Raw genomic sequence first — 57671 nt, 5'->3', positions numbered from 1 at the left:
GCTTTTTCTATGGCCTGATGTATTGCCAGTGCCATGGCATGACTTGCTACCTTGATCTTCGCTTTCTGATCCTCCATCATTACCGCGCCAGTTTCCTTCAGTCCGAGATCGCGAACCTGAGCTGACATAGTAAACGCAAAAAAGGACATAACACCAAAAAGGATAACGATGCCGGTAAGGATAAGAAACATTCGCCATTTAATGCTCATCTTGTGCAACATAAATGCCCCATTATTAAGAGATAACAACTTGCTAAATAAAGACGACACACGATAATTTCATAACAAAGCAGGATGGTTATTTTTGTTCAGGGCTGAGGGTTCCAGCAAGTCCCTAACGCACTACCATTATCTTGGTGTATCACAACGTAGACATGCTTATCAAATTTTTCTGCATTTTCCCTGCAGCCACGTAAGCGATTTACCTACGTGGAGCTTTTTATATGTTCAGCCATATTGTTAAGAAGAAGAGAGAGAATGTCGACAGGCTGACGGGGATCGGCCTTGCAGAGAGTCGATATGATGAGTGCAACAACTGGCAGGATTTTCCAAAAAATGATTAATTTCGAAGAATTTCACGTCCAGCCTCATAGGCAAGACACTTGTACAATTCCTCTTTCCGCTCATCACTAAGATCCAAGAATTGAACGGCGAACATATCTGCTTCTGCCCGAACTACTTTTGCAGCAAGTGTAAATGATACGGGAGAGTCTTGATCTTGATGTAAAGGAATGGTCAGTGAAATTTCCATGCCTTCTGTGAGCGGCAATGCTGTTGTTACCCGCACTGCGCACCCGCCTACGGAAATATCTATGATTTCCCCTCGCCCCTCCTGCTGATTTATTCTGTATTCGATTTGCTGTTGATACATGGGAAAGCGAAGAGCATTGCGCCTGGCATAATTTGTTATCTTCTCTTCAGCGTCCTGAAGCGTGGCAACGTATGCAACAGAATAGCCTTGAAATCTGGTTGCAAACATGAGACTTTGTTTAAAAAAGAGACCCTTTTTTCCAATAACTCGGACGATCTGGCCAGCCTGGTTGGCGATAAGATAGTCCATAATTTTCCGCACAGTAGAAATGCCATTCAAATTTCCAATCGTGCATTGCGAGAGATCTGTAATTACATCAAATCCGGGTTTCAGATCCACTACACAAAATCGAATCTCGGTATATACTTTGTCGATAATGTTTTTGGTAATGTGTCCGGAAAGGGTGATATAGAGCCTGTTTTGTTTTATATCGGCTTTTATTTTTGGTCGCTGTTGGTTTGCCATTGCCCCATCCCGGAATAAAATTTTCTATGCCTTGCTCCCCAAAGTGGCACTGCGTCATATTCTATCAGCTCAATGAAGGGAATGTCAAAATTCTCTTTTGCACAGAGAAAATAATCAGAAAAAATATTTTTTGTCGGCAAGGCAACTTCATACGCCATGAGAATTTTTTTTATCGGACCACCAGATAGCTCATTCGTGCTATCGACCGGTTGCTTGACAAGGCCATAAAGAACCAATAGTTTTTCAAGCTATGACGAAAGAAGAAATATACGAACAATACTGGAAGAAACTTGTTGCGATTAGAAGGATGTACACTGGCGTACGTCCTGACAGTGATACCTTGTATCTTATGTACAAACAGCACGCTGAAAAGCAACGGGATAAACTGCTGCAAAAATATGGCTACGAGCCTTTTTAGTGCCTTGTTCCCTGAAAAAGCGTCCTGACTTTTTGATTACCGGGCAAATCCATTCATTTTAATTTGTGATTACCACTACAATTCAGCCTAGAAGATCCAAGGGGATATGAGGTGCCCTTTGCGCGGGTGTTCCGCAGCCTGGATGGCTGCGGTCAAGCCCCCAGGGATGGGTTTATGGCGTCCCGTGAAAAGGGCACCTCATATCCCCATACAGCTGAACTTTCGTGGTAATCACATTTTTGTTTGTCACAGAGTTTCAGGATATCCAGAACGAACCGCAATCGCAAGACCACCACACCGGATCCTGCTGCATGAAAAACACAGATGTCCATCTGTGACATGATGGTTATTATGTGGCGGAGTGTAGAAAATTGGAACTCAATGGCTATTTTTAAATACATGTGTTGACTCGAGAAAAAGAGCAATATATGTATTTTCCAGGCAACAAACTCAGTGAATATATACTAACCAGGAGAACGATATGTCGGAAGAAGAGATGTATGATGTAATCATTTTGGGCGGAGGTCCTGCGGGTCTCACAGCAGGAATCTATGCCATGCGGGCGGCGTTAAAAACAGTTTTAATAGAAAAAGGTGTTCCAGGCGGACAGGTATCTATTACCAAAGACGTGGAAAACTACCCTGGTTTTATAGAGATAGGTGGATTTGAGCTTTGTGATAAATTTCTTCAGCACGCCAAACATTATAATCTTGAAATTATAGACAAAGAGGCTGTCGAAACTGAACCCGGAATCAAACACCATTCAGTTCGTCTGGCGGATGGCACCGTCCTGCACAGCCATGTTGTTATTCTTGCAGCAGGGGGGACGGCACAAAAGCTCCAGATTCCGGGAGAAGAAGAAAACTTCGGCAAAGGCGTGTCATATTGTGCGACCTGCGATGGATTCTTCTTTCGCAACCAGATTGTGGCGGTTATCGGTGGCGGTGATACGGCTTTGGAAGATGCCCTGTACCTCGCCAAAATAACCAGCAAGGTCTATCTTATTCATCGTCGAGACGCTTTTCGGGGCAGTCGGATTCTGCAGCAACGCGTTTTGGCAGAGCCGCGAATTCAGATACTTTACAACACAGTCGCCACAGAGATCCTCGCCAACGACAAAGGCGTCCGAGGTCTCTCCTTAAAAGATACACAAACAGGTGAAGAGAGCGAAATTGACACCGACGGGGTATTTATTTTCGTAGGCTTCAAACCGAACAATCATATTGTTCCGGCCGGCATCAAGCTCAATACTACCGGGTATGTTATTACCGATGAAAAATGCGAAACGACTATTCCAGGCATATTCGCCGTCGGGGACCTGCGACAAAAGTACGCCAACCAGATCGTTCTTGCTGCGGCGGACGGGTGCACTGCCGCTCTAGCTGCCGCCCATTATATTGAAACCGATAAAAAGTAACCACCCTCTCCAGGGCATGGCAGCAACAACGAAGAAACGACAAGGTTTCTTCGTTGATTTCAACGGTACATAAGCAAAAAAGAAATAGCAGTTAAAAGGGCTGCTGTCGGAGGCATGGCTCGATCGAATCTGCAAAGAGGTTCGATGTTCGACGTACGTTTGAGCAGAGAATCGCGGCAATTCTTTGAATTAACTTTACTCCGCAACGTGGAGATTGTTCGATAAGTTTGTCAAAGCTTTGCCTGGAAAGCACAAAGAAAGTAGACGGTTCAGTAGCAATCGCTGATGCGGATCGTCTTTCACGATCGATGAGTGCCATTTCACCAAGTGTTGCGCCATGCGTCAGAGAAGCTATCGCAACAGGAGTGTCGTTTTCGGCGAGCTTGGTTATCTCGACACGGCCATCTATAACAATTGCAAAGAATTCACCGTTGTCGCCCTCATGAAAAAGCGCTTCATCTTCATCAAGCGATCGAATCTTTGCATGTTTCACTAAAATGTCGATTTCATCATCTGATAAGTTTGCAAAAAGCTCAAGTTGTCGGATGTTATGCCGAATTGCCGAAGATATGGTGTTGTGTCGCGTTGTCACGTGTGCTCCTCTGTTGAGCTCATCATAGATATCGTTTCCTGAAGGTCATGACCCAAAAGCTGATTATTGAAAAACCTGCCTGTCCTTACCCAGTTCCAATAAGGATAAGGCAGTTTTGTTCCTCTTGTCAAATTTGTTTTGATAACGGCGATGATTCAAAAGAAAACCACCATTCCAATCACATAAGAGTTACAACCACAATTCTGAACACCGTCCATACAGCCCTCCCGGCCCTTGGGTCATCCAAGCTCCGCCACAATGTAATAAGCCGATACGGCCAGCCAATCCTTTGATCTCTCTGAATAATGAATTGAAATAGCCAATTGTTGGTGGTAACGTCCAACGACTGCTACAGTTAGGGTCTGCAACGATTATCCAAGGCAGACAAGCAAGCCGACATCGGGCTCAGCAATTGAAAGAGAAATAAAATGATTGCAATCACCTAAGAAGAGGAGGAACCACAATGCCCAAAGCACTCATCGTTTCTGCAAGCCGTACCGGTGAAACGAAGAAGATTGCCGAAGTTATCGCCGAAGGATTACGATTTTCAGCAATCGAAGTATCCTTAAAGGATGTAACGGAGATCAAGCGGGAGACAGATCTTGCCGGCTTTGATATATACGTGTTCGGCTCATCAACCTATCATGGCGCCATGATGGACCGGATGAAAACATTTCTCTTTTTGGCCGAAAGAGCTGAGCTGAAAGATAAGATAGGCGGGTCATTTGGCTCATTCGGCTGGAGTGGAGAAGCAGCGGAGCGAATTTATGATACCATGAAAAACGTATACGGCATGAATATGGTTAGCACACCGCTGATGCTCAAAACCAGTTCGGTCGATGGCGGCATCAAGGTAGCCCAGGCCTATGGCAAGGAACTGGCGGCCAAGCTTGCCTGAGGCAATTGTTATCGGCAGACTCGTACGATTGTTTTTCAAGTATCTGTTTTGAAATTTAAAAATAGACCTCCGTGGATTAAATTATCTGCAGAGCATCGATACTCCACGATGCTCTGCAGACATCCTTCGGATCGGCTTTCCTGCACCGCGACTTTTACTTGAAGACAGATGTGTCTCCTTTTTTAACCACAGCTGATGATGCACCTTGAATGCAGTAACATTACGTATAGTTATCCGGGGACTGACCACAAAGTCCTTGATGCTTTGACTTGTACCCTCAGTCGTCCGGGGTTCCATTCCATCTTTGGCCCCTCAGGTGTGGGGAAGAGTTCATTCGCCCGACTGCTGGCCGATCTCAATCGGCATACTTTCCTGGGGAAGATAGAGTTCACCGAAATACAAACCGTTCTCTATTCCTATAATTTGGAAAGATTGCCCGGCTGGTCAAGTGCCGGTGCGCATCTGGACAAGGTGGTCGCAAAAGAAAAAGAAGCATTAAAGCAGGAACTCATCAATATTTTCGAACTATCCCCCCTGCTTGGCTCCCGCTTCCATCAGCTTTCAATGGGACAGCAGAACAGAATAAACCTGATAAGATACCTGCTGCAGACATTTGATCTTCTCATCCTGGATGAAAGCCTGGCGAATGTCGATGAAAAGCTGAGACAGGCCATCATCCTTACGATCAAACGAATTTTTCCGCAGAAGATGTTTCTCTATATCTCCCATAATCTGATGGAGGTGTCGACCTTTTGCGACGAGATCCTGGTCTTTGGCGGTGGGTCCACGGGGAAAAGCTATGGTACAATTCAGGGCCAGAACTGTTGCAGCTCGGAAGCTGTCGATAGAAAGAAAGTTGATGAGACGATGCTGGAGATCATGAATGCTTTTTAGACGAATCTACCAGTTCCTGCTCGTTTACTTTGCCGGAATTTCGGGACTGCTGCTGGTAAAGCTCTTAGTGGGATTGTCCGATTACGTTATCCCCGGAATCCCGCTTATTTTTGCAACCGCCGGAGAAACGGCAAAAGGGTATTTTTTCGATGTCCTCAACACGCTCCAGGTCACAGTGTTGGGTCAGGTTATCTCAATAATTCTTGCCTTCACGGTCGGAATAGCCGGCAGAAAGTCCAGCTGGATCGGATCATTCATAAAGATGATTGCCTACAATATCCAAGCTTATCCGATCGTTGCCCTTGCACCAATTATTTTCATCCTCCTCGGTGACGGCTTCATCCCCCGATTGCTCATAGCTTCCATGATCTGTTATTTCCCGCTCCTCCTCTCTGTCCTTGGCGTCATGTCATCGCCAGTCAAAGACATAGAACATTTTTATATTATCACCGGCAAGATGAGATGGCAGCTTGAAGTAAAAATCCGTGCTTTTGAAAACCTGAGCAAGCTCGCCACGGTCATCTCGGGAAGTGCAACGCTGGCCATGGCGGGAGCAATTGTCGCTGAATTTATCGCTGCCGACGCCGGAATCGGCTATTCTATCCGAATCGCGCTCTACCAGAGCGACCTGGCTAAAATTCTAGTCGCTCTGTTTATGATTGGCATAGTCATCTCGATCTACCAGGGGCTGCTGGAAAGTGCCAGCGAGCGAATCCAGAAAGCCTGGGCCATCTCATCGGGGAATTAACAACATTTACCAAAAGTGGACAAATGCGTAAAAATAAAGTGATCTGCGGGCTCGTCCTGCTCGCAATACTCCAGTTGGCATGGGGCTCCCGCGCAGATGCCAGGGAATTGACATACCGGCTGAAATGGCTGTTCAACGCGTCTGTTGCCGGGGATATATATGCCGAAGACAAAGGCTACTTCACAAAGGCTGGTCTTCAGGTCAAGATAAAGGAAGGAGGGCCGGGCAAAGACGCCATCAAAGAGATAGAACTGGGCCAGACTGATTTTGGGGTAGCTTCTGCAGACCAGGTGATCCGAGCTCTTGAAAAGGGGGCAGAGGTGGTGGTGCTTTTCCAGATTTTTCAAATCAATCCCCTGCAATGGATTTACCGGGATACGCTTCCTCAAATCACCGCCCTGTCGCAGCTCAAAGGCAAAAGTATCGGCATCACCTTCGGCGGCAATGACGAGACCATCATGAACACCCTCCTGGCCAAAGGCGGAATCCCCAAAAAAGATGTGAAAATTTACAGCGTCCGTTTCGATTTCACCCCCTTTTTGACGAAGAAAGTGCAGATCTGGCCCGTATATCGGAACTCTCAGGGGGTCATCCTCAAAAACCGTCTCCAGGCGGAGGGGGAGAATGTTCGATTTCTCAACCCTGCTGATTTTGGGGTGAACTTTGTTGCCAACTCCGTTATCACTTCAAAAAAGATGATTGAAACGGATCCGGATATCGTTGACAAATTCCAAACAGCTCTTCTTGCTGCCTGGCGAGATGCAATGGCGCCGGCAAATCAGGAGAGTACACTTGCGTCGATTGCCGCCCGGGACAAAGACAACAATGCGGCAATAACAAAACTCCAGTTACTCGCAACCCGGGAGTTGACCGGAACACAAAATTTTGGCTCTATTGACAAAGACGCCTGGATTCAGACGGAACAGATAATGCTGCAGGAGCAGCAGATTAAAAGACCGGTGAACATCCAGGATTGGCTCCACAAATAAGCCGGCTTCCGGAACATTTCCACCGATCCGTTCAGCCCCTCTGCAGGTCGAGAAATGAGGAACTCGGAAGAGACGCAGGCAGACTTACCTGATTTTATTCAAGGCTTGATCCAGGTCATCGCGAAGATCGGCAAAATCCTCGCATCCTACGGCAAGGCGCACGAGTTCATCCAGAATACCGGCCTCTTCCCTTTCCTTTCGGGAGACTGAGGCATGCGTCATCGAGGCGGGATGTTCAATCAGGGAATCCACACCTCCGAGGGATACCGCCAGGGTGATCAGCTGTACATTGTTCATGACAATTCTCCCGCCCTCCAGACCACCTTTCACCCCAAAGCACAGCATGGCCCCGAAGCCATCCATTTGCTTTTTCGCGATTTCGTATTGAGGATGTGCCGGCAGACCGGGATAATTCACCCAGGTCACCTTGGGATGGTGACTGAGGAAATCGGCCAGTTCGAGAGCATTTTGCTGCGCTTTTTCAATCCGTAAAGGAAGAGTACGAACCCCCCTCAAGATGAGCCAGGCCTGATGCGGATCCATCGTACCGCCCCACAGGTTAAGAGAGTGTCTGATCTTTTTATACAGCGTTTCATCCTTTGCGATAATCATGCCGCCGACGACATCGCTGTGCCCGTTGATAAATTTGGTCAGACTATGCACGACCACATCGGCACCATGGTCCAGAGGGCGTTGCAGGTATGGGCTGGCGAATGTGTTGTCCACCACCAGCAGTGCGCCATGCTGATGCGCAATTTCAGCGGCACCCTCTATATCAGTAATGTTCATGGTTGGATTTGCCGGAGTTTCGATGAAAACCATCCGCGTTTCAGGCCGGATAGCCTGTTTGATGTTCGGTAATTCGGAAGTATTCACCAAGGTGGACGTGATCCCGAAACGGGAGAGCTCTTTGTCGATCATAACCAGCGTCGGACCGTAGAGACAATCAGAGGTGAGGATATGATCCTGCTGGCGCAAAAAAGAGAGCAATACTGTGCCGATTGCCGCCATGCCCGTGGCAGTGGCCATACCGCCAAATCCGTTTTCCAGGGCAGCGACATTTTCCTCAAGGGCGTGCACCGTTGGATTGCCCAGGCGAGTATAGATGTAACCGGGTTGTTCCCCGGAAAATCGGGCCGCACCTTCTTCAGAGCTGGGAAAGGCAAAAGTGGAACTCTGAAAAATCGGGACTGAGACTTCTCCATAAACAGTATGCTCCAGTCCCCCCGCATGGATGGCTCTGGTGGATTTATGCATCGACTGCAAATATTCTTTTGAGGCCATATGACTCTCTCCTTTGGCAAGTGGCGGATGTATCTGATTTCAGACTTCTATCCTCGACAGGGATACATGCAAGGATAATAGAGGAAAGATAAGACCTGACACATTAAAAGACAGGAGAAAATCATGAACATATCGGGCTGGCTGGATCGTTTGTCTCCACGGAAATCGACACAAACGATCGAGCCAGCCTGGTTGCAAACCTCTGCATAAGAGGCAAATTATCGACTGGAATTAGTTGAGCATCTGGAAGTCATTGTATGCATGACCACCATGTTCAGTGATATCCAGCCCTTCCATCTCTTCTTCCTCGCTGACCCGCAGGCCAATTGTCTTCTTGATTAGAGTAAAGAGCACAAAGCAGGTTCCAAAAGACCACATAAAGGCGGCCACAATGCCGAGAAGCTGTACACCGATTATTTGACTGGTGGCACCGCCGATGTTAAACAAACCGGCAGCCAGGGTTCCCCATGCACCGCAGACCCCGTGAACGGAGATGGCGCCGACCGGGTCGTCCACATGGACACGATCAAAAAACAGCACCGACAAAACCACCACCACGCCGGCGATAGCACCAATGATTATAGAACTGGTTGGTGACACATTGTTACAGCCCGCAGTAATCGCCACCAAGCCGGCCAAGGCACCATTGAGGGTCATGCCGACTTCCGGCTTTTTGAATATCAACCAGGCGGTAATCATTGCGAAAACGCTGCCTGCGGCAGCGGCGAGGTTGGTATTCACGAAAATCATGGCAATATCTTTTGTTCCCGCAGTAGTTGAACCCGGATTAAAGCCAAACCAGCCCAACCAGAGAATAAAGACACCGAGGGCAGCCAGCGGAATGTTATGTCCCGGGATAGCCTTCACCCTCCCGTCCTTGGCAAATTTGCCTATCCGAGGCCCAATCACTATTGCTCCGGCAAGTGCTGCCCAACCGCCAATGGAGTGAACCACCGTCGAACCGGCGAAATCGATAAAGCCAAGCTTGCCAAGCCAACCGTCGCCATGAAACAGGTTGCCCCATGCCCAATGTCCGAAAACCGGATAAATAAAGGCTGAGATGGCCGCACTATACACGAGATAGCCAACAAACTTGGTTCGCTCGGCCATTGCGCCGGAAACGATGGTGGCGGCAGTTGCAGCAAAAACAACCTGGAACATCCAGAACGCCAAAACCCATGGATCCCCGCCGGGTTGAAAGTCGCTGAGAAAAAAACCACTGGTTCCAAACCAACCGGTGGTCGTCGCCCCGAACATGATGCCGAAGCCGATGGCCCAGAAGGCCAGAGAGCCGACGGCGAAATCCATAAGGTTTTTCATCATGATGTTAACCGCGCTTTTTGCACGGGTAAATCCGGACTCCACCATGGCAAAACCGGCCTGCATAAAAAAGACAAGGGCAGCGGCAACCAAGGTCCATACATAGTCGAGATGCGACTGCACTCCGGCAATTGCCGCCGCATTCGAGGTAACCGTTGGTACTACGTCATCGGCCCAGGCCAATGCGGGAAGGCAGAACAGTAGACCAACTACCAATACTTTTTTCATTACATCCTCCTTTAGATAATTTATTATTTTTTCTTGTTAGTTAGATCGCATCCTTATCCCGCTCGCCGGTCCTGATTCGACAAACTGTTTCAACAGGTACAACAAAGATTTTACCATCGCCAATACTGCCGGTATTGACAGCACCCACAATTACCGCAATAAGCTTATCAACCTGTTCATCGTTTACGACTATTTCTGCTTTTAACTTCGGGACAAAATCCACGTTATATTCTGCTCCCCGATAAATCTCTTTATGACCTTTCTGCCGACCAAACCCCTTCACTTCGCTGATAGTCATTCCATGTATGTTTAAAGAACCAAGGCCCTCTTTCAGTGCATCGAGTTTAAACGGCTTGATGATCACTTCTACTTTTTTCATCCCGCGTGCTCCTCCCTCTCCGAATTCAATTATTTTAGTTGTCAGCCACCTTCTCCTGCAGAGACCACCGTGAGACTGTCGGAAAGCATTTCAAATACGCTGTATAGTCAAAACACTCTTGGACATAACCGATCTCAGCAAAACATTAATTGAATCATTTTCAACAAACATGCCATTATGGAAAACGATCATCTTTAATGCTAAAAAATCGATATAATGAGAGAATTAGAAGTATTATCATTTCCGTATACCTCGTTGACCACGCAGGATAACTTTCATTTTTGTAATATTATTTTTATCTCAAGAATGAGATTATAACAATATTGCAATTTTTAGCATTTTCTGCCGGTTTCAAAGAATGGAAAAGAAAAATTGCCGTGAACGAAAAGATCAAGCAATCGCCACAAAAAATCTATTGAAACGCATTTCTGCAGTGGTATGTTTGGAGTCGCTTCAAGTCGATAGAGATCGGCTCATATGTATTTAATATAAATAATAATATTCAGGACATTAAGTAGAACTGGAAGGTCACGGCACGATCTAAAAGGATACGGATTACCTTCGCCGTAGCCGGGACGAGCTGCAACCCGCCGTTAATAGGCGATTGTTCCTTATCATAGAGTTGCTTGATTGAAAATCTACAATGGAGGTTACCTGTGGAAGGCTACCTTGTGACATTTTTCACCCAGGAAAACAGGGAACACAACAAAACATCGCTGGCGAACTGGATCATTGAGGAAGCTAAAAGCCTTGGAGTCCGTGGAGCGACCCTTTTCTCAGGCCAGGAAGGTTTCGGACATGACGGTCGATTCCATTCCGGGAACTATTTCGATCTGGAAGACAGGCCGCAGCAGGTCGTATTGGCCCTCACCTATGATGAGTGCGACAGACTGTTCCGGAACATCAAGGAAAACAAACTCCAGATGTTTTACACGAAGGTGCGTGCAGAATTCGGGTATACCAGCGAAGAATGATTGGTTGAATATCCCTCGTTTGTAAAATAAGTTGGAGTTTGCCAGTTTTCGCAGATCGCAGTATGCCAAGTGACGTCAGAGCGATACCGTTGACAGAAAGCAAAGTATTATGTGATTGCCACTAAAGTTCAGCTGAGAAGGTCCAGAGGGATATGAGATGCCCTTTGCACGGGTGCTCCGCAGCCTGGATGGCTGCGGTCAAGCACCCAGGGATCGATTTATGGCGTCCCGTGCAAAGGGCTCCTCATATCCCCATATAGCTGAACTTTAGTGGTAATCACGAAGTATTATTCCTCTATTGATAACGTGTGATTGCAAATTCACCGTATTCCGCACAAGACAGCTCGAATTTATCAAAATATTTTTAATAAAAAGACCTTACCTAACACCTTCACGAGCTTGTAATATTTCGGTTTAGGTTATTGTTTCGAAAGGAGATAGTATGATCGGTCCATACGTCAATGGAGCAGCATTGCTCATCGGCAGTATATTGGGTGGTTTTATCGGTCCCAGGTTCAGCAGGGATTTTCGGCTCCACATGCCAATGGTATTCGGTTGCACCGCGATAGGCATAAGCGTCGCCATGATTGTTAAGGAAAAATATCTTGCGCCGATAGTTCTCGCGGTAATCGTCGGAACTATTGTAGGTGAAGTCATCCATTTAGAGAGTGGTATTCAAAAAGGGGTGGGTTACGCTGGAAAACTGTTCGAAAAACATACCAAGCCACCAGCAGATCTCAACCATCAGGAATTTATAGATAAATTTATCGCTCTCACGGTTTTGTTCTGTTTCAGCGGTACGGGAATCTACGGCTCGTTGCATGAAGGGATGACAGGCGATCCTACTTTTTTGATCATCAAAGGCATTCTTGATATCTTCACCAGTCTTATCTTTGCTTCAACCATGGGTTACACCATCGGCATTCTGGTGATCCCACAATTCATTGTTCAAGCATTGCTGTACTGCCTGGCCGTCCTTATCGTACCGCTTACCAATCCAGACATGCTGGGAGATTTCTCGGCGTGCGGCGGTATTATTCTGTTGGCAATCGGATTGCGTTTATGTGGAATCAAAAATCTCCCCGTCGGCAACATGATTCCAGCACTTATTTTAGTTATGCCGTTGTCCTGGATTTGGTCAACGTATGCCCCTTAACCACTTTTGCTCGCTCGATGCAGTCGTGTTGTAACAAAGAAGCGAGCCGACGGGCCGCCGTTGGCTATCTACAGCAAGTATGTAACTGATAATTCATAGTTTTATCAGCATTAACATTGGTAAGATTTTAATACTTTGCGGGGATGTTTTGGAACCATGATGCCTGAATACGCTGTCTATTTCTTGCTGGTGAAAACATCACCTGCAGATTTTCTTTACCCGCGCCAATCTCAGCTTCAGCAACAGTCGGTTTAGATAGGTCATCAGCCCCCTGGAAACTGAAATTTTTCGCTCGGATGCACCATAACGAAGGAACAGCAGATCCAGGACATGAAAGGTTGGGGTCACCCGGCCGAGAGAACCGGTGCAGCCGGCGCAATAGCTCACCAGCCGGCGATTTTCGCTTTCCTGTCGCCGTTTTTCCATCCACCCGCGGCTCAATCTGGGTTCCATGCACCCTACGGCTCCGCCTTCACCGCAGCACAACGTCGTTTTTCCGCGGTGACGCATTTCCACCACTGTATATCCCAGATCGACCAGCAGGCTCCGGATGGCCGACTGCACTTCAGGATAATCGCGCAGTTGGCAGGGATCGTGCACGGAGATCTCACCGCTGCAGCCTGAGGTACCGATGTTCTTCGCTCCCCCCTGACGCTGCAAGATCTCGTAGACCGTCATAACCGACAGCCCTTTGCCATAATCACGGAATATCTTCGTACAGCTGGGACAAGCGGTCAGGACAGTTTTGACCCCTCGAGCGGAGAGTCGGTGCGATAGTCCACCAAAAACAGACTGAAAGTGTTCCATGCATCCAAAATCATGGGAAGGTTTTGCGCAACATGCCAGGATAATCCCAAGCGACGGGATAAACCGGCGGAGCAGTTGATAGAGCTGCCAGGTGACCTCCGGCCGTGTACCCGAGAGGCTGCACCCCGGAAAAAAAATCGTATCACAGGCATCAGGGAGCCCATACCAGGAAAATAGCCGTGATCCTCCCAGCCGCTCATACCAGAAGAGGGATCGATAGGGTCTGGCATCGAACGAACCAGACTCGACATGATAACGCCGAATCGCCAGAAACATTGCGCAGGGATCGACCTTCTCCGGACATACCGCCGTACAGAGTCCGCAAAGGCTGCAATGATATGCGACCTGCCGTTGCTGCTGAGCATTGAAATCAAACAACGTCGATATGGTTCGAGGGGTGCCGTATTGAGTCAAGAACGTGCAACTTTTCAAACAGGCGCCACAGTCGTTGCACCTTTCACGGATATCGAGAAGAATCGAAGGTAATGGCGAAGAGGAAGTCAAAATCGAATTGGCAAGTTACCAAACCACAAATGAGGAACTCTGCCTTCGAGAAACGGCTACGACCTTGGCCCGAAGACAGAGAGTACGATCATTTCTCAGCTTCAACCGGATAGCCGGCCCCTTTCCAGGCAAAGACACCACCCGGATAACGCAAGACATGGGTGTAGCCGAGCTTTTGTGCCCAGGCGGCGCCGTTGTGACTACGGGTGCACTTGACAAAACCGCAATACAAGACGATCACCCGGTCTTTGTCCGGACCGAGCAGGGCCTTGAAATCCTCAACCGTCTTGCCGCCGGTTTCTTTCGTATCCCACTGCGGCATAGCTGCGATCGGAAACAGAAACTGCTTCGCCCCGGGCACATGATTCTTTTTGTACGAATCCTCATACGGCATGGTATCGATGATCAAGGCGTCTTTTTTGGCATCAATCATAGCCTTCAGCTCATCGGTAGTGACGATGCCATAGCCTCCCTGCTGCACCTCCCGAAGGAGTTTAACTGCCCCCTGCTCCTTTTCAACCTCCGCTTTGAATTTGTCGGGGCCAAAGAAGGCGAAAGCTGATGCGCTCATGCCGACAACAAAGAAACCTACCATTATGCCGCACAAAACTTTTTTTGCGTTCACTGCGTATTCTCCTCTAAAAAAATAAGATAGTTCACACGACCGACCGCCTTCGGGTACGGCCGCGACTCCAATATACAAACAGTACCGCCACCATCATCAACACGTCGCGAACCAGGGCCGCTTTAAGCCCCTTGTATGCCTGTTCCGGGTCTTCCGGGCCAAAGCAGCCGCAATCGATATCCAAGCCAAGATGAATTCCATACAGGAGAACGGCGATGAACATAAGCAACATCAAGGCGATGGTCGGGAGACTGCCACGCAGGGAAAAAACCAGCCCGACACCTGCGACCAGTTCGACGACCGGCAGCAACACCGCAAGGGGGGAGATAAACGCCTCGGGCAGGAGGCCGAATCCGGCGATGATCTCGGCGAATCGCGAGGGATCCACAAGCTTGACTGCCCCGGAGTAGACAAAGATGCCGGCGAGCATCCAGCGGACAGCACATCCCATGGCCGGAAAAAAGCGGCCGCCTTCGAGCTGTCGGCTTCCTTTTTCTTTGTCAGTCATCACCTTGCCTCTCTCCTCGAATTCCATTTCATGTTGTATCTCTGATTCATCAGCCGGTTATACTTCGCATAAAAAGAGGACTGTTGTCAAATAGTAAAAACCGATAATTTAACAGCGATAGATAGCCAAAATAATTCATTATCTGTCTATTGCCAGTCGTTGCCCAAGCACCACCGCGCCGAAGCTCTGCACCTCATCGCCACGTAATCCGGGTCCAGCCTGTTCTTATGCCTATTTATTTTGGATCGCTGCACTTTCCCTGGCTGCGAATCACCTTATCGCTGACCGTCATCAAGGCATCCGTCAGCCGTCTTTCTCGCTGAGTCAGCTCCGACTCCGCAAAGGTGGTCCCATAGTAGGCATTGATGATTCGGGTTGAACTCATCGAAAGCGTCTCGAGAAACAAGGCGAGACTGCCCGACTGCAGATAAAGCGTTGCGTCGTTGACAAAAAGAATATCCCGCCGCCGTCTCTTGAACTCGGCAAACAGCGCTTCTATTTTACGGGCATTCCCCTTGGCCAGGCAAAGGGTGTGCGCTGCATCCCTGCCCATGAGGCGGGGAGCAATAATGTGCGCGGTCAGATACAAAACCGGTGTATCCTCCCCCAATGACAGCTTGCCGCCGATCCCCCGGACCGGGTCCGGCGACAGATCGAGAACCGCGATCTGCTGGCCGTATCCGGCCTTTACAAAATGTTCGAGAATTTTGGTGGTCAGGGTGGTCTTGCCGGAGTTGACATCTCCGGCAACCACCGTCTGACGGTTGAGATAGGGTTCGATAGCGCAATTCGTCATCACATGACCCCGAACTTTGTCAGGACGAACCGTATCGCCAGAAACGAGGTCACCAGAAAGGTGATGCCTCCCATGCAATTAAGAAGAAAAGAATTACGCAATGTGCCATGCGTCCTGTTGAGCAGGTAAAGTATGATGGCGAGAATCAGAGGCGTACCGGTAAGACCCAGGGCCAGCATCAGCGGGAGCAGCAGGAAAAAGCTGCCTTTGACAAAAGGACCGAGCATGCTCAACAGGCATCCTGCAAACACCGCTGCGGCAAAACGCTTATCTTTCACCTCCAGTGCCCAGCCCATCTTGTCGGCGAGAAAATAGGCCCCGGCCATAAAGGTGGGGGCAACGGTGGACAGGGTGGCGCCCCACAGACCGACCATAAAGACCTTCATCGCGTTGTCGCCCAAAAGAGGTCTGAGGGCAAGGGCAGCATCTGTTGCCTTTTGCACAACGATCCCGTTGGGGTGGAGCACGGCTGCGGCCACCAGAAAGATGGCCACACTGTAGAGCCCGAAGGCCAGTCCCATGGAGGAGAAGGTGTCGAAACGCGCCAGGGACAGATCTTTCGTTGTCCATGCTCTGGCATTGGTGTTGTAGGTGTGCATCCCGATAATAGTGATATGCACCGCACCACCCATGATAGCTGCCATCATCAGGGCCGCGTCGATCCCGCCAGGAAGATTGGGAATCAGCCCCCCAAGAATACCCGGCAGAGAGAGGTTGGCCATGAAAAGGGTCGCCACAAAACAAGCCACCACGAAAATCACCAGGAGCTTGCAGAGGGTTTCAAATTTCCGGTAGCCCTTACGCACCAGAAAAAGGCCAATCAGAATTCCATACATCAGACCCCAATAAGGGGTGTCAACACCGGTAACCAGAGACGTTATCCCGGAAAGTGCGTTCATCAGTACCATCGCCGCCAGCCAGGTTGCCAGGAGGGCATCGACAGTAAGGATCCATGCCCAACACTTACCCAGGTGTTTTTCCGTGGCCGCGATAATGCCCATCCCTTCAAGAATACCCACCCTGGCAGCAAGATACTGTGCGGTGGTGCCGAATACTGCACTTAAGATCACCACCCAGAGCATTTTATACCCATAGGTTGAGCCGGCAATAGCGACACTGGCCAAAGTCGCCGGTCCGCAGGCAACGGCGCTGATGATCCACGCCGGCCCCATTTCTCTGATTTGCTCCCAGAGTTTTCTTGTACCTTGAACCTCCCCTTCCGAAGCGGTGGGGGAATTGGAAATGGGTATGCCGGTTTTCATGAACTGTCTCCTCTCGTAGGTGCAGGGATTGTCGATACTGACGACTGTCGAGGGAGACGGGGATGGCTTTGCTGGGGCAGGAGAAAAAAATCCGGCGGGAAAAAGCGATCTCCGAGTTTCCTGCGACAGTATGAGCTGTATCAGGTTCGATGGGTATAATCTCAGCCCCGCAGCTATTGCAGAACACCCCAATCGGAATCAACCTTTACTAATGAGTTCTGATGAAAAAAGCAATTTTTTTATGTCGCTACGCACTACAGTTTTCCTCCAGTCACACTTAGCCCTTGAATTAAAGGGTAAAACAAGAGCTAAGTGTCCTGCAGGCTTAGGCAGAAAGGCCAAGAGCTAATCGTTTGGCGATGATCCGCTCATCCATCTTTTCTGCGGCCTGTGCATAATCAGGCTCGACCAGGAAGGCTGCACCAAACAGCTCTTCCAGTCCATTTAACGCAATATCGGTCACCAGTTTAGATCCGGTTATCTGTGGCGGTGTTCCTATATGCACCGGGATTCCGGAGGCCACACAGTACAGGCCGATAGCAACAGCTTTCTCAGAGTACCATTCGGGGGATGCACCCCAAACCGGCAGGTCGGAGATATCAACCCCCAGTGCATTCGCTATTAAGCCGCAAAGGTGAATAACTCTTGAATTATCGACACAGGAACCAAAATGGAGAACGGGAGGTATATGCAAAGCGGAACAGATCTTTTTTAAACCGGGACCGGCCATTTCGCTGCCCTCGGGAACCAGAAGTCCAGCCTTTCCTGCCGCCGTTGTAATACATCCGGTGGCCAGGACCAGGATATCTCTTTTAATCAATTCCTTAGCCAGTCCAACATTTTGCGAATCGTGCTGGAATTTAGGGTTGTTACACCCCACGATAGCCACCACTCCGCGGATAGAGCCATCTTTTATGGCATCGAGCAGCGGATCAAGACTACCGCCCAACATATTTAACAAAGCCTCATTGGAAAAACCGGTGACAACGTCTACCGGTGCAACCGGAATCTCCACCCGAGACTGATCACGGACCGCATATGCCTCTATGGCCATCTCTATTATTTCACTTGCCTGTTGTGCAGCGGTTGCGGTGTTGAAAGAAATATGCGTAGCCCCGGTAAACCGGGCTTTATCGGCAGTAGTGATAAATTTGGTATGATAGCAGGCGGCGACTTGAACCATGCTTGGCATAATACACTGATAATCAACGACAACCGCCTCCACTGCACCAGTGACAATTGCCAGCTCTGTCATCAGGTGGTTTCCGGCCATAGGAATGCCCTGTCTGCCGAGAAGTTCATTGCCTGTACAGCAGAGGCCGCCGATATTAATACCTGCTGCTCCAGCTTTTTTCGCTTGAGCCAGCATCTGCGGATCCCGCGCTGCGGCCAGCACCATCTCAGATACCACCGGATTATGACCATGCACAAGGACATTGACCATATCCACTTTAATGACCCCAAGATTCACCTGGGACTTTGCAGGGGTAGGCACCCCAAAGATAATGTCGGACAGCTCGGTGCCGATCATGGACCCACCCCATCCATCAGCCAACGCGGTTTTGGCGGAGTGCAGCATGGTGCTCACTGCATCGTTGTCACACCCCATGTGCGTACGATGCATCATTTCGGCGATTTCCCGATCCACCCCCCGTGGCATCACTTTATACTTCCGCCAGATTTCCTGGCGCACCTCGGGGACGCGGCAGACAAAACCGAGTTCTTTTTTGCGGCTGCCAAAATCAGCAAAACAGGCTTCTACCAAATCCTCCGCGATTGGTATTGTTTCCCGGCCTTCAGTGGATATTCCCAGCTCTGCGGCAACAGTTCGCAATTTTTTTTCATCGGTTATTTTGTAATCAGGCGCCCGACCCTCGATAATAGCTTCAAGGACTTCAATAAGATCACGACCATGGTCTGAGTGCCCTGCCGCTCCCCCCGCAACAAAGCGGCCAAAGTTCCGCGCCACGATCACATCTCCATCAGCCCCGCAGACCCCTCGCTGCATTTTGCCATTTTCCTTGAGACTAATCCTGCACGGTCCCATGTTGCAATTTTTACAGGTCAAGCCAAGCTCACAGAATTTGCATCCCGGCTGCTGCTGTGCAAAGCGATCCCAAACGGTCTCCACCCCGTCTCTTCTCGCTTTTTCAATCATTTTCTGGGCGTCTTCCCAGATAGTTAATTCTTTTGCAGGGGTGGGTTGTTTGGACATGATGACTCCTCAAGAAGTATTTGCTCTGTTATCTAGCCGTTCTGGCTTTAGTACAAATGCAACAGCTAGAATGTTCACTGAAGTGAGAACACTACTGCAAAGAGCCATACAAAACTGTCGCCTGGCCGACAGAAGACAAAATACTGCAACAATTGTTTCAGGAGCGAATGACTCCCCCAACGGATTCCAAGGCCGACAGGTTAGCAATGAGGAATCGGCCCCGTCCTGGTCGCTCGACAAGACCTGCTCGCACGAGATCATTGAGGAGCATTGAGACTGTTTGCCGTGTAGAACCGACCAAGCGGGCAATTTGTTCAATAGATAAGTCCAGCTGAATCTGAACACTGCCATCCGCAAAAGTTACGCCATGTTTGCCGGCCTCATTTGAAAGCAGCGCAACCAAACGTGCATTCACATCTTTAAAGGCCAGTCCATCAATTATGGTAAATGAGGTTTGTAAAATATTGCCCAGCACGCGAACCATGGCCTTGGTTACTTCAGGATCGCCAACCATCCGCTTTCGGAATGTTGTTACATCTGTCAGCAGAACCACAGCATCGGTCAGGGCCTGGACAAATGTTCCGCTATGCGTGGAGTAAATATCACCCTTTGTAAGTATCCCCAGATTAAACTCCTTTTCTTCGTAGCCAAGATAGACTCTGACTTTTCCGCTCTCTACAATAAACACGCGATTAGCCCCCGTCCCTGGCTGGCAGATATAACAACCTTTGGAAAACTTGTGACTGGTCAGCACGGAACGAAGCTCTGCAAATTCGGGACGTTGCAGGTGATCGAGCAGATTTTCTTCTAAAAATTTCATTTCCTTTCTCTCTCCGGTTCCGGCAAAGATATTGTTCATATTTCATTATGATTACCATTCAAACGACACAATGCGCCGGGAACAGCATTAATATTAGAAAAGCTACGCAAAAGAACAGATTCGTCGGGTTTGAATTCTTACCAAAAGATCTTACTCTTTCATGTATGAATGAACATCAGCCAAACGTCGCTACATGCTCATCATGGATCTATGTCCCATGGCAAAGCATAAACCAGCCGAAAATCGACATCATGCAACAGGCACAAGAGACCGAGATCGGCACGGGATCTGTACAGTTGACCAATAGTTCTGCTCACTTTATGTTGCGTTCAAGGCGGTTGTGCCCAAATTGTCATTTGCCCAAAATATGCTGATTCACTTCAAGGACTTCCCCCTCGGCATCAATGTTCCCCATACTATGGTCTGAAACAACGTGCAGGGTCAGGAAGAGAAGTGTCACGGTGCGTCCGCCAGCAGACAAGGCCCCAGGTTTGAGAGGAGACTGAAGATGTTGAAACATAGCATTTATCTGCTGGTAACCTGTGCTCTTTTAACATTAACGGCTTCTATGATTTATACGCAGAATCTCCCGGTCGTAAAGACCCGGTCGGGCCTGGTACAGGGAATCAACGAAGATGGGGCAACTGTATTTAAAGGCATTCCTTATGCGAAGCCGCCAAGAGGAGAATTAAGATGGCGTGCCCCTCAGCCCCTTGAGCACTGGTCCGGAACATACAACGCCACCGAATTTGGCCATGACTGCATGCAGGCACCTCTACCCGGTGACGACGCCCCTCTTCGTTCTTCCCCCTCTGAAGATTGCCTGTTTCTTAATATCTGGAAACCCGAGGGGGAGCCAACAACACCTTTGCCTGTATTGGTTTGGATTTATGGTGGTGGTTTTGTTAATGGAGGGTCGTCACCGGCAATGTTCAGCGGTCATGAGTTTGCCAAAAAAAATATTGTGGCCGTAAGTTTTAATTATCGGATTGGGCGTTTTGGCTTTTTTGCTCACCCGGCTCTGACCCGGGAAAATAAGGATGGCGTGCTGGGTAACTATGGGTTCATGGATCAGATCGCCGCACTGAAGTGGGTTCAGGAAAACATCCGGAATTTCGGTGGCGATCCCGACCAGGTGACCCTTATGGGTGAATCTGCTGGTGGCTTTTCTGTTCATGTCCTGTTGACATCACAACTTTCGCAAGGATTATATAAGCGGGCCATCATTCAATCGGGTGGTGGCCGCGGGGGTAACGGCATAAGGTTGCTCTCGGCCGCAAACTCGCAGGGAATGGCTTCGGCCGAATCTACAGGTGTTGCGTTCGCCCGTAAAATGGGGATCAAGGGGCAGGATCAAAGAGCGCTTGATGCACTTCGCAACTTACCGGCAAAAGATATCGTCAACGGTCTCAGTATGGCAACCATGAATGATCCGACGTACTCGGGTCCGATAATGGATGGTACTCTCATGGTGAATCTGCCCGAAGAAACCTATAAACGAGGTAAAGGTCTCAATATGCCCGTTCTTGTGGGGACGACTGATGCAGATATCGGTCTGCCTCCGACTGTTGAAACCGTACAGGAAGCACTCGCTCCATTTGGCGAAGATAAATACCAGGAGGCACGAAGTGCCTATGGCGTCAACGGAAGCAAATCACCACAAGCAATAGCTCAGGCGATCGCAAGCGATATATTGATGGTGGAGCCAGCGCGCTTTGTAATGCAGCAAGCAAGTAAGCAGCCTGCACCTGTATACGGATACAGATTCGGTTACGTGGCTGATTCCAAGAAGTCTGATTGGTCCGGGGCTTACCATTCAACAGACGTTCCATATGCCTTTAACACACTCAGCACAAAGTATGGGGCTGACCTGACAGAAAAAGACCAGGCCATGGCATCTTTAGTATTCAGATATTGGGTCAATTTCATAAAAACCGGCTCCCCGAACGGGGAAGGGTTGCCCAGATGGACCCCATTTAACAGCAAAAAGGAAATCATCATGGTTTTTGACAACAGAGGTGCTGACGCATCAACGTCAGAATCGGACCCTTGGGCCAAAAGGCTTAATCTGGTGGAATCTTTACATAATAAAAGCTTTGTCAACAGGAACCATTAGTCATTGACATCCCTCAGGACACCCTTAGCTTCCGTTGCAGCTACAATCTGGCCGATCCATCAGACGTGATCGCATCACAGGCAGCTGCCTCAGGGGTTTTCAACGATAAAGATCAGGATATAATTTTTTCGCACAATCCGGGCAGATACCATGGCTGAAGTCCGCCTCAGAATGATCGCGAATATATGTTTCCAACTGATTCCAATACCCTTTATCATCTCTTATCATTTTGCATGATGCACAAATTGGCAGGAAGCCACTTAAAGTTTTAATTTCAGCCAACGCGTCCTTAAGCTGATCGATGAGCTGTTCCCGTTCGTCTTCGATTTTTTTCCTGTCGGTGATATCAGCTGCAACCTGCAACCGTACAATGCGACCGTCAATCCACTGTATTGCCCTGTCATGCATATATAACCACGTCCCGGTTACCGTATTTTTTTGCTCCCAACTGTACTGTTTTCCCGGCTGACCGTCGTCAGTCAGAAGATATTTATTGGTGCAGAAGGAACAAGGCCTATCCTGACCTTGCTGTATGGCCTGCCAACATTTTTTGCCGACAACGTCGCCAAATTGTTTTTTGGCGTTCTCGTTGACAAACAAAATCTCATACGTCTGCATATCAGCAACATAAACAAACATATCCAGACTATCCATCAACAGGCGAAAGCGTGCCTCACTCTCCAGCAGCACTCTACGACTCAGAGTAAGGGCATCCGCCATCTCATGAAAAGCCTTGGTCAGCTTTTCAAGCTCCCGGGTTTTAGGAGTAATTTCGCTGCGCACGTCAAGGTTTCCCTGAGCAATTTTTCGTGTCAAAGTCACAAGACTTTGCAGAGGAGAAATTAATATGTTTTTTCCAACCACCCAGGAGACGAAAAGAGAGAGCACTGTTGCCAGGAGCATTAATAAAAAATTTCTGGTCAGTATAGCGTTGGCAGGCGCAATCACATAGGCTTCAGGGATACCTGCCCAAACACATAAATATGGGGGATCCCCGGGTTCGACACGAACTTGCTCGTAGGCAAAAATTCTACTTATGCCATCAGATCCAGTATTTAAAAATATGCCGGAATCCTTCGCTTTACTGACCATTTGCCAATTTTGGGATCGAATCGGTACACCGATGGGATTGGTTTTTTCCTGTTGAGGATAATAAAACAACCGAATTCCCTGATGGTCGGTCAGGCCAACAAAGGATTTTTCAGGAAGGGTCGAGAAGTTATAGAAACTGGAAAAACTGGTCAATTTGACGGCAGTAGTCAAGATGGCTTTGAGGGTCCCTTTGCGGTCGAGTACGGGATAAGCGAACGCAAAGGCAGGAACAGAAGTCCCAACCCGTGACACAATGTATTCACCAACGGCAAACCTTCTCCTGTCTATGGCCTCTCGAACATGTTTTCGATCGGCCAGATTTATTCGCGAAAAAGTGCCACCCGCAGCCAGGACTTGTCCGCTGAGATCGACTAACGCCATATTGTTGTATTGAGGATTTTTCTTCAGCACTGCCTTCAGGATTTCAGCGCTGCCCGCAACATCCATGTCCTGGATTGCTGAAAGGGAAGAAAGAGTGGCGAGAATATTTTTGGTGGAGCGGGCAATTTCTTTCTGCGCTTCGGCTATGGTGTGCGTCAGCAGTAACACGTCCCGCTTGGCATTTTCGATGGACTGCTGCCGTTGCTCCAGGCCGGAGTAAAAAAGGATGGCCAGAGCGGGAGAAACCGCCAGGATTATCAATAGAGCAAGGTTTTTACTTATTGATCCTAACGTTAAAAATCTCATAACCAGGCCTTAGCACTCATCCACATCTTCATATCAGCGAAACTCTTTCATCGGATACCACAAACACGGTAATACACAATACCAGCTCTATATACAATGACAAGAAACAGGCGGCTTGATCAGGGTCGTGCCAAGTAATTGAAATCGTGATATTAAATGATTTCTGCATGGAATCATGCAACTCACGATTACAAGACTATCGCTTTTTTTTACTCCTTGGGAATGCTAAAAACAAAATTGGGATGTCCATCAGGCGACTCATCACACCACAGATCTCCACCATGACGTCGCACAAGCTCACGGCTTACAGGAAGCCCAATACCTGAGCTCCCCTCGCTCTCAAACATTTCAAAAATCGCCCCTCTCTTCTCTATCGGAATGATTTCTCCGCTGTTGTACACGTTAAAATGGTACATCTTTCCCTTATCTTCAAACCCATACGCAATCACACCGCCTTTTTGAGTGTAACGAATAGCATTAGAAAGAAGATTTCGATACACAATGGCCAACCAGTTTTTATTGGCAGAAACAAGAATTTTATCGCCTGGAATTCCGCCCAGACGATTGTCAATCTGAAGATCCCCCTCTTCAATCTCCCGTGAAAATTCTCCGAGAATCGGATCAATGATATCCTGACGGAGGTCAAGGAGTTGTTTCCTCCCTATTTTACCGGAACTCATGACACTGGATTTGGTTAAATATTCCTTGATAATTAATTCCAGTCTCATCATGCGATTATAAACGTCGAGCAGCGTCTGCTTAACACTTTCGCTGACCTCGCCAAATCTTCCTCTTGCCAGTAACTTGACAGTTAAAGCAATGGAAACAATAGGCGATCGCATATCGTGCGTTGCAATGGAGAGCATTCGCAGGATATGGTTCTCTAACTTTTTACGCTTGGTGATATCCCGGGAAATTCCAATCACGCCAATAATCTCGCCGCTGATATCTTTCCAGGGAAATTTAGAAACAGAAATCCATGATTTTGTGCCGTTTAAGCGCGTCAGCTCCTCCTCCTTGTCCTCTAATGACTTTCCTGTTTCCATAATGAAAATTTCATCATCACGACATTTCTGTGCCTCTTCTAAAGGGAGAAAATCAAAATCGGTTTTGCCAATCATATCCTCCCAGAAAACCGCTGATCGTCTCGCTTTGGCTTCACTCACCAAAACAAATCTGCCGTCCATATCCTTGAAGAATATCGAGTCCTCAGTGTGACGCAAAAGCGCCATCATCTCAGGACACCTTTGATGTAAATTACTGGTCATACCATTGGAACTCCCAAAAGAGGATAATTATGCGGTAACATATCGAATACAAGTGGATTTTTAAAAATTCATGCACCTGACTACAGAAAAACACCTCCCGCTACAGTCACTCCACCTTTCCACTTGACTCCAGAGAGAGCACGGAGTCAGAGTGAAATATTGCTGCCTGGCAGTCCAGTTCAAAAACTCCCCAAATTATTCCTGCGTATCGGGAAGATAATCAGCGCGGACCGGAGAGAAAATTTCCACAACAACCGAATCTTCAAGGGCAACAACAGCGTGTTCCCTGCCGCCAGGCAGACACCAGCTGTCGCCGGTTTCAACCTCGCGCTCCTTATTCTCGACGGTAAAGAGCAGTCTCCCCGAAATCAGGAGTCCCGTTTGCTCATGCGGGTGCTTGTGCGGCGGAATTTTAGCACCTCTGGCCAGTTTAAATCGCCCCATCAGGGTTTTTTCGCCATGGACAAGGGTCTGCAGCTCGACGCCCTCCAGAAGCTTTCGATACTCCACCGTATTATTTTTACAAAACATTGCGAGACACTCCTTATCATTTCATTGAGGTTTTGGCCTAAAGGTTTGGCACCGATCACATTCCCATCCGTCTAATCAAGAAATGAATGGCCGTATTTTTTCCAGATTTTAATGGCGATACTGAGAGGTTTCATCATGGGAACGGTGTAGGTGTGCAGCTTTTTATCAGCCATATACTTTCTGCACCGGTCCACATATTCTGAAAAACCTCTGGGAGAGATAATGAGTGGTTTCGTCAGCTCTTCCTTCAACTCGACCAATCTTTCAGGCAGATATTCCGAGAGAAGCGGGACCTGCAGATAAATGGCGGCCACAATCACATCGGTATTGGGGTCTTTATCTATAATTCGGATAGACTCGAGAAGCCTCTCATCGTTGCAGTTTCCGAACAGATCAATCGGATTGTTTCCGACATTTCTCAGAATGGTCTCACTCTGACTTTGCTGCTCGGGTTTCAGGTTTTTCTCGATCAGTGCCTTCATTCGTTTTCTGGTTTCAGGGGCAAATTCGGCAAGCGACATGCCTTCCTCGGTGACCTGATCGGCAAGAAGAATTCCCGCTCCTCCGCCAACACTGACCACTGCGATCCTGCTGCTCTCGGTCTTTGGCTGACTGGTGAGGATCGAGATGACATTGACCAATATTTTGGGGTCTTCGGTAAGCTCTTCCACCAGATAAAATCCAGCCTGTTCGCAGCATGCTTTAAAGGCTTCGTGGCTTCCGGCGAGGGATGCGGTATGGGAAAGCGCTGCTTCGGCGCCCCCCCCGGTGCCTCCTTTGATGATCAGGACAGGTTTCTTTTTTGCGACCTCCCGGCCAATTTTCATGAGCTTTAAGCCGTCGGCGACGCCTTCCAGGTAGATGGCAATGATTTTTATTTTCGGATCATTACCCATATGGGCCAAGAGCTCCGGTACACCAGTGCATGCCGCATTACCGATAGAAACCCATTTCCCCAGATTCTGGTTATCTGCACTGAACATTTCCAGCAGTTCAAGGCCAATACCGCCGCTTTGGGAAATAACCCCGACGCAGTTGGGTTTGGCAACAGGCACAGAACGTTGCTCAGGAATGTAATTGGTATTAAGACCGGTAAAGGTATCGATGACACCCATACAGTTGGGGCCGATAAAAGCGACCTTATAGGTTTCGCTTATCGCCACCAGCTGCTCCTCGAGTTCCTTCCGTCCCATTTCGGCAAAGCCATCACTGAAGATAATGGCCCCTTTCCCACCCATCCTGCAGAATTCTTCAAAAATGGCCACTGTCCTCTCAGAATTTACGGCAAAGACTCCCACTTCCGGGATTTCCGGCAGATCTTTCAGAGAGGGATAACAGATGAGGCCGTGAATTTTTGCAAGTTTCGGATGTACCGGATACAGCTTGCTGATTTTAGAACAGTTTTTCAAAATGACCCCGCCTTGAGTACCAGGACGGGAGGCACCGATGACCGCAACCGATTTAGCATTAAAAATGGCATCGATACTATCCAGTTTCCACTGTTTGATATTCTCTGCCAGGGGTTTGACAATGTTCTCATCACGAATAAGCCTGGCATCGACAATGGCGCAACCTTCTTCGTAGACAATAACAGGATTGAGATCGAGTTCACTGATATCCGGATTGGCCGCCATAAGTTTTGAGATATTCACGGCCAGATTGATAATTATTTCCTTGTCGTACCGTTGCCCTCTAAACCCGTCAAGGACCTTGCCGGCCTGGGTTTTCGTCAGCATACGTTCAATATCATTTCTGGCAAGAACCCCAATGCCCATGGCGGCATCACAATAAAGCTCGACAAAAATTCCGCCAATACCGATCATTGTCACCGGCCCGAACCCGGGGTCCTGTTTTGCCCCGATTAACAGCTCAAAACCCTTTTCCGCCATTTTCTGAACAAGAAGGCCTTCCCTGTTCTCTCCGGATAAACCACCCATTTTTTCTTCAATGGATGCGCAGGCCTGTTGAAGTTGACTTTTCGTTTTTATATTTAAAAAAACGGTCCCGTCATCGGATTTATGGATGATTTTTTCTGAAACAGGTTTGACTGCGACAGGATAGCCAAACGCATCGGCGGCACGTTCCGCATCCAGAATGGAGTACACTTGACGGCCATCTGCCTGAATACCGTATTGACTCAACAGCGCACTGCTTTCCAAAAAATCCATCTGCCTTTTAGCCATTTTCACTATCCCCTGCTCAAGTATGTTTTCAACCTCTCCGCCACTCGACAGCCACGGTTTCAGTCAGCCCATTTCAATACCATAAGCCTGCGCAATATTCTGGTGAAAAGGCACACGCTCACAAGTACCAGAAAATGGTAACTGAGAATGGGAGAAGCCCTACAGATACGAAAAAACCGGGAAAACAATGTGCGGCATTGCTTCTTGTCACATTCAGTCGATATGATGCAACATTATCATAGGCGCCATGGAAAACAAGCCAATATTCTATCGCTCAGAGGTCGTCAGGCCAGAGCGTAGCAAACCTTGAGCACCTGTTTCACGCTTGGAGAAGTTCTTCAGATGCTTGCGACATAATTTTTCGGCCATTATGATAGTTTTTACTATTTATATTCTACTTTTTACTACCTATTGCATTCGTCAAGAGAAGACATACTGTATAAGCAGGTCAACGAGGAATGGAATCATGGATGGCAAACTAATGAGAAGCAAATTGAGAGTTGACCGACACAACTATTCAACTGAATCCGAGAGGTGATATTATGAGTATGAGAGGCGAAATAATTTCCAAAGAGTATAATAACATGGTCTTCGTACATGATAAAAACGGTAAAGAGTATGCCTGTTATGTGGATGATCTGAAGCATTTCAAAAGAGGCGAAGACCTTACCGAGAGCGAACGGGAAAAGTGCACGGACATCAGTCTCGTTCTTGGTGACAGCTGGTAAGCTTGAGTGGGGTGCCCCCGATCTGCCAACCATGATCGGGAGTATCCTGCTCTGTCGCAAAAAAACCCTGCTGATATATTTCAGCAGGGTTTTTTTTGTGTGTTTTGGCTGCAACAGAAGTGCTCTTGCGGAATACCGCCTACAAACATGATGACAAAGCATCAATAAGGGATCGATATTGCGGGACTTCGAGATGGTTCCATGGTTAAATCTCCACTACTGAAAAGGTAGGCCGATTTCATGCAATAAAGGAGATAATATGAAACCCAGACGTTCCAATTTATCCGTCCCAGGACATATAGAAAAGATGCACGGCAAGGCTCTTGCGAGCAATGCCGATGTCATCATGCTGGATCTGGAGGACAGTGTGCCGGTAGATGCAAAAGAAAAGGCCCGCGCACAGGTAATTCGCTCTCTGCTCGACCTTGACTGGACCGGCAAAACCGTCACCGTCCGCATCAACTCTCTCGACACCCCGTTTGCTTATCGCGATCTTCTTGAGGTGGTTGAAAATGGTGGCCACATTCTGGACGCCATCGTAGTTCCGAAGGTGAATGCCCCGGGCGATATATCTTTTGTCGACCGTATGCTGGACGGTATCGAGATGAACAAGAAGCTCTCCCCTCACCTCGGCATTGAGGTTTCGATCGAGACAGCCGAAGGTTTACTCAAGTCTGCGGCTATCGGCCGAGAAAGTAATCGCCTGCAAACCTTTGTCTTCGGTATTGCCGATTACTCAGCCTCGGTGGGAGCACGGCTGGTATCAATTTCCGGACATGGGGAAAAGGAAGAGGATCTGTACCCCGGACATCGCTGGCATTTTGCCTTAAGTAGAATGATTATGGCAGCCAAGGCCAACCGCTGTCTTGCCATTGACGCGCCCTATGGAAACTTCAGGGATCCGGAAGGATTACGTCGTTCTGCAACAATGTCCTGTGCTCTCGGTTGTGATGGTAAATGGGCCATTCACCCTGATCAGATCGACATCATCAACGAGGTTTTCACCCCTTCACCAAAAGATATCGAACTTGCGGCTAGAGTACTTGAGGCTGATGCAAATGCGGCGGCCGAAGGCAGGGGCGCCGTCGCCGTGGATGGGCGTATGGTTGATCAGGCCACGGTGCGCATGGCAAAACAACTCTGGGAACAGGCACGATACCTTAAATTGACACGAACCTGATCAACGGGGAAGACAGCAGCCCGGAATCAAAAACGACCAGATTCGCGACGAAAATCAATCTGGACGGGGAAGATTTGACTGTATCTGACGGATTTATCATCACTCAGGTACAATCCCCGGGCTGCCGGAGAAGAAACTGCATAAAAGAGGAGCAGGACTGAAAAAACTGCAGTCCTGCTCCTTGGGTTCAGACAACCTGGAACGCAGCCACTTATCAATGGAAGTGGAATTCGTTCGCCCCCTCTTTGGCGGTGATTTTACTGCCAACGACAATAGAAAGTACCGTAATACCCACAACCAGGGCAAAAACACCGATCAGATAGCTTACCCCCACAGAGGATACAACCTGAGCAACCGCCTTGACTGCCACTTCGGCTTTGTCATATGCAGGGATCATCCATGGCAGGGCATATGCCTGCAGGGTAACCATAATACCGACCACAAAACACAGGATCAGGGAGTGCTTCAGGGTGAACCGGAAAATATCGCCCTCTTTGCCGACCAGACCCGTCGCTGAGGTGGCGACCGCAATAGACTGGGGAGAAATCATCTTGCCGCAGACGCCGCCAGAGGAGTTTGCCGCAACCAGGACAACCGGATCAACACCAATCTTCTGGGCGGTTACCACATGCAGTTTCGAGAAAAAAGCATTGGAAGAGGTATCAGAGCCTGTCATAAAGACACCCAGCCAGCCAAGAAATGGGGCAAAAAACGGAAAGAACGAACCCGTTGAGGCAAATGCATCACCCAGGGTGACAACCATACCTGAAAAGTTGAAGATGTAGGCAAATCCGATGATCATTGAGATGGTAAAAATAGGCCACAACAGTCTCTGGACCGTCTCTATGGCGACCGTAATGCCAGTTTGAACGCTCGCACCGGTGATGGGCACAGAAAAAATTCCGGCAAATAAAATGGCAGTTCCCGCTGCACTCAGCAGGTTGAGAGAATAAATCGCGTGAATGGGATCCGCCCCTTTCAGGATCATGTTATTGAGACCGGCGATTTCGAATTTCACGAGGAATAAATGATCCAGCGCCGTCTTGATAGACGGAATGCCCCAGGCAGCGACAAAGACGGACAGAATAATGAATGGTGCCCAGGCCCGGAAAACCTGCCCGCCGGTGTATTGGAGTTTCTCTCGTCCCAGACTGGATTTTTCCCCCGGGAAATGCCAGCTCTCTTCAGGATGCCATTTTCTCAGGAACAGAACCAAACAGACGATGGAGGCTATTGCCGCAAGGATATCCGGAAGCAGAGGCCCCATGTAGTTTGAGGTCAGAAATTGAACAATAGCAAAAGAGCCGCCACAGACAAAACATGCCGGCCACACCTGCAGACCTTTTTTCCATCCAGCCATCAAAACGGTGAGATAGAGGGGAATGATAACGCTCAGAAACGGCAGGGTGCGGCCAACCATCTGACTGATGGCCATTTCAGGAATGCCTGAAACCTGGCCGGCGACAACGATCGGGATACCGATGGCACCAAAAGCGACCGGAGCCGTATTGGCAATAAGGCAGACGCCGGCGGCGTAGAGAGGGTTGAAGCCCAGACCAACCAGCATTGCCGCGGTGATGGCAACAGGGGTACCAAAGCCCGCTGCACCCTCAAGAAAGGCACCAAAGGAAAAACCGATGAGCAATGCCTGCATACGGCGGTCGTCGGTGATGGAGGCCAGGGAGTTTTTAATAACCTCGAATTGTCCGGTCTTGACCGACAGGTGGTAAATAAACAAGGCTGTTACAATAATATAGCAAACTGGAAATATGCCAAAAAGAGCTCCGTCTAATGTGGCGAGAAGAGCTAATTTCACCGGCATTCCATAGGCGATTATCGCTACCATGATGGCCAGTACCGTTGCTCCCAGAGCGGCCCACTGGCCTTTCATTCTTTTCCATGCCAAAGCCCAGAAAAGAAAAATAATGGGTATAGAGGCAATAAGGGCAGACAGCCCAATATTGCCAAAAGGATTATAAACTTGTTGCCAGGGCATAAGATTTTCCTCCGCGGCGGATAGAGTTGTTTTTTATTTCAGATGAGTTGATTGGACTACACAGAAATAGTTTGAGAAATGATCCAAAAGGGGGTGTTTCTTCTTTACATACCTTCCGCTTCTCCTCCTATAATTTGCAATATCGAATTGTTTGCCAACGCCTGACAACCAGGAACGGTGCTGCCAATTCCGTCCACCAGCTCCAGCCTCCAAAATTGGTATGACCAATTAAATACTGGAATTATATTTATTTGTCAACGAGAATTAAATACCCAAAATTAATATTTATTATACAATTATTTCAATATCTTAGCAAAATTCTTCCATCCTGCCCTTTCGCCCTATCATGTACCTGTATTGCCATATTGGTAGTACCAATTTTGGAAGGACCATTATGGGTGAAAAATATTTTATCAATACCTTTGGCCTGTTAGCTCGGCGGATCATAGCGCCAAGACCACAGAGAGACTCTTGTTTGTGTTATGTTTTTTATGGCATGCATTGCCCCTGCGAGAGGCGGGCAGACCGAAAATTTGGTAAAAGGAGTACTTTTGTTGAAGGCGTTGACAGCGATCCTCTGCATAGCGAAGCGCTGCTGGTATCTACGGGATTTGCGGCCCAGGTGCCGTTCTGCCTGGTTTGCAGGTAGGCATCCATGTTGAGCCGCCCGGTTGCAAAACTGATCTGGGCAAGCTCAAGGATGTCTAGGGGGATTTCATCAGGATAAATATCCTGTGCGGCTGATTTGCATGTACTGTTTTCTCAGGCCGGCTTAATATTTTGATTCATACAGAAGAGATTGGTTGGATCATACGTCCGCTTCACCCGAGCAAGACGATCATAGTTCGGCCCATAAGCGGCACGGAGCCGATCACTCTCGTCCCCTGTGAGGAAATTGACATACACGCTGCCGCTGGCAAAAGGGGCAGAGGCCTTGAAAAAACTGCGCGCCCAGTCAATACAGCGTTCGTCGTCAGCCGGGTCCTCCCAGCGACCATGCACATTCATTGCGTACAGGGTGTCTCGATGTGCGTATGCCGTGGCATCCGGCGCCGGCAGTGTAGCAGCGCCACCGATAGCGCCGAAGAATATCTCACACTGCGGCGAAGGAAGCGTCTTGACATACTGCAGTACCGCATCAAACAAACCGTCGTCGAGCGTTCTGAAGTTGTGCGATTTCCAGTAGTTTCTCGCGCCATGGGCCAGCAGCGGATCAAAAGCCTGCTGCCAGGCGGAGTACGGCTGGACGCCGACATGTTCCCCTAAGGGCGTGCCAAATTTGCGCAACGGCTCTGTAAGCGACGCCCCCTGTTTTGGGTCGCCCGCATACAACAGGGCCAGCACCAGGACCTCCCTGCCATGTACCGCCTCTGGCAGAAAAGGCAGAGGCGGTGCCTGACGAAGGACGATCCACACAGAAAGTTCGTCAGGCGCCTCGGCCTGAAATTCACGATATTTTTGCAACACCGACTTCGCCTCGGAAATTGGGTAGACGATCAAGCCACTCAGCACATCCGGCCCGACGGGGTGAAGCCGGAATTCGAAGCTGGTGACAACACCAAAATTACCGCCGCCTCCCCGCAATGCCCAGAAGAGGTCGGGATGTTCGGTATCACTGGCACGAATGATTTTTCCCTCTGCGGTTACTACCTCGGCAGACTCAAGGTTATCGACCGTCATGCCGTACTTGCGGCTTAACCAGCCAAAGCCGCCACCAAGTGTCAGGCCGGCAACGCCGGTGGTGGAATTGATTCCAAGCGGGGTAGCCAGACCATGGACCTGGGTCGCCGCATCAAGGTCTGCAAGCGTCGCCCCACCTTCAATTACCACACGGCGTTTGCCTGGATCGACACTCGCTTTTTTCATCCGGGATAAATCTATGACGAGACCGTCGTCACATACGGCATTACCGGCAATATTGTGCCCACCGCCGCGGACGGCAAGCAGCAGCTTATTGTTTCGCGCAAAATTTACTGCACACACGACATCCGCAGCGGTTACGCAACGGGCAATGAGCGCAGGATGTCTGTCGACCATGCCGTTCCATATTTTTCGTGCAGCATCATAGGCTACTCCATCGTCCGGGAGAAGGATCTGTCCCTGGTGATTCTTTTTCAACGCATCGATTTTTACAGCTTGCAATGTTTTCATGGTAGTATCCTCCTCCACTCTATTGCGGTTGATGGCCCGCAATCAAACAAAGGGTGACAATCGTAAAGCCGATTTTTACCGGCTTGCTGCTCTGCCTCACTTGCTGGGCTCCATCGGCAACTGTTCAATCTTTCATTTCAATTGTTTGAGTTCTGCGTGCAGATACAATACGCTGTTCGTGGTGGTGCTTTCTATCGGCAGACTTGCCATTGACCCACCGCCGAAGCAGGGTGGCATGGACGGCGGGATTCCCCGCCTAACAAGCCTTTCATTTGACCCGGCACCCCGTTCCCCGTGACCCCAATATCCTCAGCCGCCTAAGATCACGAGAACAAGCAACCGGCAGCAACAACGGGCAGTCTCAGAACTCGACCTTATGCAGGATCTGCTCGACTGCACCGGAATCAACACCTTGTTTTGCAAGGATTTTTTTGGCATGCTCTTCAAATTGCAGGCGCCTGACCTCCGCCGTACTGTTACGCAGACCCTGCTGAACGTAGCAATTAATAATTGCCTGAAAATCAGTGCCGTCCAGGGCGGCTGCTTCCTGCAACTTCTCGACGAGTTCAACCGGCATTTCCAGCGTTACGGTGGCAGTGGGCTGATCAGCATAGGCTGAGGGCATCTGGCATAATGTATCTTTCATGATGAGTTCTCCTTTTCATCGTATGCGCAATAAAACAAACACTCCGTCCCAAGATGGACGGTTTCATAGGGATACATTCAGCATTTATACCACAATGTAAAGGTCGTAAATTATTGCTGCTGGAGGGATCGGCGTCGTGCTGATCTGGAGAAGTAGACTCTTTCCAGATCAGCACAAAAAAAATGGGGGGGGGAGGGGCTAACTGAGAAGCCTCAGAGTTTTCGTCTTACCAATCAAACCTTGAATTTTTTCATGAGAGTTTCCAGCTGAGAAGCCAGGTCGAATAATCCTTCAGCGTTCAAATGGACTTGACTGCTGCCCTCTACCACCTGATGTGACTGTTGATCGATTTGGGCTATTTCGCGGGTTATATCGGCAATGACCAGCGTGCTTTGCGCCACATTATCGTTGACTTCCGCAATTCCTTGAGAAGCCTGGGAGATATTGCCGGCGATCTCGTTGGATGCGGCCGATTGTTCTTCTACGGCGCTGGCGATACCGCTGATGACGCTATTAATCTCAACAATCACCGTGGAAATCTCACCGATATCCACCACCGTTGTTGAGGTTGTGGACTGGATCTCGCTGATCCGCTCTTTTATAGTAACGGTGGCCGCTGCCGTTTGCCGTGCCAGTTCTTTTATCTCGTTGGCAACGACTGCAAATCCCTTGCCCGCTTCGCCCGCTCTGGCCGCTTCGATAGTCGCATTCAAAGCGAGCAGGTTGGTCTGTTCCGATATCTCGGTAATCGTTTCGGTCACCCTGCCGATGTTCCTTGCCGATTCACCAAGGGAATCCATCTTATCAGACGCGAGACGAGACTGGCTGACCGCACCCTCGGAGATCGATCGCGCCTTTTCAGCGTTGCCGGCTATCTCAGTGATCGTTGCCATCATCTCCTCAGTGGAAGAAGCAACCATATTGACATTATTTGACGACTGCTCCATCGCCGCCGAAACAGACTGGATGTTGACACTCATCTCTTCGCTGGCGGCAGCAACAGCACCGGATTTTTCAGACGTGTCGCGAGCGCCTGACGATAACTGCCTGGAAACTGCAGCCAGATCAGTGGACGAAGAGGTAAGCTTTTTGACTCCGACTACGATCTCTCTGATCATCGAACCAAGCTGCTCAACCATTGTATGCAGCGACTGGGCCATTTGCCCGATCTCATCACCTCGGCGCCGTAACCCAGCGGGCACTTTCTGCAGCAAATCACCTTGTGCAATACCTTCTAAGATGGAAACGATGACGGTTATCGGTTTGCTGATATTTCGAGATATCAGGGCACCGAGAGTAAGTGACAGAACCACAACACCAATAAAAACAATGAGCATAGCATATTGCCGCCATTGAAGTTCATCGGCCGCGTGTATTTCTAGCTGGGCAAAGTTGGCATTGGCCAACTCGACCACCCTGTCGATGGCATGACGGTGATTAATATAAGCGGGCTTGAGCTGTTGCAGAAAAATTTCTCTGGCTTTCCCCATCTGATTATTTCTAATGGCAGAGGAGAATTCGCCCAAGGCAATGCTGAAAAATTGCTGGGCATATGTGACGGAGTCTTTAAGAAAGGCCGGGCGAATCTCTTCATCGAGAAGATTCTTGTCCCAGTAATCTATGCGTTCCTGATAGTAACCGGAGCCATCTGACAATTCCTTCAAACGCACGAGCAGCTGCTCACGCACCGAAGGATCTTCTTCAGCAGTAGCTGCCTCCATGGCACATAAATAGCTCTCGATGATATAGGCCGGTGGCGGCAGTATATCGGCGATGAGATCTTTTTTATCAATGAGCTGATTATACAGTGGGCTTTTGATCTTAATAGCGTTGATGGTTGTCAAAGCGAAAACGCCAAACAGGATAAAAATAAAAGCAATGCCGGTAAATGAAACGATCAATTTCTTGCCGATTGTCCAACGTGTCGTCATATGAGGTTTTCCATTGAATTTTGTGATAGAGGACTTTGTATAATATCCACAAGCAGTCATTAAATATTTATTATAACTAACATTAAACATCAAAGCCGAGGAAGAAGTCAAAAAAATATTTTACAAACCAGCGGCAACATGGCCGATTGTTCGCCAGTCCAGTCCCAACAACTCCGCCGCCCGACGATCTACCTGCCAGGGGTCGTATCCGGCTATTACCTTACGGACAGGCGGATCACAATGCGCGCCGCCGAGATGAAATTCAGCCATGCCAATGCTCCCATCCACCACCGACAGATTGGGGATAAGGTATTTATTTAAATCAGCAATGGACTGCTGCATTCTATGATGGAATACTGCTTTCTTCCAGGTACCATGCCTGCCCGAGTAGAATCTGGGTGGAGCAAATCCCATCATATTCTTCAAAGTCCCGGTCATTGCGGCAAGAGAATGGACTTTAAGGACAGGGACCGAAATGATGTAATGGCTAAAACCGATTTCCGGCAAATGCATTTCCGGAAACACAGAACAGGCGGGGTTTTTCACTGACTTCAGGGGAGCATGATTTAAATCCACCAACGGAATATCAAATTTGTCTGCCATTGCGGTATAGCCAAGGGCCTGAAAGACCTCCGCGGTTTCCATGTCTTTATCCCCGCAGCCTTCGGCGATAACTATTTCTGCTTGCGAATATTTCCGGATATAGCGAATGATCGCCTCACAGCAGGCCGGCGGAGTGGTTATCGGATGCGGAGACGTATTGATTAAATTCGGTTTTATCAGAATTGCTTTTTGTGCGGCGAAACGCTCGTGGGCCCTGATGGCATCGAGCGCTTTCGTGACAGCGTTTTCATACGAGGTGAAATCAACAGTTATCAGATCCATGGTCATTTCCTTCATGCCTTGCCGGACATACAACAGCAATTGAGCGATTTCTGCCTGATTCTTTTGCCGCATACAATGCCTCGTCAGCCGACCGGATAAAGGCAGGGAGCGATTGATTCTGAAAATCCAGCAACGTACTTACACCAAGACTCACGGTGACATAGCTGGAAACAAGAGACGAGACATGGGGAATCTCTAAACCCTCTATTTTTTTCCTTATGTTTTCAGCCACTTCAGCTGCGCCAGCTTGATCTGTATTACTGAGAATAACCACAAATTCCTCTCCTCCATATCTGGCAGCAAAGTCGGTTGACCGTTTGAGCGAAACCGAAATAGCCCTGGCAATTTTCTTCAGGCATTCATCACCGGCGGGATGCCCGTAGGTGTCGTTGTAATTTTTATAAAAATCTATATCCAGAATGATCAGCGACAACGGATGTTTGTTGCGTAAAGTGAGTTCCCATGCGTGATTGAGATACTCATCCATCTTCCGCCGATTGGCAATACCTGTCATACCATCAAGATTGGAAAGAAGTTCCAGCTGTTCGGTTCGTTCCTTTACCTTTTGTTCCAGACCAACATTTGCTTCTTCCAGCTTTTGATTGGCCATACGAATACTTTCCATATAGATCTTCACTTTCAGGATCATCTGGTTAAAGATATTGGTGAGATGACCAATTTCGTCGTTCCGGACATTTTTTATGTTTATGTCGAAATTTCCGTTAATAACCCGTTCGGCCGCGGTAATAAGCATTTTAACAGGCCGTAAAATCGCTTTACTGTAGATATGTGATATCAGGATAGAGAGGAGCAGAATGGAAAGAGAGATAATCCTGAACTTCTTTTTCAGCAATTGAACGGGTTTAATGAGTTCATTGACATAGACGCCGCTGCAAATATACCAATCCATAGGCTGATAGTATTTATAAACAACTATTTTATCCCGAGCAGATTCCTCCCCAGGATTTTTCCAGGGATAGACCACCGTCCCATTTTTATTTTTGATGATTTCCTGGATAAATTTTTTTCCCTGCGAATCGACAGAATCATATATGCTTGCCCCTTCCTGTTTCGGATGAATGATTAATTGTCCTTTCGAATCCATGATGAACATGTAGCCTGTTGCACCAACGACGGTGGACAGAATGTTCGCTTTAAAATCCTGGGTATTGACCAGGTTTACAAATTCCGTCTTATAAGAGGATACGGATATAATATAATCCCATGGCTTAAAATACGTCATGGACATCGCTTTTTTCTTCTCTATGCGGTCAGCTGGGTTCTTCCAGGAATACTCCAGATATCCCTGCTTTTGTACAATCTGGGTTTTAATGAAATCAAAATTGGACAGGTCCGTGTTTTTCAGATAGGGATGAACCTGCAGCAGACCTTGCGAGTCGACCACATACACATAACCGGTCTGGCCGACCTTCTGGGCAAGCAGTATTTTTTCGATTTCTTTTTTGGCAGCGTCTTCGGTGAGTTCTCCAGATTTGAATCTGGCGTAATACGATTCGACAATTTCCGCATCAATCTCGGCTATGGTGCCGAGATAATTTTTGATTGAGGTGTTTACTGCTGAGTCGATAAGATTGTACGTGTCATCGACCTTCACCTGCAGACTGTTTAGCACCAGTTCTTTGTTGAGTTTATTGGTAACAGTGTAGCCAATAAAGCTCATCAGGCCGGTGCAGATAATGCTCAGGGAGACCAGAATCAGCATTATCTGTAAGCGGAAACCCATGGGCTTTCTCCTGAAAGCTGCTTGGACTCTTGCTTTGAGATCACTCATCATTGTCATACTTACTCAATCAAGGGATTAGCGTGGTGCCGGATATTTTTGAACGGCCCGGATGAGTTGCAGGTTATACATCGGGTAAGGCCATTGGCCAGACATGCTCTTTAGAGCAGGGCCACTTTTTTCTTCAATATTGCCAGGTCGATCTTCTTTTAGGGTACCTTTGTTACCATATAATGAATGAAAGTTGTCCCCTTTAATTTTGATGTCTGGCTTGCATCTTCATAATTACCAATCCTATCAAGGAAGTGCGCGATGAAAAGAAGTAATAAAATCAAAACGCTCGCCATGGCCGTAATTCTCGCAGCCACCTCCAAACCACTGGAAGAACCACGGGCCGACAACTCCGGCAGCAATGGCAAGTGCCGGAGAAAGGTTCCTGTCAAATTCAATGAGGCGTTTCAGCAGGCTGCTCTGGGACGTGACACTAACCCAATTATGTTGTTTGTTTGAGGCTTGCGCTAACAACACCCGCAGTGAGCAGAGCGCTGCCACCGAAACGATTAAACCACCTCTGCACCTTTTCTCTTTTAATATATTCCTTCAGTGAACTGGCAAAAATGGCAGCGGAGGTATTCATCGCTGCACCCAGACCTCAAAGGGAGTCCGCCTGGGATTATCAAAATTAATGAGGAAGCGAGCACGAAGGGAACCCAAATTTCCAGGCACTATCCTTTTCAGGCTATTGACTGCACTGTCCCAATTCAGCACGGCTAGAATCCTGACCCGCAGCAGTCATCAGATCTGTTACCACCAACTCCATGCTATTTCAAATGATACTTGCCAAAAACTTTAATGACCGGACACGCACCGCATCTCTTCTCTAAAAAATCATTTTGCGGGTCGTAAAGCCGATGCTTTGGCATTATCTTTTCGGTGGGCAGATCCATAAGGGAGTCGACTGTTCATTTACGTCTATAGAGGAGGATAACCACATGATAAAATATGGATTTCTAGGACTTGGGATCATGGGCAACGCCATGGCTGCGAACCTCATTGGCGCCGACCTTGATGTAACCGTCTGGAACCGGACAAAAGCAAAATGCATGCCGCTGGTTGAGCAAGGAGCCAGTCTTGGCGCCAGCCCCGGCGAGGTAACGACCCAGTGCGATATCACCTTTGCCATGGTTTCGGATCCGGCCGCTGCGACATCTCTTTTCTTTGACACAGGTGGGGTTTTGGACGGTATGGGGCCGGGGAAAGCATATATCGATGTTTCAACAGTCGACCCGGCGACCTCGCAACGCATAGCTGAAGCGGTTAAGGCCAAAGGCGGCCGTTTTCTGGAAGCGCCGGTTACCGGCAGCAAGAAGCCTGCCGAAGATGGCACCCTGGTGTTTCTATGCAGTGGCGATGAATCGTTATTCCAGGATGCCTCCCCTGCTCTTGCGATTATGGGCAAAAAATCTTTTTTCTTTAATCAGACCGGCCAGGGCGCCCAGATGAAACTGGTCGTCAATATGATCATGGGGACGATGATGACCGCATTCGGTGAAGGGCTTGCCCTTGGCGATAAAACAGGTCTCACGGCAACCGATATTCTCGATGTTCTAGCGCAGGGTCCCATCGATAACCCGATGTTTCGCCTGAAGGGTCCACAGATGGCCCAAAACAACTTTGCAACCGCCTTTCCGCTCAGGCATATGCAAAAAGATATGCGGCTCGCCCTGCAAATGGCCGATGAATACGGTCAACCGCTCTTTACCGCCGGCGCCGCCAACAACCTGTACATCAAGGAAAGGCTGGCAGGCGGTGCGGATGAAGACTTTTCGGCGGTCTTAAAAGCCATCATCCGCTAGGCTGTTACCAGCATGGCCACTGACGATATGCAGCGTAATTCCGGACTTTCCGGTTGAGGCGACGAGCCTTAAAATCCAACGAGATCATCGACCGGAAAAGCAACCGGCGCGCCGGTGATTCGTTCCAGCGTTTTGCTGATGATATCTATATTGTTATCGAAGCCGCCGTGCGATGCGCTTTCCCATTTTTCCGGCAGATCAGCACTGATCTGACGCCGGGTAATAATTTTCTCCTCATCGTGAATATGCAACCGTTTCTGCAACTTGCTGGTTTCAGCGGCACTCCGCCAGTTGATGAGAGTTTCCGCGGTACTAGACGATCCGTCCCACCCGGAATACATAGGATCGTACACATTCGCAAGCCCGAGAACAGGCATACGCAGATCGGCCTCCAGGGCGTTGGAGACGAAGTAGAGCAGGGATTTCCGGTAGATCTTTGCCACATTGTCGTCCTGTTCGCGCTGGTCTCCCAGGATGTCCAGGTACAGTCTGTCCATGATCTCCTTCTGCGTTGCATAGTAGCGGTTGGCAAAGGCGACGGTGCAGGCCGGGGCATAGAGATGAACCGTCTTGACTCTTTCGATGAGATTTTTCCGGGCCAACAGCGACAGCAATCGTCCCAGGATGATCGATCCGGCTGAATGACCGATGAGATGCAGCTCAAACTCGTCGCCCCAGCTGTTGGCGAGGGAATGGAGCGCGTCGGTCAGCAGATCGCCGCCCCGACCGCCGTCAGATGCCAGTTCGGCATTTTCTTTCATCTCGCTCCACAGCGGCCGGGCGAACGGACGGCCAATGGTCTTTTCGATAACCGGATCGGAGATCTTGTCGGCAACCCAGCCGCTCACTCCTCCGGCCATGCCCGAAGTGACGGATTCGATCTTATCCGCCAGAATATCGCCCAGAGATTCGAGCAGACCGCTTTTCCACACCAGAAAGAGCGGATAGCAGCCGTTGCCGAGAAAATACCGTCCCATAGCCTGGGCGCGCCCTATCGCCGCGTCTTCACTGTTCAGGCCGCCATGGGCGTAGAGCACCAGACGTTTTTTGGCATATTGATTCTGCCGAAACCAGGTGTCCGGCAGAATGCAGGCCTGGTTCTGCAAGGTGCGCGTAACCCCGTCCAGCTTATCGAAACGTTCGACACGACCATTATTGCCCAGCACAATGCTGTGCTGGTAGGCCACCGCCTCGTTCCACCAGTTGGTATGGGCGGCAGCAACGGATGCAGCGCTTCCGGCGCCCTGGGTCCCGACGGCCAGACGACCCGAGATCACCCCGGGAACACCCATCGCCGCGACCCAGACGTCCATGGCATGGGCGAGCCAGTCAGCATAGCTGATGACCGCAAAGCCGCCGGCTCCCCATTTGCACCCCCATGAATTCTGGAGCACAAAACCAACACGGTTGAAACCTACCAGGGCAAAAGCGTGCCCACCGCTGCGTGTCGGTTTCCCGTCATAATCGATCACCGGCAGACTGGCATGGGAAACCGGCGGCTGCGTACTGGTTTTGACAGTCTCCCACCCTCTATGGGTGTAGCAGGAAACATAGATCGCCCCGACTTCCTGTATCGCCGCCTGCAAATCGGTGATGGCCTGGGGATCGATGCGGTAATAGACGCCAAGGGTCTGTTCGAGGGCATCGATGTCCCAGCCTGCTGCAGGCAGGCCGTTATCTCCCGCCGAATAAGGCCATTTGGTTTCAAGGCAGACACCATTGTGATACCAGCCCTTGAGTGCACCACGGCAGCTTGAGCCGTCGTAATTCTCTCCCTCATATTCATCGTACTGTTTAGCAAATTTATACAACATGCGCGGGCTGGCTGATTCAAGTTTATCAGGCCTTCCGGCGGATTGCCAGCGCAGGTAATTGATCACACAGGCCAGGCCAAAACCGGTGCAGGCCCCTTCCTGTCCCTGATTGAGGATGAGTCCGGCCTGGGTGTAGGCCCCCATGAATTGCTTAACATCTTCATCGTCGGGAAATATCTTCGCCAGTGAGTGCGGTGGCGGTGAATACGGGCGATCACGCAGGTCTGTCGTATCAGGCGTCACATTCAGGGCAGCACGACGAGCAGACACGGGTAGTGCAGTCTCCTGAACCGGTTTGCCGGCGAGGGTTCTGGGCACCGTAAACTGCTGTTGCGCCATGCGGAACGTCTCGGAGAAACGATCCAGACCGTGACTGCCGCCATTGACAACCTTGCGGGCAGCTCGCAGGTTATTTTTGCCCAGCGCCTTGGCTAACCTTTCCTTGTTGGCATTGAGATAGGCCGCCAGAAGGCAACCGGCAATTTCCGGAGCGCAGGCGCTGTCCGGGTTCTCCACCAGGGGTACGTCGAGCACTTTGCCGAATTTCTGGTAATTTTCCCGTCCAGTCAGCTGTACGTAGCCTCGCCCGCGATATCGTGCCCCATCACCCGGGTTTTTATTGCCAAGCCTGTTCTCATATGCGCTAAAAGCCGCCTGACCAGGCAAGGTGTTAAAATGAGACGGATATTCGGCAATTGGCACAAATCCCTCGGTCTCGGCGCGGATGGTGCCCAGCGCAACACAGATCATGTCGACACTGGTCAGGCCAAATGCCGCCAGCGCCGCGGTTACGTAAGGGAGATTCTGGACGATGTTGGAAGTTTTGGTATAAGGGAACAGCTTACAAACCAGATCACTATCAATTTTAACGGGAAATTGAGCGGGCTCGGCTATACCAAGGGCAGCCAGAGTGCGCGGCCCGGCAATGCCGTCGGCCACCAAACCCACGCTCGACTGCCAGGCGCGCAGGGCCGTCTCGGTATCGGCATCGAATACATCCCCGACGGCCAAACCTTTATAGGCGGCGGCGTCGTTGCCCAACATTTTAAGTAAGGCCACTTTCAGTCGGGCGACTTCTTCGCCGCCATTGTCCCGCATCAGCACTACCTTTTTTATTGTCTCGGTTTCCATCGTCCATCCTCCCCTTAATGTTCAATAATCCTGGTTCTGCGGCCTCTACATCTCTTTTACCTGTCCGTTTGTATCATGACCCGGTCGGTCGCAAGGTGTCAATCCCCTGCATCCTCCCCGTTATTTTTCAGCACTTTGACCGTCTGGATTGACGATCTTTACAGCTGCAACCCCTGGAACCGCCGGCGCTACAATCACCGGGTCTAAAATCAACTCCCGCACGAACTCCTCGTCAGGTTGAGCCTCGGGTGCAACAGATATTTCACCCGGCAGGAGTCGTTGGCCGTTCAGTCTTACGTGAGCGCGGGGGGACAGACCTTCCCCTATTATGCGAAGAGTTGTCCCGGCTGCAGCAAACGGCGGCGGTGGCTCTATTTGGGTGATAATCGGCCCCGGTTTTCTGGCAACCTTTCCAGCCAGGTATCCGAGGGAACTGACCCCCATGAGGGGGATAAAACTATCCGGAATTCTAGGCAAATCGGTCATAGTGGCTGGGTCCTGCGCCAGGGTTGCGGTGACAAAACCAAATACCCCGATCACCGTCCAGAGAAAAAACTGGAGCCGTTCCGGCGCAAACACTCCCCCCGCGGTTATAAAATCGCCCGCTTCCGGATGGATCGTCCCGGCGCCTTTGCTTCCCCGCATACCTGTAGTACCGAGGGAAAGTGCGGTGGTTCCAGCGCTAATGCCCAGCAGCATGGGCAAATTTTCAGGAACGTCGCAGAGCGACCAGTTCCACTGCACCAGCGACTGCGACGCGGCGATATACATATAGGCGACAACGGTCGCCGCCGACCAGAGAATGAGCTGGAGCCGAGACAGGCTGTAGGTATTGGTCTCGTGGTCAATGAGGATATAGGCAAAAGCGTTGTATGACCGACCGTTTGCCTGATACTGAGCTGCCTTTCGCCGACTCAGCACATACACCAGTGCGGTTAAGCAACCCAGAGCGGCAAAGGCGATTATACCTGGGGTTGCCCGCGAGACAGGTGACAGGATGAGCGGTTTCCGGTTGGATTCGATGCCGTCTATCTCAAGTGATGCCGTCATCGGTCGAATGAGGTGCAATCCCTTGAGCGAAAGACCACGTATCTTGAGTTTTTTCCAGCTCCAGATGAGACATGGCACCTTCTCGCCGCAATCTTTTACTGAATCCTGCCCGGCATGTCCCTGCAAGGTGTTATCGAACACGAAAACTGTGTCATTTATCAAGACCTTAATGCCCCGGACATCATCACCAAAATTATCTCCGATGATGTCGAAATCATATCGGCCGTTGGTTGCATAACTTGCTACCGGCACAATCTTTGTGATAACGGGCTTCTCTTCCGCTTTCTCCGAGGCGGCGATTTTCAGACTGGAGCCAATGATTCCCAGGTCCCTGCCGTTTTCATCAACCAGTGACGTTTCATAAATTCCGGCGCGTATGGTTCCCGGAATTTTTATCTCGATAATCCGTTTGCGCATCTGACTTATATCCAGAGGAAAATCACGCACTGTTGCACGACCGGAAATTCTCAGATACATTTTTACCGCAGTATTGACCTCCGGTCCAAGTTTTACGGTGACACTGCTGTCGGGACGCACCCATTTAGGGATGATCTCGAACCCGTTCTCCGCGGCAAATAAAGGCCATGCAGTATAAAAAATCAGAAACATACAAAGGGTCAACATACACACTGCGAACACCACCCTGGTGTTCAATGCCTGACCTTTCATCTTTATCGCCTCCCGACTGTTCTAGTCGAACACCTCGTCTCCTGTCGGTTCGAGGTGGGTAGTCTGATTCATTTCCTGTCGAAATTTGGACAATTCGTAATACATTCTCAACCGGGCGCGACTCTGGTTGCCCAGTGGCCGATGTTCCGGCAGGCAATGCCAGGGATTCATTTTCAGTCGCCTGGCAAAGGCAAACTGCGCCTCGGAATCAAATTTCTGTCTGGGAATAAGGACAGTGGCAGCCGGGATGAAAGGCGACAGTTTTTCCGGCCAGCGCACGGCGGCGTTTTCAATCGGCATACGATGCGGGTCGGTTTGCAGCTGGATCATGAGATCAAATTCGACATCTTTTTTATCGAGGGTTTTGATCATGTTTTCCCGCAGATAATTAAAAGGCGGTCGGCCAAAAGGCAGGCCCGGAATTTTGGTTTCCACCTCGGTTTTCGGCACGAACGAATACATCATCGCTTGCCCCTCGCCGAGCAGATACGGGACACAACTATAAAAACGCTGTCCCAGCGGGTTGTACTGGGTCTCATTCCATAAGCCCTGCATCAAAAAATCGAGAATATGCGGATCTTTCGGATTGAGGAAATAGTAGATCGGCATATCCACCAGGCTCCAATACTGCAATTTGGCATTCTCACGGGTGTTGGGCGTCACGAACGTCGATGTACAGACCGTTATCAGATCCTGGGTAAACTTCTCCTCATCCATGATTTTTTCGCCGGGCACATCCATAAGCTTTACGGCCATACTGGCAAAACCAACGTCCCGTATATCCGAGGGCACGTCCGGGCCGGGACCGGAATAGCGAATATACGCCGGATAGCTGCGCGGCGTGGCGAAAATGCCTCTGCGGCAGCGTTCCGGCAAATCGTCACGAACGGTCACGATAGCCCGGACAATGCCATGGGTCTTGGTGTTGCCGCCCCGCTCATAGCCTCCCGGCTTGAAATGGCCGCGCATCTGGTCGGCCATCAGATCGATTATGGCATCCAGGCTCTCCTTTTCGTCCGGCGCTATTTTCTCCTCCGCCAGCTGCAGACCTTCATCTTTTCGCTGCAGGTTAATGAAATACTGAATAAGCCCGGCGCTTGGTTCGCGAAACAGCTGGTTCCACCGGCGGCGAAAAAACGGCTCAAAGCGCCGTTCAATATGTAATACTTCGTTAAGAAGAATATGCAGGGATTTCAATATTCGGGTCGTAATCTTCATGAGCTTTTGTCACTCCCAGTTAAAGACGATGCAGCGATATACTGCAGCGCGCGCAGCCCGGGCATGAAAAAATAACCGCCGCCGCCAACGGTGACGAATTGTGGCAACTGACAACTCTTCTGTCTGGGACCGGCAGGATCGGGACGGGTGAAGGAATCGGCAGTTCCCCCATCCGGCAAAGGCTCCCTGCCTCCCAGCAGCGGATCCCGCTCATGCTGCACTCCACCGAAGGCCGTGCCCACCAGCCAGGCGTTCTGGACAAATTCGAACTGCCGGGAAATATTGGCCACCAGCACGACAAACTGCAGCCCGCGCTCAGCTTCCGGCGCATCCGGTTTAATCGCCTCTTCCGGCGGGAGAATGGGCCCATAATTTCGACCACGCCGTAACAACCGGTGGAAGCGGGAGGAGGCGATCAGATCTTCATCCGGCCGTCTCTGCCCAAAACCAAACATTTTAATGAATCTGCTGATAAAGCCGGTAACCCCTGGCGGAAAATCACCGGTCCGCGGGTTGGCCCGGCGAATATGCGCCCCGATCGGACATTTATGGCCCGCCGGATCGTCTTCATAGGTGAAATTATTGACCGGATCATTCTGCGCAATTCCCGGGATATTCTCAGCAACGAACGGTCCCAGAGGCGTGCCGTTACGTTTTCGCCCCACCATGCTTGCCGCAAGCTGTTCCCTTTTTGCCGGCACAAAACCGGCCTCCCGGTCGACATATTGCCAGAAACCGGGAACATCCTGATGCAGCTGGCGGATCACCAGGTAGGAGCCGTTCCGCCCGAAATCTTTCAGCGAAGGATTATCTTCGGCACCTGGCAGCAGAGCGGCTGACTCGTCTTCGTGCGGATCGATAAGCGGCCGGGTGGTGTACAAACCGTATTCATTGGGATAGCCGAGAACCAGTTCCCCGACTGCCAGCCTGTTCGAATACCGATCACAATCATGCAGATCGGTGCTCTGCCGGGCCTCCCAATCAATACTCGGCTGGCTGAGGCCATCGGTAAAGCCAAACGGTTCAATATCTTCCAGATCATCGGTCGGCAGGACCCGCACCAGCTGAAAAGCTGCAGCAAACCGATCATTCTCAATGGTTTCCCGCCATGCCGTCATGCCGTCTTTTTGGGCATAAAGCAGGAGAACAAGGTGCGGAACCTGCGAAGGATCACTTCCCCACTGCCAATACTCCGGACTATTCTTGCCGGTATCGCCCAGACGGCGGGAGCGGCTTTCATCGCCGGTCATCCCGACAATAAATTCATCGGAGAACCCGGCTAATACCTCCTCCCGTACGCCGAGTACACGCAGCCCTTCAACCGAAAAGGCGATCTGCAGGGCCGTTGTCGGTATCGGGCTTACCGCCTTCGCACTGCTGACCGGTGCCCTGCGCAACCACTCTTTGGCCGCAGCCGGATCAGCAATATTGAGCAGCATGAAACAGCTTTCGGTTAATTGGCCATGGCCAAAACGAAGAAGTGCCTGCAGGTCGTGAAAGTCAAAGTCGGTCGGATTTTTCATTGCCGTTCTCCTCGCTCAGATCAGACTCAGCCATTCGCGAATCTCCGCATCGCTTTCCTGGCGGATTTCCATTCCCTGGCGGATGCGGCTGTTGCGTGACAAGTCGTAGGCGGTCAATCCCGGGTAGGCCTTATACCAGACCTCGGAAGGCAATTGATGCCGTCGCAGGGTATATTTGTATTTCTGCTCCTGCTCTGCACCGCCTTTAACCAGCCACCTCGTTGGAGGGTAGCCGACGCCGTTGCTGAAGACAAGGTTCAGGCCCCAGGCTACCTTATTGATAAAATCGTCCATATAGGCCTCATGGCTGCCATCATAGTTACTGGCAAAATAAATTCGTCGATTGTTATCCATAAGGACCCAGCGAGCAAAGTGGATGGTTCGTATCCGGGTCAGAAAGCCGCGGTTGTAGACATGTCGGGCCGAGTAGTCGAGGAGCAGGAGCAAAACCTTGAGCGTCAGCAGACGAAAGAGACCCGGCTTGACATCGCCGAATACGTTGAACTGGTTGCTGACATCCCGGTCTTCCTGGACGGACAGCTCCTGAATGTGATCGCGGTCCGGCCGAATGAAAAAATCGGGGTCAGACCGCTCAAGCTGCCGCAGGCGCCAGAAGAAAATGGGAGAACCGAGCAGAAACAACGGCGATACAAGCAGCAGAATCAGCGGGATTCCGAGCTTATGCAGCAGGTTGCGGATTTTCCAGCCCATCGGGGTCGGTTCCGGCGCCGTCAAGCTCAGCCGGCCCGCCTGCTTTTCCAGTTCCACATGCGACAGCAGTTTCTGCCTGAGAGCACGGCAGTTTTCCCTGCCGACAGCATCGATGATCCCCGGCAAACAGGCAGCAAGACTTTGATGCAGGGCATCTTCTTCGTGTACCTGTCTGACGGTTCGACCAATCCAGTTTATGTAATTGGCTTTGGGGCGAATATCATGTTCTTTCAGCCATTGCAACAGCTGCCCCGGGTTGTCAGCGAACCCCTCACAGCAGGAAAATATTTTGACCAGCCCGGGACCGGCCAGCCCTGCCAGTTCTGCCAGAAAGGAATCGCGCTCCCCGTCAAAATCGCCCAGAAACACCAGGGTGGGACGCCACGCGTACGGCTCCAGTCCGTATGCTTTAATCTCGTCGGCGGTCCTTGCTTCCAGGATGACCAGTCGGGCGACATGCAGACGATCGAATCGGCCAAAGGGAATGAGGCTGTTTCGCGGATCGGCATGGCCTACCCCCTCGTTCATCGTGCGCAAAAGTGCCCGCAGGGTCTCCATCTGCCCCTGACGGATCACCGCGCTTATCATGAAGGTTGATTGCGGCATCATGGATGTCACCTTAAGACTGCATGGTTGCTTCGTTGATGGGTCGGTATTGTTTTTTAATGAACCGCCTGCGTCAGGGCAAAATCGAGGATACGTTTCTTCCCCCACCACACCTTGCCGAGATACACACCGGGCTCAACCTCCCTGATTTCGTCTCGGATGACTCTGGCAAAAAAAGAGGTTTTAGAATAATCGATAACAATCGTATCTTTGCCATCCAGCCAGCTTTTGTCGCGGTAAACCTTGGCAACAATAAAGGTCAGGCTGAAGGGGGTTATCTTGTTGACGAGGACGCCTGCCTGACGATCCGACGAAAAAAGATCGAATATTTTGCCCTGCCAGGCAAAAACTCCGGCTAAAAAAGCGACAATTTTGGCAAAGACCGAACCTGCCAGGATGGCCGTTCCGCGTGTGTCGCCTTCAGGAATGTTGCCGGGTTCGGCATTGCGGTATATTGCATCAAGTTCCTCCCGGGACTTGCCGAGCCACATCTTCACGGTACTGTTCATGACGGTTCCTCCTTGTTACGCAGTCTGGCCGCCCTTTCATAGACCAGTCGACGAACGGCATTCATCCGGCCGACCGGTGCGTGTGCGGCCAGACATTGCCAGGGATTAAAGCTGCTGCGTTCGCAGCTTGCCAGTAATTCGGGACTGTCAAACTGCTGGTTTTTAATGGTCAGGGTCGCGACCGTCTGGAAAGGCGATTGTTTTTCGTCCCAGATAACCGATGCATCTTCGATGGGCATGGTATCCGGGTTTGTCTGGATCTGCACTCCGAAATCAAAACGCGCCGGTGCTCGCTGCAGATGGGCCTTGAGCGCCGCACGCAGCTGGTTTTCCCCCGCTTCGACCACCTGGGTTGTGGTATACTCTGAACAGGGGGTGACGGAGTATTTGACAATCTGTCCACCCGCTTCCCCCAGACAGTAGGGAACCGTGCTCCAGTAACGGATATCCAGCGGACTTGCGTGATGTTTACTGGCCTTCATGACGATCCACAGGGATTTCAGGTGGAGACGGGCGGGATTGAGGAAAAACTGGACTTTTTTGTTCTCCTGGCGTGCGCGGATAAAATCGAGGAACTCCTCCGGGGTTGCGACAAACAGTGCCGGGTAACTGTTGAGCAGGAAATCCTGGCAGCCGGGCTGGCCCCAGAGCACCGGCCCCTGCACATTAGATACCCTGATCGACAGGCCGCGAATATCTTTTTTCGAGTCATCGCTGTTGGTGGCGTTGGCAAACCGCAGCATCGCCGGATAGCTGCCCGGACAGGCAAAAAGGCCATGTTTCAAGGCACTCGGAACATTCTCGTGCACATGGAATTCTGCCTGGACGCAGGCGACGGTTTTCGGCTGGTTGAATCTGGGAATAATATTATTTTTCTTCTCAGCCAGGATGATGGCCTCGATGCGCTCGGCCATCTCAGCTCCCAGCAGGTCGATCGCCGTTTTCTCGCCATCATTTTCGGAGAGGATCACTTCGCTGTCGTCGAATACGGTTTGAGGCGAAAGATACTCCGCTGCTATATGCTTCGTATTCATGGTTTCAACCTCAATTATTTTGTTGAAAATGCCGGGTCCGATTCCGCTCCCGGCCGGGGTTTCCAGTCAAGACTATAGTATTCCCCCCGATCCCTTGCCCAGGGATCAAACGCATTTTTTACCTCCATGAGTTCATCCTTCAGCTCGGGGATATTTCGCATTAACAACCGCTTGAGCGGCGTAACCGCCATAATATGGCCGTTAATCTCTTTCGGCTCCAGGCAGGTCTGGCTGCCATCCTTCTGGGTCGTGAGCGGATAAGGGCATTCAGAAAGCAGACCATTATTTATTACCCAGTCATAGCCGAGTCGTGAATAAAACTCCGGACGGAAGCTGGAGGTAAAGAAACGGTCGCTGAATAATCGGCGCGATGCATTAATGATGAAAATCTGGAACTGCGTTTCGGAAATGGCGAAACCGTGCGGCCGGGTATATTCAGACAACCAGCCGACAATATTGTCGACATCTTCAATGTTGTCCACCACCGAGCCATCCGGATGGCCCAGGCAATCGTTGATATACTTGCCGTCTTCACCACGCTGCGCCTTGGAGATAATCTTACCGGCATCACAGGTGTGGGTTCCGTAGATCTCCCGCAGTTTCTTGACATTTGCTTCCTGTTGTTGGCGCCACGGGTTGTCCTTGGTGAGATGCAGGTCAACAAAATCATCAAAACCGGTCAGGTTCTTCAAGCCGATCTGGCGACGAAATTCATTAAACCGGGGAATGCCGCGTTCACGGTCCCGGATCAGATCGAGAGCCACGATATCGAGTTTTTTGGTGGGTGAATCCAGATGCGGCATCGGCAGGTTTTGCAGAAACAGCGGCAGATTCTGCAGATGCAGCACCCCAAGACGCTGCCGTCCCATACTGAGTGCCCAGTTGTCGATCCCCCGGCTATGCATCTGTTTGGTCGCATCGCCTCGTATGGTGGCAAACACCGGAATCTTCAGGCTGATGGCATTGGGATTTTCTTTTTGCCGATATTCAATCAGGTCAGGTACCAGGGCATGGAGACGATATACGGAGGTGAATTCCTCCGGGAAATTGAAGGGCGATCCAAAATGATTCACGCCGCCGTTGACATCCTCCTCGAGGTTGGCCAAATCCCAGCCATCATGCTCCCACCAGAGAAGACCCTCGGGTTTTTTACTGCCGAGACCTAAAATCCCCGCCCCGGAGGCAAAGACCGAATAGAGGGAATTGGCTTTTCTGGCATCCTGGGAACTGGAAAACCAGCCAGCCATTTTCCCAGATATCCGACTGAAAAAATTCTGGTCCTGATGGAGAAGATGTCGCAGGAGCGTGGAGACCCGGTCTTCTTCCAGATTGAACAAACCGAACCAGTTGGAGTTCATGGCGGCATAGAGAGGTTCATCATAGAGCAGCTGGGTGGTCCATTCAATGGTGTGTATTTTGGCGATCTCCGCAGCAATCACCAGTCGGCCGACCTGATACAGACGTTCGTTATCAACATCTTTGTAGGCAATCAATTTTTGTGGAGTATCCGGGTCACGAAGTCCCGAATCCGCTTCAGGAGTCAGCTTCTGCTGCTCGCGAAATTTTTCGACAAAGTAATTATGTTCACGGGTAAAGAGGTTATGATAAAAACTCATGCCGATGTTCCAGTTATCCGGGAAAGCAGCGACTTCCTGGCCCTGCCACTGGGGTTGCACCGGGCAGTCTGCCGAATAGTTCCCGCAGGCCGGCATTAAGGGGAGATAATTGTCGATCAGCAGTAATTTTGCCGAATCATTCGGGTCGCGCTGCACCCGTTTTTGCGAGCGAGTATCAAAGCCATAGAGCTGCGAGGCATCCCACCACGCCGTGACGAGGTTTTTCGTCGTTTTCGGCGAACGTTTCAAATAGGTTTCGCCACCATCTGCAAAGGTGCCCGGGGTGGCGGTTTCCGCATAGAGCGACGGTTCACGGCGGTCACCTTCCCGGCACCCAAGCGACTGCGCCTGTGCCGATGTGCAACCGACGGGCTGCAACTCAGGTGCGTTGCGGCCTTCATTGGTGTGCGAGAACCAGTCATGGGTCATGAATTGAATCCAGAATGCCGCCAGGACATTAAAGAATGGCGCCTTGATATAATCGCAGTTGACGTTCGGTGAAAAATCCGCAGCGCCCAGCCCCTGGTTACAGCCATTGCCTGCAGTCTGCTGGCGCGTAAATAATTCCCGGCTTATCAGCTGCGGGTCCGGTTTGAGCAACCCGATTCGGTCGCCATGCCGGTTTTTGGTCAGCTCATTCAGGCCAAGTCGCGGAAACGTCGTATCAAACTGCATGTTTCGACCAAACGGCATACCGGTCGAGCCCATCAAGGGGTTGATTAAATCATTGCAGATGCCGTCCAGGGTTCGGGCTGTGATCAACGGCCCTCTGCACAGCTGCCTGCCATCGCCGCCGACGTCCTGATAATATTTATTGTCAGGAGGCAGACGCATTGCATCCCAATATTTCAGCGTCGGGCCAGGCTGGCCGTTTCGGCCCAGCACATATTCTTCATAGGTATTCTGATCAAAGAGATTGAATTTGATCAGCTCGATGCGCTGGAACTCCAGATCGAGAAGAGCACCATCAATGCCGCGGCCGTTCGGCTTCAGATGTTTGCCTATCTGGGTAATGGCCTCAGCTCCTTCTTTTCTGGAGGAAGCATCGCCGGCCCCATAATAATTCTGCCAGTCTACCCAGGGGGTCTGGCGATATTTCACGGCCTTTTCCCCACCGCGGCAGAGAGCCGTGTCCTGCTGCACCTTGCCTAAAAAACGCTGTGACCGGTCATCCGGCACCTCCAGCAAGCCACGCTTGGCGGCTTCGATGCAGGCCTGTGTTTCACTTTCCGCCTGGACATTCATGGTATAGCCAAAGAGCAACGGTGACAGCGCACAGAGAAAAACAGTAATTCGGAGTATAATTGAAGGGATGTTATTGCTCATTTTTCTGCCCTTTTTATGATATTGGAGGTATTCGGCTACAATCGCTTGACCTCATAAGCAAAGCCGATGCAATTCGAAACTGTTATATCCGTAACACAGCAAACCTGCGTTTTTCCCTCAGGAGCCATGCTGCTCTCCTTTTGGAAAGTGTCAATGGAAAAGTAACCCCGATGAACGGGAAGAAAGCCGGCTTAAGTACCCTGAGGCAGATTGTTTTCCTGCAGAAAAACAAGGAAAAAATCTGTAAGGTACTAACCAATGATCGATGTCTATCGGGGCGAACTGCTATGAAATAATTATCCTATATTGTTATTAAAACCAGATTTCGAGCATTGGTAAAACAAAGAGAGTCACGCCAGGCTGCAGCATTACGCTTCCTCTGCTTTGTTTTCATATCATATATGGACGACCTGATGCGCGGGGGAAGTGCCATGCATAAACGTGAACGCTTAAGACAAGACAGACATCCCAGATCAGGAGAAAGGCAAGGTAACAAAGGAGAATCGAACAAAGTCTCGTTAAAAATGGCAGGATAACTCTTTTGCCGCACGTCTGCGAGGTCTTGGCAATGACTTCCTCTTTTCCAATGAGAATCGGCCATAATAATCGCACCTCACAGACACTCTTTGCGTCACATCTATAAGCTCTCCCTAACTTTGTAAGAGATACAAAATCTATAAGCATAATCTCTGCCATTGCAACGATATTTCTATGTGACGACCACTAATACTCAGCGGTATGGGGAGAGGTGTGCCCTTTGCTCCGGATGCCATAAACCCATCCCTGGGGGCTTGATCCCAGCCATCCAGCGGAAAACACTTGCCTGACTACTAAAATAAAAACAGCACAATAACAATTGGTTACTTTCATCTCTTTTGAATATCAAAAAATCCTCTTGCATACAACCATGCATGTATATATCTTTGTCGACTTCGATAGCATGAGATGAAACTGTATTCTGTTATTGCATTTCCATGACCCAAAACTAATAGGACGAACATGTTGAAATTTAAAAATAAAACCTTCATTTTCCCGACCATCATACTGGCCGTCACCCTGCTGAACGGCTGTAAAGACAACGCTGCAACGCCAATGACGAAACAGGCTCCAGTTGAGGTCAACATAGTCACTCTCAAGCCCCAACCAGTGAATCTTGAGGCGGAACTGCCGGGGCGCACTGCCGCATATCGGGTGGCAGAGGTACGTCCACAGGTGAACGGTATCGTCAAAAAACGGCTGTTTACCGAAGGGAGCAAAATAAACGCCGGGGACATTCTTTATCAGATTGATCCGGCGATCTACCAGACAAAACTGGACAGCGCCAAGGCAGCCCTGGCCAAGGCAAAAGCCAATGAACATTCCGCTCAATTGAAAGCGGCGAGGTATAAGACGCTTATCCACACCAAAGCCGTGAGCGAAATGGATCAGGTCGACATGGAGGCGAATTGGAAGCAGGCCGTTGCCGAAGTGGCTGCGGCCGAAGCAGCAGTCAATAGCGCCCGGATTGATCTTGAGTACACCCGGGTGACGGCGCCAATAAGCGGGCGAATCGGTAAATCAACGATTTCAGAAGGCGCTCTGGTCACCGCGCAGCAGAGTGCCCCGCTGGCCACAATCCAGCAGCTTGATCCACTCTATATCGATGTCACCCAATCAAGCACGGAAATGCTCCGGCTGAAAAAGAACCTGTCTTCTGGCTTAACGAAGAACAGTGAAGATATACATTCTAAAGTAACGATACTGCTCGAAGATGGTTCAGAATACGGACAGCCCGGCTCTCTTGAGTTTTCAGATGTAACCGTTGATCAATCCACCGGAAGCGTGACCCTGCGTGCCGTTGTCGCCAACCCTGACGAAGAATTACTGCCCGGGATGTTTGTTCGAGCGCGAATTGCCACAGGCACGAGACAGGAGGCGCTTCTTGTGCCTGCCGCAAGCGTCAGCCGAAACAGTAAAGGACAGGCGGTTGTGATGCTGGTGAACAGCCAGTCCATTGTTGAAAGTCGCATCATAGAGAGCGCGCAGAACATTGGGGATAAAGTTTTAGTCAATGAAGGACTGGTGGCTGGAGATCAGGTGATCACCGCAGGTCTTCAGAAAATCAGGCCAGGCGTTCCTGTCAAGGCTACTGAGCAGCAGAGTTCCTTGTCAGGTCAGATTGCCCAAAAGACAAAACCCTCAGCCCCAGTTAAACAAGCGGAGTAAATCATGGCCAGATTTTTCATAGACAGGCCCATTTTTGCATGGGTTATAGCAATTGTTATTATGCTGGCAGGCGCACTTTCTATCATTCGCCTGCCAATATCACAGTATCCGGAGATTGCGCCGCCGGCGGTAACCATTACCGCCAAGTATCCCGGTGCTTCAGCCAAGACGATTGAAGATAGTGTCACCCAGGTCATCGAGCAGAACATGAACGGCCTCGACAACCTCCTTTATATGAGTTCGCAGAGTTCATCGACGGGATCGGTTACCGTTACCCTGACATTTCAAGCAGGTACAGACCCGGATATTGCCCAGGTACAGGTGCAGAACAAACTGCAGCAGGTAACCAGCCAGATTCCCCAGGAGGTGCAGCAACAGGGTCTGCAGGTAGCCAAGTCCAACTCGACCTTTTTGATGGTCGTCGGGCTTATTTCGACAGATGGCAATATGGACAAGAACGATCTGACCGATTTCATGGCGTCCACCCTGAAAGATCCCCTGAGCCGCACGGAGGGAGTCGGCAGCATCCGCATCTTCGGCGGCCAGTATGCCATGCGCATATGGCTTGACCCGCACAAGCTCAACAGCTATCAGTTGACGCCGGGTGACGTCAGTGCAGCCATCTCGGCCCAGAACAACCAGGTGGCGGTGGGTGATCTGGGGGGAACGCCTTCCGTTGCCGGCCAACAGATAAGCGCCAGTATGATCGCGCAGACGAAGATGAGTTCACCGGAGCAATTCGCCAATATCCTCCTCAAGGTCAACACAGACGGGTCGCAGATCCGACTGCGAGACGTCGCACGGATTGAAATCGGCGGGGAAACCTATGATTCGGTAACAACTTTCAACGGTCAACCCGCGGCCGGTCTGGCCATAATGCTGGCCACCGGTGCCAATGCCCTGGATACGGCCCAGGCGGTTCGTGATAAACTCGCGGCGTTGCAGCCGTATTTTCCGGCTGGGGTCAAAATTGTCTATCCCTATGACACCACCACCTTTATCAAGATCTCCATTGAAGAAGTGGCCAATACCCTGGTGGAGGCGATAATTCTGGTTTTTCTGGTTATGTTTCTCTTTCTGCAGAATTTTCGAGCGACACTCATCCCGACCATCGCCGTGCCGGTCGTTCTGCTCGGTACCTTTGGGATCATGGCAGCGT

At 50.0% G+C, this 57671-nt stretch carries 48 protein-coding genes and 1 riboswitch (2 of these 49 cut by a window edge); of the genes, 15 read left to right on the top strand and 33 right to left on the bottom strand.

The window, feature by feature from the left end; genetic code table 11:
* From FCL47_RS14565 to FCL47_RS14555, 3 genes are all read right to left on the bottom strand, one after another.
* Window positions 1-221 carry the 5' portion of a methyl-accepting chemotaxis protein gene (locus FCL47_RS14565; protein ID WP_136814249.1) on the bottom strand. It extends 1507 nt beyond the left edge of the window, so 221 of the gene's 1728 nt are visible here — the first part of the coding sequence; it begins with the start codon at window positions 219-221; the stop codon falls past the left edge of the window.
* A gap of 337 nt (window positions 222-558) precedes the next feature.
* A complete protein-coding gene (locus FCL47_RS14560) occupies window positions 559-1275 on the bottom strand; it encodes a PilZ domain-containing protein (RefSeq protein ID WP_136814248.1) in 717 nt (238 codons plus the stop codon).
* On the bottom strand, window positions 1248-1433 hold the full coding sequence (locus FCL47_RS14555; protein WP_136814247.1) for a hypothetical protein: 186 nt from the start codon (window positions 1431-1433) through the stop codon (window positions 1248-1250). Before FCL47_RS14555 ends, FCL47_RS14560 begins: the two co-directional genes overlap by 28 nt.
* 741 nt (window positions 1434-2174) lie before the next feature.
* Here FCL47_RS14555 and trxB point away from each other — a divergent pair.
* The gene (trxB, locus tag FCL47_RS14550; RefSeq protein ID WP_136814246.1) at window positions 2175-3110 is read left to right on the top strand and encodes a thioredoxin-disulfide reductase; all 936 of its coding nucleotides are present in this window, start codon (window positions 2175-2177) and stop codon (window positions 3108-3110) included.
* A gap of 91 nt (window positions 3111-3201) precedes the next feature.
* On the opposite strand, the gene FCL47_RS14545 is transcribed toward trxB, so the two are convergent.
* Window positions 3202-3702, bottom strand: coding sequence for a cyclic nucleotide-binding domain-containing protein (locus FCL47_RS14545; RefSeq protein ID WP_167496501.1), 501 nt, complete (start codon window positions 3700-3702; stop codon window positions 3202-3204).
* Window positions 3703-4165: 463 nt separating this feature from the next.
* Here FCL47_RS14545 and FCL47_RS14540 point away from each other — a divergent pair, with 463 nt between their 5' ends.
* From FCL47_RS14540 to FCL47_RS14525, 4 genes are all read left to right on the top strand, one after another.
* Window positions 4166-4600: a flavodoxin domain-containing protein gene (locus FCL47_RS14540; RefSeq protein ID WP_136814244.1), complete on the top strand. Its 435-nt coding sequence runs from the start codon at window positions 4166-4168 to the stop codon at window positions 4598-4600.
* Between the two features lie 195 nt (window positions 4601-4795).
* Window positions 4796-5494: an ATP-binding cassette domain-containing protein gene (locus FCL47_RS14535; RefSeq protein WP_370459560.1), complete on the top strand. Its 699-nt coding sequence runs from the start codon at window positions 4796-4798 to the stop codon at window positions 5492-5494.
* Window positions 5484-6242, top strand: coding sequence for an ABC transporter permease (locus tag FCL47_RS14530; protein WP_136814243.1), 759 nt, complete (start codon window positions 5484-5486; stop codon window positions 6240-6242). The genes FCL47_RS14535 and FCL47_RS14530 overlap by 11 nt, the downstream gene beginning before the upstream one ends.
* Window positions 6243-6265: 23 nt before the next feature.
* On the top strand, window positions 6266-7231 hold the full coding sequence (locus FCL47_RS14525; RefSeq protein WP_136814242.1) for an ABC transporter substrate-binding protein: 966 nt from the start codon (window positions 6266-6268) through the stop codon (window positions 7229-7231).
* An 84-nt stretch (window positions 7232-7315) separates the two neighbouring features.
* On the opposite strand, the gene FCL47_RS14520 is transcribed toward FCL47_RS14525, so the two are convergent.
* From FCL47_RS14520 to FCL47_RS14510, 3 genes are all read right to left on the bottom strand, one after another.
* Window positions 7316-8515, bottom strand: a complete 1200-nt coding sequence (locus tag FCL47_RS14520; RefSeq protein ID WP_136814241.1) for a PLP-dependent aspartate aminotransferase family protein — start codon at window positions 8513-8515, stop codon at window positions 7316-7318.
* 231 nt (window positions 8516-8746) lie between these two features.
* Window positions 8747-10063: an ammonium transporter gene (locus FCL47_RS14515; protein ID WP_136814240.1), complete on the bottom strand. Its 1317-nt coding sequence runs from the start codon at window positions 10061-10063 to the stop codon at window positions 8747-8749.
* 40 nt (window positions 10064-10103) lie between these two features.
* The gene (locus tag FCL47_RS14510) at window positions 10104-10442 is read right to left on the bottom strand and encodes a P-II family nitrogen regulator (RefSeq protein WP_136814239.1); all 339 of its coding nucleotides are present in this window, start codon (window positions 10440-10442) and stop codon (window positions 10104-10106) included.
* Between the two features lie 656 nt (window positions 10443-11098).
* Between FCL47_RS14510 and FCL47_RS14505 the strand changes: the two genes are divergently transcribed.
* Both FCL47_RS14505 and FCL47_RS14500 read left to right on the top strand, forming a co-directional pair.
* Window positions 11099-11416, top strand: a complete 318-nt coding sequence (locus tag FCL47_RS14505) for a DUF190 domain-containing protein (RefSeq protein WP_136814238.1) — start codon at window positions 11099-11101, stop codon at window positions 11414-11416.
* Window positions 11417-11858: 442 nt separating this feature from the next.
* The gene (locus tag FCL47_RS14500; RefSeq protein ID WP_136814237.1) at window positions 11859-12572 is read left to right on the top strand and encodes a DUF554 domain-containing protein; all 714 of its coding nucleotides are present in this window, start codon (window positions 11859-11861) and stop codon (window positions 12570-12572) included.
* 198 nt (window positions 12573-12770) lie between these two features.
* On the opposite strand, the gene FCL47_RS14495 is transcribed toward FCL47_RS14500, so the two are convergent.
* The 8 genes from FCL47_RS14495 to FCL47_RS24575 all read right to left on the bottom strand — a co-directional run bounded on the left by FCL47_RS14495 (window position 12771) and on the right by FCL47_RS24575 (window position 20629).
* Window positions 12771-13883 carry a (Fe-S)-binding protein gene (locus FCL47_RS14495; RefSeq protein WP_255580700.1) on the bottom strand — a complete coding sequence of 371 codons (1113 nt, stop codon included), beginning with the start codon at window positions 13881-13883 and terminating at the stop codon, window positions 12771-12773.
* Window positions 13884-13971: 88 nt separating this feature from the next.
* Complete coding sequence (locus FCL47_RS14490; RefSeq protein WP_136814368.1) at window positions 13972-14478, bottom strand: rhodanese-like domain-containing protein; 507 nt, start codon at window positions 14476-14478, stop codon at window positions 13972-13974.
* A 61-nt stretch (window positions 14479-14539) separates the two neighbouring features.
* The gene (locus tag FCL47_RS14485; protein ID WP_167496499.1) at window positions 14540-15016 is read right to left on the bottom strand and encodes a MauE/DoxX family redox-associated membrane protein; all 477 of its coding nucleotides are present in this window, start codon (window positions 15014-15016) and stop codon (window positions 14540-14542) included.
* Window positions 15017-15251: 235 nt separating this feature from the next.
* A complete protein-coding gene (locus tag FCL47_RS14480) occupies window positions 15252-15812 on the bottom strand; it encodes a hypothetical protein (RefSeq protein ID WP_136814234.1) in 561 nt (186 codons plus the stop codon).
* Entirely contained in the window at window positions 15812-17074 is a 1263-nt protein-coding gene (locus FCL47_RS14475) for an NRAMP family divalent metal transporter (protein WP_136814233.1), read from the bottom strand. Before FCL47_RS14475 ends, FCL47_RS14480 begins: the two co-directional genes overlap by 1 nt.
* Window positions 17075-17173: 99 nt before the next feature.
* Window positions 17174-17275, bottom strand: a riboswitch (TPP riboswitch).
* 124 nt (window positions 17276-17399) lie between these two features.
* Window positions 17400-19289 (bottom strand): anaerobic carbon-monoxide dehydrogenase catalytic subunit, encoded by a 1890-nt coding sequence (gene cooS / locus FCL47_RS14470; protein ID WP_136814232.1) that lies wholly within the window; start codon window positions 19287-19289, stop codon window positions 17400-17402.
* A 157-nt stretch (window positions 19290-19446) separates the two neighbouring features.
* The gene (locus FCL47_RS14465) at window positions 19447-20148 is read right to left on the bottom strand and encodes a Crp/Fnr family transcriptional regulator (protein ID WP_205747331.1); all 702 of its coding nucleotides are present in this window, start codon (window positions 20146-20148) and stop codon (window positions 19447-19449) included.
* A 313-nt stretch (window positions 20149-20461) separates the two neighbouring features.
* Window positions 20462-20629 carry a hypothetical protein gene (locus FCL47_RS24575; RefSeq protein WP_167496498.1) on the bottom strand — a complete coding sequence of 56 codons (168 nt, stop codon included), beginning with the start codon at window positions 20627-20629 and terminating at the stop codon, window positions 20462-20464.
* On the opposite strand from FCL47_RS24575, the gene FCL47_RS14460 reads away from it, so the two are divergent.
* A complete protein-coding gene (locus FCL47_RS14460) occupies window positions 20618-22225 on the top strand; it encodes a carboxylesterase/lipase family protein (RefSeq protein WP_136814231.1) in 1608 nt (535 codons plus the stop codon). The genes FCL47_RS24575 and FCL47_RS14460 overlap by 12 nt on opposite strands.
* Before the next feature lie 99 nt (window positions 22226-22324).
* On the opposite strand, the gene FCL47_RS14455 is transcribed toward FCL47_RS14460, so the two are convergent.
* The 4 genes from FCL47_RS14455 to FCL47_RS14440 all read right to left on the bottom strand — a co-directional run bounded on the left by FCL47_RS14455 (window position 22325) and on the right by FCL47_RS14440 (window position 27986).
* Complete coding sequence (locus tag FCL47_RS14455; protein WP_136814230.1) at window positions 22325-24004, bottom strand: cache domain-containing protein; 1680 nt, start codon at window positions 24002-24004, stop codon at window positions 22325-22327.
* Window positions 24005-24213: 209 nt separating this feature from the next.
* Entirely contained in the window at window positions 24214-25272 is a 1059-nt protein-coding gene (locus FCL47_RS14450; RefSeq protein ID WP_136814229.1) for a PAS domain-containing sensor histidine kinase, read from the bottom strand.
* 195 nt (window positions 25273-25467) lie between these two features.
* Window positions 25468-25803 carry a cupin domain-containing protein gene (locus tag FCL47_RS14445; RefSeq protein WP_136814228.1) on the bottom strand — a complete coding sequence of 112 codons (336 nt, stop codon included), beginning with the start codon at window positions 25801-25803 and terminating at the stop codon, window positions 25468-25470.
* Window positions 25804-25874: 71 nt separating this feature from the next.
* Complete coding sequence (locus FCL47_RS14440; RefSeq protein WP_136814227.1) at window positions 25875-27986, bottom strand: acetate--CoA ligase family protein; 2112 nt, start codon at window positions 27984-27986, stop codon at window positions 25875-25877.
* 542 nt (window positions 27987-28528) lie between these two features.
* On the opposite strand from FCL47_RS14440, the gene FCL47_RS14435 reads away from it, so the two are divergent.
* Together FCL47_RS14435 and FCL47_RS14430 are read left to right on the top strand one after the other, a co-directional pair.
* A complete protein-coding gene (locus FCL47_RS14435; RefSeq protein ID WP_136814226.1) occupies window positions 28529-28714 on the top strand; it encodes a hypothetical protein in 186 nt (61 codons plus the stop codon).
* A gap of 259 nt (window positions 28715-28973) precedes the next feature.
* The gene (locus FCL47_RS14430; RefSeq protein ID WP_136814225.1) at window positions 28974-29894 is read left to right on the top strand and encodes a CoA ester lyase; all 921 of its coding nucleotides are present in this window, start codon (window positions 28974-28976) and stop codon (window positions 29892-29894) included.
* 214 nt (window positions 29895-30108) lie between these two features.
* Here the strand turns inward: FCL47_RS14430 and FCL47_RS14425 are convergent, their stop codons facing one another.
* Together FCL47_RS14425 and FCL47_RS14420 are read right to left on the bottom strand one after the other, a co-directional pair.
* Complete coding sequence (locus FCL47_RS14425; protein WP_136814224.1) at window positions 30109-31890, bottom strand: L-lactate permease; 1782 nt, start codon at window positions 31888-31890, stop codon at window positions 30109-30111.
* A gap of 762 nt (window positions 31891-32652) precedes the next feature.
* Complete coding sequence (locus FCL47_RS14420; RefSeq protein ID WP_136814223.1) at window positions 32653-34041, bottom strand: FAD-binding oxidoreductase; 1389 nt, start codon at window positions 34039-34041, stop codon at window positions 32653-32655.
* Between FCL47_RS14420 and FCL47_RS14415 the strand changes: the two genes are divergently transcribed.
* Window positions 34040-34339 carry a hypothetical protein gene (locus tag FCL47_RS14415; RefSeq protein WP_136814222.1) on the top strand — a complete coding sequence of 100 codons (300 nt, stop codon included), beginning with the start codon at window positions 34040-34042 and terminating at the stop codon, window positions 34337-34339. The two genes, FCL47_RS14420 and FCL47_RS14415, sit on opposite strands and share 2 nt — an antisense overlap.
* 63 nt (window positions 34340-34402) lie before the next feature.
* Here FCL47_RS14415 and FCL47_RS14410 read toward each other — a convergent pair whose 3' ends face one another.
* The 4 genes from FCL47_RS14410 to FCL47_RS14395 form a co-directional block, all read right to left on the bottom strand.
* Entirely contained in the window at window positions 34403-34687 is a 285-nt protein-coding gene (locus FCL47_RS14410) for a hypothetical protein (RefSeq protein ID WP_136814221.1), read from the bottom strand.
* Between the two features lie 233 nt (window positions 34688-34920).
* The gene (locus FCL47_RS14405) at window positions 34921-36618 is read right to left on the bottom strand and encodes a methyl-accepting chemotaxis protein (protein WP_240744252.1); all 1698 of its coding nucleotides are present in this window, start codon (window positions 36616-36618) and stop codon (window positions 34921-34923) included.
* A gap of 120 nt (window positions 36619-36738) precedes the next feature.
* Window positions 36739-37503, bottom strand: a complete 765-nt coding sequence (locus FCL47_RS14400) for a DUF362 domain-containing protein (protein ID WP_136814220.1) — start codon at window positions 37501-37503, stop codon at window positions 36739-36741.
* Window positions 37484-39247, bottom strand: coding sequence for a diguanylate cyclase (locus FCL47_RS14395; protein WP_167496497.1), 1764 nt, complete (start codon window positions 39245-39247; stop codon window positions 37484-37486). The genes FCL47_RS14400 and FCL47_RS14395 overlap by 20 nt, the downstream gene beginning before the upstream one ends.
* Before the next feature lie 309 nt (window positions 39248-39556).
* Here FCL47_RS14395 and FCL47_RS14390 point away from each other — a divergent pair, with 309 nt between their 5' ends.
* Together FCL47_RS14390 and FCL47_RS14385 are read left to right on the top strand one after the other, a co-directional pair.
* Entirely contained in the window at window positions 39557-39754 is a 198-nt protein-coding gene (locus FCL47_RS14390) for a hypothetical protein (RefSeq protein ID WP_136814218.1), read from the top strand.
* 482 nt (window positions 39755-40236) lie between these two features.
* Window positions 40237-41100 (top strand): NAD(P)-dependent oxidoreductase, encoded by an 864-nt coding sequence (locus tag FCL47_RS14385; protein WP_136814217.1) that lies wholly within the window; start codon window positions 40237-40239, stop codon window positions 41098-41100.
* Between the two features lie 68 nt (window positions 41101-41168).
* Here the strand turns inward: FCL47_RS14385 and FCL47_RS14380 are convergent, their stop codons facing one another.
* From FCL47_RS14380 to FCL47_RS14345, 8 genes are all read right to left on the bottom strand, one after another.
* Entirely contained in the window at window positions 41169-44045 is a 2877-nt protein-coding gene (locus FCL47_RS14380; RefSeq protein WP_205747330.1) for a peptidoglycan-binding protein, read from the bottom strand.
* 120 nt (window positions 44046-44165) lie between these two features.
* Complete coding sequence (locus FCL47_RS14375; protein WP_136814216.1) at window positions 44166-45764, bottom strand: IPT/TIG domain-containing protein; 1599 nt, start codon at window positions 45762-45764, stop codon at window positions 44166-44168.
* 21 nt (window positions 45765-45785) lie between these two features.
* A complete protein-coding gene (locus tag FCL47_RS14370; RefSeq protein WP_136814215.1) occupies window positions 45786-46982 on the bottom strand; it encodes a catalase family protein in 1197 nt (398 codons plus the stop codon).
* Window positions 46979-48505 carry a peroxidase gene (locus FCL47_RS14365; RefSeq protein WP_136814214.1) on the bottom strand — a complete coding sequence of 509 codons (1527 nt, stop codon included), beginning with the start codon at window positions 48503-48505 and terminating at the stop codon, window positions 46979-46981. The genes FCL47_RS14370 and FCL47_RS14365 overlap by 4 nt, the downstream gene beginning before the upstream one ends.
* Window positions 48506-48520: 15 nt before the next feature.
* Entirely contained in the window at window positions 48521-49825 is a 1305-nt protein-coding gene (locus tag FCL47_RS14360; RefSeq protein WP_136814213.1) for a hypothetical protein, read from the bottom strand.
* Between the two features lie 53 nt (window positions 49826-49878).
* Complete coding sequence (locus FCL47_RS14355) at window positions 49879-50331, bottom strand: hypothetical protein (RefSeq protein WP_136814212.1); 453 nt, start codon at window positions 50329-50331, stop codon at window positions 49879-49881.
* Window positions 50328-51365 (bottom strand): catalase family protein, encoded by a 1038-nt coding sequence (locus FCL47_RS14350; protein ID WP_136814211.1) that lies wholly within the window; start codon window positions 51363-51365, stop codon window positions 50328-50330. The genes FCL47_RS14355 and FCL47_RS14350 overlap by 4 nt, the downstream gene beginning before the upstream one ends.
* A gap of 14 nt (window positions 51366-51379) precedes the next feature.
* On the bottom strand, window positions 51380-54307 hold the full coding sequence (locus FCL47_RS14345) for a peroxidase family protein (RefSeq protein WP_205747329.1): 2928 nt from the start codon (window positions 54305-54307) through the stop codon (window positions 51380-51382).
* Window positions 54308-55306: 999 nt separating this feature from the next.
* Here FCL47_RS14345 and FCL47_RS14340 point away from each other — a divergent pair.
* Together FCL47_RS14340 and FCL47_RS14335 are read left to right on the top strand one after the other, a co-directional pair.
* Window positions 55307-56512 (top strand): efflux RND transporter periplasmic adaptor subunit, encoded by a 1206-nt coding sequence (locus FCL47_RS14340; protein ID WP_136814210.1) that lies wholly within the window; start codon window positions 55307-55309, stop codon window positions 56510-56512.
* 3 nt (window positions 56513-56515) lie between these two features.
* Window positions 56516-57671, top strand: partial view of an efflux RND transporter permease subunit gene (locus FCL47_RS14335; protein ID WP_136814209.1) — the beginning only. Its footprint extends 1985 nt past the window's final position; 1156 of the gene's 3141 nt are visible here — the first part of the coding sequence; the start codon lies at window positions 56516-56518; its stop codon lies off the right edge, out of view.

The organism is Desulfopila sp. IMCC35006 (assembly GCF_005116645.1).
In the GTDB taxonomy this organism is placed as follows: domain Bacteria; phylum Desulfobacterota; class Desulfobulbia; order Desulfobulbales; family Desulfocapsaceae; genus Desulforhopalus_A.
This window is presented reverse-complemented; position numbering and strand designations above follow the sequence as displayed.

Bases quoted from the DNA above. Each gene is read 5' to 3' on its own strand.
- FCL47_RS14560 (WP_136814248.1), bottom strand. From the start codon at position 1,275: ATGGCAAACCAACAGCGACCAAAAATAAAAGCCGATATAAAACAAAAC.
- FCL47_RS14555 (WP_136814247.1), bottom strand. From the start codon at position 1,433: ATGGCGTATGAAGTTGCCTTGCCGACAAAAAATATTTTTTCTGATTAT.
- trxB (WP_136814246.1), top strand. From the start codon at position 2,175: ATGTCGGAAGAAGAGATGTATGATGTAATCATTTTGGGCGGAGGTCCT.
- FCL47_RS14540 (WP_136814244.1), top strand. From the start codon at position 4,166: ATGCCCAAAGCACTCATCGTTTCTGCAAGCCGTACCGGTGAAACGAAG.
- FCL47_RS14535 (WP_370459560.1), top strand. From the start codon at position 4,796: ATGATGCACCTTGAATGCAGTAACATTACGTATAGTTATCCGGGGACT.
- FCL47_RS14530 (WP_136814243.1), top strand. From the start codon at position 5,484: ATGCTTTTTAGACGAATCTACCAGTTCCTGCTCGTTTACTTTGCCGGA.
- FCL47_RS14525 (WP_136814242.1), top strand. From the start codon at position 6,266: ATGCGTAAAAATAAAGTGATCTGCGGGCTCGTCCTGCTCGCAATACTC.
- FCL47_RS14520 (WP_136814241.1), bottom strand. From the start codon at position 8,515: ATGGCCTCAAAAGAATATTTGCAGTCGATGCATAAATCCACCAGAGCC.
- FCL47_RS14515 (WP_136814240.1), bottom strand. From the start codon at position 10,063: ATGAAAAAAGTATTGGTAGTTGGTCTACTGTTCTGCCTTCCCGCATTG.
- FCL47_RS14510 (WP_136814239.1), bottom strand. From the start codon at position 10,442: ATGAAAAAAGTAGAAGTGATCATCAAGCCGTTTAAACTCGATGCACTG.
- FCL47_RS14500 (WP_136814237.1), top strand. From the start codon at position 11,859: ATGATCGGTCCATACGTCAATGGAGCAGCATTGCTCATCGGCAGTATA.
- FCL47_RS14490 (WP_136814368.1), bottom strand. From the start codon at position 14,478: ATGGTAGGTTTCTTTGTTGTCGGCATGAGCGCATCAGCTTTCGCCTTC.
- FCL47_RS14485 (WP_167496499.1), bottom strand. From the start codon at position 15,016: ATGACTGACAAAGAAAAAGGAAGCCGACAGCTCGAAGGCGGCCGCTTT.
- FCL47_RS14480 (WP_136814234.1), bottom strand. From the start codon at position 15,812: ATGACGAATTGCGCTATCGAACCCTATCTCAACCGTCAGACGGTGGTT.
- FCL47_RS14475 (WP_136814233.1), bottom strand. From the start codon at position 17,074: ATGAAAACCGGCATACCCATTTCCAATTCCCCCACCGCTTCGGAAGGG.
- cooS (WP_136814232.1), bottom strand. From the start codon at position 19,289: ATGTCCAAACAACCCACCCCTGCAAAAGAATTAACTATCTGGGAAGAC.
- FCL47_RS14465 (WP_205747331.1), bottom strand. From the start codon at position 20,148: ATGAACAATATCTTTGCCGGAACCGGAGAGAGAAAGGAAATGAAATTT.
- FCL47_RS14460 (WP_136814231.1), top strand. From the start codon at position 20,618: ATGTTGAAACATAGCATTTATCTGCTGGTAACCTGTGCTCTTTTAACA.
- FCL47_RS24575 (WP_167496498.1), bottom strand. From the start codon at position 20,629: ATGTTTCAACATCTTCAGTCTCCTCTCAAACCTGGGGCCTTGTCTGCT.
- FCL47_RS14455 (WP_136814230.1), bottom strand. From the start codon at position 24,004: ATGAGATTTTTAACGTTAGGATCAATAAGTAAAAACCTTGCTCTATTG.
- FCL47_RS14450 (WP_136814229.1), bottom strand. From the start codon at position 25,272: ATGACCAGTAATTTACATCAAAGGTGTCCTGAGATGATGGCGCTTTTG.
- FCL47_RS14445 (WP_136814228.1), bottom strand. From the start codon at position 25,803: ATGTTTTGTAAAAATAATACGGTGGAGTATCGAAAGCTTCTGGAGGGC.
- FCL47_RS14440 (WP_136814227.1), bottom strand. From the start codon at position 27,986: ATGGCTAAAAGGCAGATGGATTTTTTGGAAAGCAGTGCGCTGTTGAGT.
- FCL47_RS14435 (WP_136814226.1), top strand. From the start codon at position 28,529: ATGAGTATGAGAGGCGAAATAATTTCCAAAGAGTATAATAACATGGTC.
- FCL47_RS14430 (WP_136814225.1), top strand. From the start codon at position 28,974: ATGAAACCCAGACGTTCCAATTTATCCGTCCCAGGACATATAGAAAAG.
- FCL47_RS14425 (WP_136814224.1), bottom strand. From the start codon at position 31,890: ATGCCCTGGCAACAAGTTTATAATCCTTTTGGCAATATTGGGCTGTCT.
- FCL47_RS14415 (WP_136814222.1), top strand. From the start codon at position 34,040: ATGGTAGTATCCTCCTCCACTCTATTGCGGTTGATGGCCCGCAATCAA.
- FCL47_RS14420 (WP_136814223.1), bottom strand. From the start codon at position 34,041: ATGAAAACATTGCAAGCTGTAAAAATCGATGCGTTGAAAAAGAATCAC.
- FCL47_RS14410 (WP_136814221.1), bottom strand. From the start codon at position 34,687: ATGAAAGATACATTATGCCAGATGCCCTCAGCCTATGCTGATCAGCCC.
- FCL47_RS14405 (WP_240744252.1), bottom strand. From the start codon at position 36,618: ATGACGACACGTTGGACAATCGGCAAGAAATTGATCGTTTCATTTACC.
- FCL47_RS14400 (WP_136814220.1), bottom strand. From the start codon at position 37,503: ATGGATCTGATAACTGTTGATTTCACCTCGTATGAAAACGCTGTCACG.
- FCL47_RS14395 (WP_167496497.1), bottom strand. From the start codon at position 39,247: ATGGGTTTCCGCTTACAGATAATGCTGATTCTGGTCTCCCTGAGCATT.
- FCL47_RS14390 (WP_136814218.1), top strand. From the start codon at position 39,557: ATGAAAAGAAGTAATAAAATCAAAACGCTCGCCATGGCCGTAATTCTC.
- FCL47_RS14385 (WP_136814217.1), top strand. From the start codon at position 40,237: ATGATAAAATATGGATTTCTAGGACTTGGGATCATGGGCAACGCCATG.
- FCL47_RS14380 (WP_205747330.1), bottom strand. From the start codon at position 44,045: ATGGAAACCGAGACAATAAAAAAGGTAGTGCTGATGCGGGACAATGGC.
- FCL47_RS14375 (WP_136814216.1), bottom strand. From the start codon at position 45,764: ATGAAAGGTCAGGCATTGAACACCAGGGTGGTGTTCGCAGTGTGTATG.
- FCL47_RS14370 (WP_136814215.1), bottom strand. From the start codon at position 46,982: ATGAAGATTACGACCCGAATATTGAAATCCCTGCATATTCTTCTTAAC.
- FCL47_RS14365 (WP_136814214.1), bottom strand. From the start codon at position 48,505: ATGAAAAATCCGACCGACTTTGACTTTCACGACCTGCAGGCACTTCTT.
- FCL47_RS14360 (WP_136814213.1), bottom strand. From the start codon at position 49,825: ATGATGCCGCAATCAACCTTCATGATAAGCGCGGTGATCCGTCAGGGG.
- FCL47_RS14355 (WP_136814212.1), bottom strand. From the start codon at position 50,331: ATGAACAGTACCGTGAAGATGTGGCTCGGCAAGTCCCGGGAGGAACTT.
- FCL47_RS14350 (WP_136814211.1), bottom strand. From the start codon at position 51,365: ATGAATACGAAGCATATAGCAGCGGAGTATCTTTCGCCTCAAACCGTA.
- FCL47_RS14345 (WP_205747329.1), bottom strand. From the start codon at position 54,307: ATGAGCAATAACATCCCTTCAATTATACTCCGAATTACTGTTTTTCTC.
- FCL47_RS14340 (WP_136814210.1), top strand. From the start codon at position 55,307: ATGTTGAAATTTAAAAATAAAACCTTCATTTTCCCGACCATCATACTG.